52 protein-coding genes and 2 pseudogenes (1 of these 54 running past the window's edge) are annotated in these 56,622 nt (G+C 71.6%); 24 read left to right on the forward strand and 30 right to left on the reverse strand.

All coding sequences use genetic code 11. The features are described 5' to 3' along the window. The 3 genes from O3597_RS10345 to O3597_RS10355 all read left to right on the forward strand — a co-directional run. Positions 1 to 142, forward strand: partial view of a class F sortase gene (locus O3597_RS10345; protein ID WP_164446837.1) — the end only. 473 nt of this gene lie to the left of the window's left edge; only the last 142 of its 615 coding nucleotides appear in the window; its start codon lies beyond the left edge, outside the window; the stop codon is at positions 140 to 142. A 66-nt stretch (positions 143 to 208) separates the two neighbouring features. Further along, entirely contained in the window at positions 209 to 676 is a 468-nt protein-coding gene (locus O3597_RS10350; RefSeq protein WP_164446838.1) for a hypothetical protein, read from the forward strand. Between the two features lie 216 nt (positions 677 to 892). Continuing rightward, positions 893 to 1,312 (forward strand): YchJ family protein, encoded by a 420-nt coding sequence (locus tag O3597_RS10355; RefSeq protein ID WP_281603983.1) that lies wholly within the window; start codon positions 893 to 895, stop codon positions 1,310 to 1,312. Here O3597_RS10355 and O3597_RS10360 read toward each other — a convergent pair. The 5 genes and pseudogenes from O3597_RS10360 to O3597_RS10380 all read right to left on the reverse strand — a co-directional run bounded on the left by O3597_RS10360 (position 1,288) and on the right by O3597_RS10380 (position 7,929). Then, positions 1,288 to 2,726, reverse strand: a pseudogene (locus O3597_RS10360) (MFS transporter). The gene O3597_RS10355 and the pseudogene O3597_RS10360 sit on opposite strands and share 25 nt — an antisense overlap. Positions 2,727 to 2,929: 203 nt before the next feature. After that, complete coding sequence (locus tag O3597_RS10365; RefSeq protein ID WP_281603984.1) at positions 2,930 to 4,027, reverse strand: hypothetical protein; 1,098 nt, start codon at positions 4,025 to 4,027, stop codon at positions 2,930 to 2,932. 268 nt (positions 4,028 to 4,295) lie between these two features. Continuing rightward, entirely contained in the window at positions 4,296 to 4,901 is a 606-nt protein-coding gene (locus O3597_RS10370) for a lytic polysaccharide monooxygenase (protein ID WP_281603985.1), read from the reverse strand. A 550-nt stretch (positions 4,902 to 5,451) separates the two neighbouring features. Then, positions 5,452 to 6,195: a hypothetical protein gene (locus O3597_RS10375; protein WP_281603986.1), complete on the reverse strand. Its 744-nt coding sequence runs from the start codon at positions 6,193 to 6,195 to the stop codon at positions 5,452 to 5,454. A 48-nt stretch (positions 6,196 to 6,243) separates the two neighbouring features. Next, positions 6,244 to 7,929, reverse strand: a complete 1,686-nt coding sequence (locus tag O3597_RS10380) for a serine/threonine-protein kinase (protein ID WP_281603987.1) — start codon at positions 7,927 to 7,929, stop codon at positions 6,244 to 6,246. Positions 7,930 to 8,167: 238 nt separating this feature from the next. Here O3597_RS10380 and O3597_RS10385 point away from each other — a divergent pair, with 238 nt between their 5' ends. Beyond that, positions 8,168 to 9,742, forward strand: a complete 1,575-nt coding sequence (locus O3597_RS10385) for an FMN-binding glutamate synthase family protein (RefSeq protein WP_281603988.1) — start codon at positions 8,168 to 8,170, stop codon at positions 9,740 to 9,742. Positions 9,743 to 9,828: 86 nt separating this feature from the next. Here O3597_RS10385 and O3597_RS10390 read toward each other — a convergent pair whose 3' ends face one another. After that, positions 9,829 to 10,539, reverse strand: coding sequence for a hypothetical protein (locus O3597_RS10390; RefSeq protein WP_164446843.1), 711 nt, complete (start codon positions 10,537 to 10,539; stop codon positions 9,829 to 9,831). Positions 10,540 to 10,700: 161 nt separating this feature from the next. Beyond that, the gene (locus tag O3597_RS10395) at positions 10,701 to 11,984 is read right to left on the reverse strand and encodes a hypothetical protein (protein ID WP_281603989.1); all 1,284 of its coding nucleotides are present in this window, start codon (positions 11,982 to 11,984) and stop codon (positions 10,701 to 10,703) included. A 150-nt stretch (positions 11,985 to 12,134) separates the two neighbouring features. Here O3597_RS10395 and O3597_RS10400 point away from each other — a divergent pair, with 150 nt between their 5' ends. The 3 genes from O3597_RS10400 to O3597_RS10410 are packed head-to-tail and all read left to right on the forward strand — an operon-like array spanning position 12,135 to position 14,352. Then, on the forward strand, positions 12,135 to 12,851 hold the full coding sequence (locus O3597_RS10400; protein ID WP_164446845.1) for a GntR family transcriptional regulator: 717 nt from the start codon (positions 12,135 to 12,137) through the stop codon (positions 12,849 to 12,851). Further along, positions 12,848 to 13,675, forward strand: coding sequence for a sterol desaturase family protein (locus O3597_RS10405; RefSeq protein WP_281603990.1), 828 nt, complete (start codon positions 12,848 to 12,850; stop codon positions 13,673 to 13,675). The genes O3597_RS10400 and O3597_RS10405 overlap by 4 nt, the downstream gene beginning before the upstream one ends. Further along, entirely contained in the window at positions 13,672 to 14,352 is a 681-nt protein-coding gene (locus tag O3597_RS10410) for a lysoplasmalogenase (protein WP_281603991.1), read from the forward strand. Before O3597_RS10405 ends, O3597_RS10410 begins: the two co-directional genes overlap by 4 nt. Here the strand turns inward: O3597_RS10410 and O3597_RS10415 are convergent. Together O3597_RS10415 and manD are read right to left on the reverse strand one after the other, a co-directional pair. Continuing rightward, complete coding sequence (locus tag O3597_RS10415; RefSeq protein ID WP_281603992.1) at positions 14,346 to 16,175, reverse strand: AMP-dependent synthetase/ligase; 1,830 nt, start codon at positions 16,173 to 16,175, stop codon at positions 14,346 to 14,348. The two genes, O3597_RS10410 and O3597_RS10415, sit on opposite strands and share 7 nt — an antisense overlap. 129 nt (positions 16,176 to 16,304) lie before the next feature. Continuing rightward, positions 16,305 to 17,534, reverse strand: a complete 1,230-nt coding sequence (gene manD, locus O3597_RS10420; protein WP_164446848.1) for a D-mannonate dehydratase ManD — start codon at positions 17,532 to 17,534, stop codon at positions 16,305 to 16,307. Positions 17,535 to 17,714: 180 nt separating this feature from the next. On the opposite strand from manD, the gene O3597_RS10425 reads away from it, so the two are divergent. Then, complete coding sequence (locus O3597_RS10425; RefSeq protein ID WP_281603993.1) at positions 17,715 to 18,332, forward strand: hypothetical protein; 618 nt, start codon at positions 17,715 to 17,717, stop codon at positions 18,330 to 18,332. An 84-nt stretch (positions 18,333 to 18,416) separates the two neighbouring features. Here O3597_RS10425 and O3597_RS10430 read toward each other — a convergent pair whose 3' ends face one another. Together O3597_RS10430 and O3597_RS10435 are read right to left on the reverse strand one after the other, a co-directional pair. Next, entirely contained in the window at positions 18,417 to 19,433 is a 1,017-nt protein-coding gene (locus tag O3597_RS10430) for a CehA/McbA family metallohydrolase (protein ID WP_281603994.1), read from the reverse strand. Then, positions 19,426 to 20,160, reverse strand: a complete 735-nt coding sequence (locus tag O3597_RS10435) for a CBS domain-containing protein (protein WP_281603995.1) — start codon at positions 20,158 to 20,160, stop codon at positions 19,426 to 19,428. The genes O3597_RS10430 and O3597_RS10435 overlap by 8 nt, the downstream gene beginning before the upstream one ends. A gap of 181 nt (positions 20,161 to 20,341) precedes the next feature. Here O3597_RS10435 and O3597_RS10440 point away from each other — a divergent pair, with 181 nt between their 5' ends. Genes O3597_RS10440 through O3597_RS10455 form a run of 4 tightly spaced genes read left to right on the forward strand, consistent with a single transcriptional unit; the run spans position 20,342 to position 23,598 of the window. Further along, positions 20,342 to 21,337, forward strand: coding sequence for a hypothetical protein (locus O3597_RS10440; protein WP_235944640.1), 996 nt, complete (start codon positions 20,342 to 20,344; stop codon positions 21,335 to 21,337). After that, on the forward strand, positions 21,334 to 21,789 hold the full coding sequence (locus O3597_RS10445; RefSeq protein ID WP_281603996.1) for an ABA4-like family protein: 456 nt from the start codon (positions 21,334 to 21,336) through the stop codon (positions 21,787 to 21,789). Before O3597_RS10440 ends, O3597_RS10445 begins: the two co-directional genes overlap by 4 nt. 4 nt (positions 21,790 to 21,793) lie before the next feature. After that, the gene (locus tag O3597_RS10450; protein ID WP_281603997.1) at positions 21,794 to 22,975 is read left to right on the forward strand and encodes a histidine kinase; all 1,182 of its coding nucleotides are present in this window, start codon (positions 21,794 to 21,796) and stop codon (positions 22,973 to 22,975) included. Beyond that, complete coding sequence (locus tag O3597_RS10455) at positions 22,972 to 23,598, forward strand: response regulator transcription factor (protein WP_281603998.1); 627 nt, start codon at positions 22,972 to 22,974, stop codon at positions 23,596 to 23,598. The genes O3597_RS10450 and O3597_RS10455 overlap by 4 nt, the downstream gene beginning before the upstream one ends. Positions 23,599 to 23,604: 6 nt before the next feature. Here O3597_RS10455 and O3597_RS10460 read toward each other — a convergent pair whose 3' ends face one another. The 6 genes and pseudogenes from O3597_RS10460 to O3597_RS10485 form a co-directional block, all read right to left on the reverse strand. Beyond that, entirely contained in the window at positions 23,605 to 23,907 is a 303-nt protein-coding gene (locus tag O3597_RS10460; protein ID WP_164446854.1) for a MoaD/ThiS family protein, read from the reverse strand. After that, positions 23,904 to 25,019, reverse strand: a complete 1,116-nt coding sequence (locus tag O3597_RS10465) for a sialidase family protein (RefSeq protein WP_281603999.1) — start codon at positions 25,017 to 25,019, stop codon at positions 23,904 to 23,906. The genes O3597_RS10460 and O3597_RS10465 overlap by 4 nt, the downstream gene beginning before the upstream one ends. 130 nt (positions 25,020 to 25,149) lie before the next feature. Next, entirely contained in the window at positions 25,150 to 25,656 is a 507-nt protein-coding gene (locus tag O3597_RS10470; RefSeq protein ID WP_281604000.1) for a hypothetical protein, read from the reverse strand. Beyond that, complete coding sequence (locus tag O3597_RS10475) at positions 25,646 to 27,448, reverse strand: RyR domain-containing protein (protein ID WP_164446857.1); 1,803 nt, start codon at positions 27,446 to 27,448, stop codon at positions 25,646 to 25,648. Before O3597_RS10475 ends, O3597_RS10470 begins: the two co-directional genes overlap by 11 nt. Before the next feature lie 133 nt (positions 27,449 to 27,581). Then, the gene (locus O3597_RS10480; RefSeq protein WP_281604001.1) at positions 27,582 to 29,195 is read right to left on the reverse strand and encodes a flavin monoamine oxidase family protein; all 1,614 of its coding nucleotides are present in this window, start codon (positions 29,193 to 29,195) and stop codon (positions 27,582 to 27,584) included. A 94-nt stretch (positions 29,196 to 29,289) separates the two neighbouring features. Next, positions 29,290 to 29,553: pseudogene (locus O3597_RS10485) on the reverse strand (zinc-binding dehydrogenase); the annotation flags it as partial. A gap of 312 nt (positions 29,554 to 29,865) precedes the next feature. On the opposite strand from O3597_RS10485, the gene O3597_RS10490 reads away from it, so the two are divergent. Next, entirely contained in the window at positions 29,866 to 32,028 is a 2,163-nt protein-coding gene (locus tag O3597_RS10490) for an AAA family ATPase (protein WP_281604003.1), read from the forward strand. Positions 32,029 to 32,059: 31 nt separating this feature from the next. On the opposite strand, the gene O3597_RS10495 is transcribed toward O3597_RS10490, so the two are convergent. Genes O3597_RS10495 through fxsA form a run of 3 tightly spaced genes read right to left on the reverse strand, consistent with a single transcriptional unit; the run spans position 32,060 to position 37,147 of the window. Beyond that, positions 32,060 to 33,073, reverse strand: coding sequence for a hypothetical protein (locus O3597_RS10495; protein ID WP_281604004.1), 1,014 nt, complete (start codon positions 33,071 to 33,073; stop codon positions 32,060 to 32,062). An 11-nt stretch (positions 33,074 to 33,084) separates the two neighbouring features. Next, positions 33,085 to 36,978: an FxSxx-COOH system tetratricopeptide repeat protein gene (fxsT, locus tag O3597_RS10500; protein WP_281604005.1), complete on the reverse strand. Its 3,894-nt coding sequence runs from the start codon at positions 36,976 to 36,978 to the stop codon at positions 33,085 to 33,087. Further along, positions 36,965 to 37,147, reverse strand: a complete 183-nt coding sequence (gene fxsA / locus O3597_RS10505; protein WP_281604006.1) for an FxSxx-COOH cyclophane-containing RiPP peptide — start codon at positions 37,145 to 37,147, stop codon at positions 36,965 to 36,967. The genes fxsT and fxsA overlap by 14 nt, the downstream gene beginning before the upstream one ends. A gap of 279 nt (positions 37,148 to 37,426) precedes the next feature. Between fxsA and O3597_RS10510 the strand changes: the two genes are divergently transcribed. From O3597_RS10510 to O3597_RS10520, 3 genes are read left to right on the forward strand one after another with little or no spacing between them, the layout of a single operon-like run. Next, a complete protein-coding gene (locus tag O3597_RS10510; RefSeq protein ID WP_281604007.1) occupies positions 37,427 to 38,623 on the forward strand; it encodes an FxsB family cyclophane-forming radical SAM/SPASM peptide maturase in 1,197 nt (398 codons plus the stop codon). A 17-nt stretch (positions 38,624 to 38,640) separates the two neighbouring features. After that, complete coding sequence (locus tag O3597_RS10515) at positions 38,641 to 39,930, forward strand: HEXXH motif domain-containing protein (RefSeq protein WP_281604008.1); 1,290 nt, start codon at positions 38,641 to 38,643, stop codon at positions 39,928 to 39,930. Positions 39,931 to 39,965: 35 nt separating this feature from the next. Further along, the gene (locus tag O3597_RS10520; RefSeq protein ID WP_281604009.1) at positions 39,966 to 40,754 is read left to right on the forward strand and encodes a hypothetical protein; all 789 of its coding nucleotides are present in this window, start codon (positions 39,966 to 39,968) and stop codon (positions 40,752 to 40,754) included. Positions 40,755 to 40,815: 61 nt separating this feature from the next. Here O3597_RS10520 and O3597_RS10525 read toward each other — a convergent pair whose 3' ends face one another. After that, a complete protein-coding gene (locus tag O3597_RS10525) occupies positions 40,816 to 41,934 on the reverse strand; it encodes an erythromycin esterase family protein (protein WP_281604010.1) in 1,119 nt (372 codons plus the stop codon). A gap of 69 nt (positions 41,935 to 42,003) precedes the next feature. After that, a complete protein-coding gene (locus tag O3597_RS10530; protein ID WP_164446867.1) occupies positions 42,004 to 42,393 on the reverse strand; it encodes a MerR family transcriptional regulator in 390 nt (129 codons plus the stop codon). Between the two features lie 63 nt (positions 42,394 to 42,456). Between O3597_RS10530 and O3597_RS10535 the strand changes: the two genes are divergently transcribed. Then, positions 42,457 to 43,071, forward strand: coding sequence for an NAD(P)H-dependent oxidoreductase (locus tag O3597_RS10535; protein WP_281604011.1), 615 nt, complete (start codon positions 42,457 to 42,459; stop codon positions 43,069 to 43,071). Between the two features lie 39 nt (positions 43,072 to 43,110). On the opposite strand, the gene O3597_RS10540 is transcribed toward O3597_RS10535, so the two are convergent. Beyond that, positions 43,111 to 44,010 carry a LysR family transcriptional regulator gene (locus O3597_RS10540; protein WP_281604012.1) on the reverse strand — a complete coding sequence of 300 codons (900 nt, stop codon included), beginning with the start codon at positions 44,008 to 44,010 and terminating at the stop codon, positions 43,111 to 43,113. Between the two features lie 79 nt (positions 44,011 to 44,089). Between O3597_RS10540 and O3597_RS10545 the strand changes: the two genes are divergently transcribed. Continuing rightward, positions 44,090 to 45,007 carry an EamA family transporter gene (locus tag O3597_RS10545; protein ID WP_281604013.1) on the forward strand — a complete coding sequence of 306 codons (918 nt, stop codon included), beginning with the start codon at positions 44,090 to 44,092 and terminating at the stop codon, positions 45,005 to 45,007. On the opposite strand, the gene O3597_RS10550 is transcribed toward O3597_RS10545, so the two are convergent. From O3597_RS10550 to O3597_RS10565, 4 genes are all read right to left on the reverse strand, one after another. After that, the gene (locus O3597_RS10550) at positions 44,997 to 46,286 is read right to left on the reverse strand and encodes a serpin family protein (protein WP_281604014.1); all 1,290 of its coding nucleotides are present in this window, start codon (positions 46,284 to 46,286) and stop codon (positions 44,997 to 44,999) included. The genes O3597_RS10545 and O3597_RS10550 overlap by 11 nt on opposite strands. Positions 46,287 to 46,361: 75 nt before the next feature. Continuing rightward, the gene (locus O3597_RS10555) at positions 46,362 to 46,748 is read right to left on the reverse strand and encodes a hypothetical protein (protein ID WP_281604015.1); all 387 of its coding nucleotides are present in this window, start codon (positions 46,746 to 46,748) and stop codon (positions 46,362 to 46,364) included. Beyond that, positions 46,745 to 47,203 (reverse strand): hypothetical protein, encoded by a 459-nt coding sequence (locus tag O3597_RS10560; protein ID WP_281604016.1) that lies wholly within the window; start codon positions 47,201 to 47,203, stop codon positions 46,745 to 46,747. The genes O3597_RS10555 and O3597_RS10560 overlap by 4 nt, the downstream gene beginning before the upstream one ends. A 105-nt stretch (positions 47,204 to 47,308) precedes the next feature. Then, positions 47,309 to 47,563 carry a DivIVA domain-containing protein gene (locus O3597_RS10565; RefSeq protein WP_281604017.1) on the reverse strand — a complete coding sequence of 85 codons (255 nt, stop codon included), beginning with the start codon at positions 47,561 to 47,563 and terminating at the stop codon, positions 47,309 to 47,311. Positions 47,564 to 47,789: 226 nt separating this feature from the next. Here O3597_RS10565 and O3597_RS10570 point away from each other — a divergent pair, with 226 nt between their 5' ends. Beyond that, positions 47,790 to 48,677 (forward strand): helix-turn-helix transcriptional regulator, encoded by an 888-nt coding sequence (locus O3597_RS10570; protein ID WP_281604018.1) that lies wholly within the window; start codon positions 47,790 to 47,792, stop codon positions 48,675 to 48,677. Continuing rightward, positions 48,670 to 48,864, forward strand: coding sequence for a DUF397 domain-containing protein (locus O3597_RS10575; protein ID WP_281604019.1), 195 nt, complete (start codon positions 48,670 to 48,672; stop codon positions 48,862 to 48,864). The genes O3597_RS10570 and O3597_RS10575 overlap by 8 nt, the downstream gene beginning before the upstream one ends. 32 nt (positions 48,865 to 48,896) lie before the next feature. Here the strand turns inward: O3597_RS10575 and O3597_RS10580 are convergent, their stop codons facing one another. Together O3597_RS10580 and O3597_RS10585 are read right to left on the reverse strand one after the other, a co-directional pair. Beyond that, complete coding sequence (locus tag O3597_RS10580) at positions 48,897 to 50,837, reverse strand: DUF2075 domain-containing protein (RefSeq protein WP_281604020.1); 1,941 nt, start codon at positions 50,835 to 50,837, stop codon at positions 48,897 to 48,899. A gap of 121 nt (positions 50,838 to 50,958) precedes the next feature. Beyond that, a complete protein-coding gene (locus tag O3597_RS10585) occupies positions 50,959 to 51,342 on the reverse strand; it encodes a nucleotide pyrophosphohydrolase (RefSeq protein WP_281604021.1) in 384 nt (127 codons plus the stop codon). 132 nt (positions 51,343 to 51,474) lie between these two features. Here O3597_RS10585 and O3597_RS10590 point away from each other — a divergent pair, with 132 nt between their 5' ends. The 4 genes from O3597_RS10590 to O3597_RS10605 all read left to right on the forward strand — a co-directional run bounded on the left by O3597_RS10590 (position 51,475) and on the right by O3597_RS10605 (position 56,045). Then, positions 51,475 to 51,843: an MmcQ/YjbR family DNA-binding protein gene (locus tag O3597_RS10590; RefSeq protein ID WP_281604022.1), complete on the forward strand. Its 369-nt coding sequence runs from the start codon at positions 51,475 to 51,477 to the stop codon at positions 51,841 to 51,843. Positions 51,844 to 51,913: 70 nt separating this feature from the next. Beyond that, positions 51,914 to 52,516 (forward strand): dihydrofolate reductase family protein, encoded by a 603-nt coding sequence (locus O3597_RS10595; protein WP_281604023.1) that lies wholly within the window; start codon positions 51,914 to 51,916, stop codon positions 52,514 to 52,516. A gap of 393 nt (positions 52,517 to 52,909) precedes the next feature. Beyond that, the gene (locus O3597_RS10600) at positions 52,910 to 55,042 is read left to right on the forward strand and encodes a PQQ-dependent sugar dehydrogenase (RefSeq protein ID WP_281604024.1); all 2,133 of its coding nucleotides are present in this window, start codon (positions 52,910 to 52,912) and stop codon (positions 55,040 to 55,042) included. Between the two features lie 19 nt (positions 55,043 to 55,061). Beyond that, entirely contained in the window at positions 55,062 to 56,045 is a 984-nt protein-coding gene (locus tag O3597_RS10605; protein WP_281604025.1) for a sugar phosphate isomerase/epimerase, read from the forward strand. A gap of 97 nt (positions 56,046 to 56,142) precedes the next feature. Here O3597_RS10605 and O3597_RS10610 read toward each other — a convergent pair whose 3' ends face one another. Continuing rightward, complete coding sequence (locus tag O3597_RS10610) at positions 56,143 to 56,571, reverse strand: VOC family protein (RefSeq protein ID WP_164446885.1); 429 nt, start codon at positions 56,569 to 56,571, stop codon at positions 56,143 to 56,145. Between the last annotated feature and the right edge of the window lie 51 nt (positions 56,572 to 56,622).

Below are 56,622 nucleotides of genomic sequence, written 5' to 3' on the forward strand. Positions count from 1 at the left end.
GAAGGACCGGTTCCCCACCGATCTGGTCTATGGGCCGGGCGACGCGGCCGGGCTCCGCCTGATCACCTGCGGCGGCCGGTTCGACGGGGACAGCGGCGAGTACGTCGACAACCTCGTCGTGTTCGCCAGCAGGGCAGCCTGAACCCGCGTTTGACCGTCGGGACGCCGGGAAGACCCGTCGCCAACGGCAGATTCGCAAGGAGCGACGATGGCGCAGGCAGCACGGGCCAGCAAGCGGACCGGCGCGGACAAGGGCGGCCCGCCGCCGCGCAAGGCGGCGGCGAAGAAGGCGGCCACGGCGACCAGGCGGGCCACCGGGGCCACCGCCGCGAAGACGCCCGATACGAAGCCCACCCCGACGAGTTCCCGTGTGGCCCGCAAGAAGGCCGTCTCCGCCACCGCCACCCCGGCCCGCCGCCCGACCGCCAAGGCGACCGCGAAGAAGACCGCCTCGGTCAAGAAGGCACCCGCGAAGAAGGCGACGGCGGCGAGGTCATCCGGCGCGACCGCACCGGCCGGCAAGGCGACGGGTACGAAGCGGGCACCGACCAGGAAGACCTCGGCCTCCCAGGCCGCCGCGTCCCGGTCCCGCTCCGCCGGCCCGGCACCGGCGAAGCGGGGCACCACGATGGAGTCGTTCGGCAATCGTCGGGGTGCCCGCACCGGATCCCGCTGACCGGCACGCCGGAGAGGACGTCGGCAACTCAGGGCCCGAGCGGGGCGGCGTCCGGGTCGCCGTAGTCGCGGCGGCGGCTTTCCCGACAGTCTTGGCGGCCGAACGGCGGTGGCGGCGACGCGCCCCGGTGGCGGTGACGGTCTTGACGGCCGGTCGGCCTTTGCGGCCACGCGCCCCGGTGGCGGTGGCCGACGCCGCGACCGGAAGGATGGCGACGTGGCCACACGAGACAGACGACCGGCCGGCGGGTCCGAGGTGACCGGGGCGTGCCCGTGCGGGCAGGGCCTGCCCTACGCGGACTGCTGCGGGCGGCTGCACCGGGGTGAGGCCGACGCGCCCACGGCCGAAGCGCTGATGCGGTCCCGGTACGCGGCCTTCGCCGTCGGCGACCCGGACTACCTGCTGCGCAGCTGGCACTCCCGGACCCGTCCCCCTCGGCTGCACCTCGACCCCGCGCAGCGCTGGACGCGGCTGGAGGTGCTCGACACCGACCGCGGTGGCCTGTTCGACAGCACCGGCACCGTGCAGTTCCGGGCCCACTACCGGGACGGACGCGAGCCGGGCACGGTGACCGAACGCAGCCGCTTCGTCCGCGAGGACGGTCGATGGGTCTACCTGGACGACGACCTCGGCTGAAGCTGGTCACCGCCCGAGGCCGCCCCCGCCGGCACGAGCGGTCTCCGGTCGCCAGCAGGCCGGATCGCCAGGGCGGCCGCGATCAGCAGGTACGGCACGGCGGCGACCGCGAACGCCACCGGGTTCCCCGCCACGGTGGCGACCAGACCGTACCCGGCGTACACCGCGATGATCGTCAGGTCGGTGCCCATGCCGGCGACCGAGGTGACGGTGGCCCGCCCCGGCCCGGTGATCCGGGCCTGTAGTCGCGCGTCGGCCAGCACCGAGGCCAGTTGCAGGCCGCAGAAAGCCACCGCCACCAGACCGAATCCGGCCGGGTGCCCCACCAGCGCACCCGAGGCCAGGGCCAGCGCCGAGCCGGCCAGCAGCACCGCGTAGCCGCGACCGCCGAACCGCTGACCGACCGGAGCGAGCAGACCGCCGACGATCTGCCCGACCGTGACGATCAGGAGCAGCAGCGGCACGGTCGTCAGCGCGACTCCGGTGTCGCGGGCCAGCAGCGGCGTGTACTCGTCCAGGGCACCCCAGACGGCACCGACCCCGGCGACGAGCAGCACCGCCCGGCGCACCGGCCGGTGCCGCGGGCCTCGGCGACCCCCGCGCGCAGCCCCTTCCACCAGCCGAGCTCGTCCTCATCGGGGTCGGGTCCCGCCGTCGCGGTGTCTGCCGCGCTGACCACGGTTGGCACCGCCCTACCCAGGGCGGGAGCGGCGGAATCGACGCCGAGGCCGCGCGGCACGGTGTGGTCGGTGTCGGAGCGGCGCGGCACGGTGTGGTCAGTGGCGGGGCCACCGGGCAGGCAGGCGCCGTCGCCGGCCCGGTCGAGGTCCCGGCCGGCGGCCCGGCGGTCGTCGGGGAAGCGGACCGCGACGGCCGCGGCGAGCAGGCAGGCCGCCACGCTGGCCGCGCCGACCGCCGGGTAGCCACCGAACCCGAGCACCGGAGCGGCCAGCACGATCGACCCCAGCACTCCGACGGTGCCGGCGGTACGCGCCCGGCCGATGACGCGGGCATATCGGTCGGCGGCACCGAGCTTGTCCAGCTCGTCGAAGACCAACGCCTCCGTCGCGCCGGAGGCGAGTGCGCCGCCCGCTCCCCAGAGGACGAAACCGACGGCGAACGCCGGATAGGACGGTACGACGGTCCACAGGGCGAAGCCGGCGGCGGTGCACAGCGGGGCGAGGCAGAGCATTCGCCGCCGGGAGGTCGCGTCGGCCCAGGCGCCGGACGGCACCTCCAGCGCGATGCTGGCCAGCGACCAGATGACGAACAGCGAGGAGATCTGCCCGACCGACAGGCCGGTGTCGGCGAAGAGCAGCGCGTACACCGGGTAGAGCAGCACCAGGTCGGTGAGGAACGCGTACGCGTAGAGCGTGCCGGCCAGGCGGCGGGCACGCGGCGGGCTCGGGATCATCGGGGCCTTTCGAGGTGGGACGGGTCACGGACACCTGTTTCGCGGTGTCCGTGGCGGCCCACGGCCTCCGGTGACGGATCAATGTCGCCAGGTCATGGCGCTGATGGTAACGCCGCACGCGGCGGTTCCGCACGACCGGTCCGCAGCGGTCGACGGGATGCGGGCGGAACGGGGCCGATGCCGGCCCCGTTCCGCCCCGTCGGTCAGCGCTGCTCGCCGGTCTTCGGCAGCACGATCGTCGAGTCGCTTTCGGCGGAGTCGCGCGGTGCCGGCACCTGCGGGTTCGGGGCAACCACCTGGGTGGCGTCCGGGTCGCTCTCCGGCGGCGTCGAGGACTCCGGCGCTGGCCGCGTCGGGGCGGCGCTCTGGCGCGGCAGCGGCGTGGTCGCGTCGGGATCGTCGGCGGGCCCGGTAACGACCTGGGTCTCGTCGGCATCGAGCGGACGTCCGGTGACGACCTGGGTCGCCTCCGGGTCGTCGACGGACGACGAGCCGGCGGCGGACGGCACGGCGGGGTCAGCCACCTCACCGGTCACCGGGTGGGAGGTGTGGGGGGCGGCGCTGGTCGGTGCGGGTGCGGCGGGCTGCTCGTCGGTGTCGCGGCGGCTGGCGGAGTACGCCCGGGCGTGCTCGGCGATGGTCCGTGACTCCTGCTCCGCCCGGGCGAGCCAGGACTCCCACCGGCTCTGCATCGGACGAATCAGACCTCCGCCGACGCCGACCACAAGGATGCCGCCGATGGTGGCCAGTACGGCGATCAGCACCGGTGTGGTCACCGCGGTGGCGACACCGATCTGGTTGAGCGCGGCGATGATGCCGAGACCGAGAATGAACGCCGAGGCGACGGTGGCCAGCAGCCGGCCGTAGGACAGCCCGCCGAGCGCGCCGGAGATGATGTCCTTCACCGCGCTGGCGATGGCGGCGGCCACGACCACGATGACGATCGCCACGAAGGCGCGGGGCAGCCATGCGATGACCCCGCCGATCAGGTCGGAGATCGGGTTCGGCCCCCAGACCCCGAAGGCCAGGTAGAGGGTGAGCAGCAGGATCCCGTAGTAGGCCAGTCGGGCGACGATGTCGCTGGCGTCGTAGCGGGATCGGGCCAGGGCCCGGCGGATACCGCCGCGTTCGACCGCACGGTCGAAGCCGACCCGTTCGAGCAGCCGGTTGACCAGCTTCAGCGCGGCCTTGGCCAGCAGCCAGCCGACAACCAGGATGGCCACGAAGGCGAGCGCCTTGGGCAGGAAGAGAAGTATCGAGCGGAGGGTGTCCCCCACCGCGTCACCGAAGTCGTCTCGCATCGGATGGTCCTCCACAGGGGCGGGTGGTTCGTCCGGCCCGACCTACCCCACCGCTTCGGCACAGAAACACCACCCCGGGGTACGCCGCTGAGCTGAACCGCCGCCCGCCCGGATCTGTGGCAGCGACGGTGGTCTGTGGCCGGCGTGTCGAGCGCCAGGGCTGCCACGGATCGGGATCGTCATCCGCCGACCGGGCATCGCACGACGGGTGCGGCCCAGGACCTCGGTCCTGGGCCGCACCCGTGGGACGGATGGTGGAGCTGGTCGATCAGACGAAGTTCACGTCACTGCACCACATGTACGCCTGGTCGAGGTGCGAAGCCTGCCAGATGACGAAGACGATGTGGCGTCCGGTGTAGCCGGAGGTCGAGACGTTGAACGAGATGTTCTGCGCGGGCGCGTACCTGCCGGTCTGCGTGATGAAGTCGAGGTTGCCCCAGCCGAGCCGCTGGGTGGTGGGGTCGAACCCCTGCTTGCTGACGTAGACGCGGAAGAAGTCGGCGCCGTGGCTGGCCTGGTCGTACAGCTGGACCGTGAAGTTGCGGCTCACGTTCATCGTCCGCCAGGCACCCGGCTGGTTCAGGCTGTTGTTCCTGGACAGCCCGTTGCTGCACAGCTGCCCGTCCGGGGTGCGGCCCTGGAAGTTTCCGCCCAGACCGTCCCGCAGCGCGCTCATCCAGTTCCACATGGTGTCGGGGTTGGCCTGGAACGCCTGCCAACACATGGGGTCCTGCTGCTGCATGGCCGGGTTCGTGTGCTGACTTCCCCAGCTCTGCCAGCACTGGTAGGCGCGGGAGGCCGGGTTGATGATGGTGCCGTGAGCCTGGGCCGGGGTGGCCCAGGGCAGCACGCCAACGATCATCGCGAGTAGCACGGCAAACACCCGAAGGGGCTGGCGGACGGCTGACCGGGACCGCCCGCCGCTCTGATCGGGCCTGCGTGAACGCATGTGCGTCCTCCGTTCCTCGGTGGTGTCGGTGGATGGGAGCGCTTCCAACGCCAGACAAGCATCGAGTCGCATAAATGTCAACAATGATCTTAATTGGTGCCACTGTGTCCCGAGCCGGCCGGAGTCACCGTGAAGGGCACCAATGCCCCATCTGTGCTGCGACGATGACACCCCTCCGCCACCCAACCGATCACCCGAACGACGTCCCAGATCGAAACTTTCGGTTGTTGACGGCCCGCGATTCATAGTGCGAGAGCGGCGTCGGGCCGGCTCGTTCCAGAGGCGAATGTTGGTGTGGCCGGCAGAGGTCGTCAGGTCGCGTCCGCAGCGAGCAGCGGCAGCCGCTGGGCGCGGCGCTGCCCGGTTCCACGGCGCTGCCCGGTTCCATGGCGTAGGCGATCAGGACGGGGCCGCTGCATCCCGGGGCGGGTAGGCGTCCCAGCCCCAGACGCATCCGACCACCGGCCTGGCGGAGTCAGCCTGGACAGGCGTAGCTGACCTCGGTCGCCGCCTGCGCCGGTGCCGGCGACACGATGTTCACCGTCGCGGTCTCCGTGGTGCTGCCGACCCCGGTGAACGACCAGCGCAACGTCAGCGTGACGCTACGCTGTCCCCGACCGACGCGCTCGGTGAGCAGAGCACCTGGCGCACTGCCGGTCCGCAGCCACTGATACTCGATCACGCCCGCGCTGCCGTTGGTTCGCACGGTGGCGACCACGTCGACGGTGACGTCGCAGCGTGCGCCGGCCGGTCGGGGCACGCTCGCGGTTACATCGGCGATCTCCAGCGGGCTGAGTCGCTGCCAGATCCACAACCCCACCGCGGTCAGCAGTGCGAGGCTCAGCAGCGCGGAGAGCACGGTGGTCAAACGACGCCAGGGTGACGGCCGGCGCGGCGGCGCGGGTGCCGGCCAGGCCGGTGCCGCTGGCGGGGCGACCGGCACGCCGGGACCGAACCGCAGCTCGCCGCCGGGCGCGGGCAGGGCCGTGCCGCCGGTACGCGTACCGACCGTGACATTCGCGGCCATCGTGTCTCCCCCGGTCCCAGCCAGCGACAGCGTCGGCTCCGCACGGTCGAGTGAGAGCGTCGGCTCCGCACCGTCGAGTGACGCCTTAGGTGCGGTCACGGACGGCGGGTGTGCGGGCAGGGTGACAGTCCGCTCGGCCGGTACCCGTTGGGTGGGCAGGGCCTCCGTGGCGTCGTCGTCCGGCTGATTCACGCTGTCGTCTCCTGCGTTCGTCGCGGGCCTGGGTGCGGGGGCGGCTGGTCAGCCGGGGGTGCAGAAGGAGTAGAGCGTCACGTGCACCGTCGCACCGCTGGTGGTGTTACCGACGGCGTCGGTGGCCAGGACCGCGACCGGGATCCGCGTGGTCGCTCCAGGCCTGGGCAGGTCGCCGAGCACGCCCCGGAACTGGCCGCCACGCAGCTGAGCCATGTTCTGCTCGTACGAACGCTTTTCGAGCGTGTAGCGCAGACGGACCCGCAGCTCACCCGAGTCGGTACGGTCGTCGGCGACGAGCGCGGTGACCGTGCTCGCGGTCGGTCCGAACGGGCAGCCCGCCGGATCCAGTTCGGTCGGACTCGCGGTGACCCGGTCGACGGTGGGCGCGGTGGTGTCCGACGGCGGTGCGGGACTGGTGGACGACGTGGGCACCGGCGTCACGGTCGGTGAGCCGCCCGGGGGACGCACCGACCGGCTCGGCTCGACCGTTGTGCCGCCCGTCGGGACGGTCCCCGTACCGGTCGGGGTGGGTGGACCGGGGGTGCCGACCGTCGGCACGTCGGACGTTGGCGTCGGCTGCTGTGCGGCCGGAACTCCGACGGTCGGGACGGTCCCGGCGGTCAGATCCGTGCGGGCCTCGGTGGCCGCCGCCGCACCGACCGACGGTGGCTCGTCCTTCCCGGCGTAGCTGAGCCCGGCAACGCCGACCAGCATCGCCGCCACCAGGCCGGACCCGACCAGCGCCGCCCGGGACCGTCCGGTCCGTCGAGGTACGGATCCGCCGGCGGCCTCGCCCACCGGTGTCGGCGCATAGACACCGACCGCCGTGCTGGCCACGCTGATGCCGCCCCCGCTGCCGTCCGGGAACGGAAACAGAGCCGCCAGCAGCGCTGCCCGGCGAGCCAGCTCGCGCCACCCTCGTTCCTCCCAGTCGTCCCCGTAGGCACCGGCGGCTACCTCTTCCAGGCTGGCGAGGAAGACCTGCGCGGGCTGTGGACGGTCGTCGGGCCGCTTGGCCATCCCGTCGCGCAGTAGGCCGTGCACCGGGCGCGGCGCCCGATCGGTGGGGATCGGCGCCCGGATGTGCTGCCGGCGCAGTGTGGCCAGATCCCGCCCGTCGAACGGCGGGTGGCCGGTGAGGCATTCGAAGAAGGTGGCGGTGGCGGCGTAGATGTCGCAGGCCGGGCTGGCCGGCGCACCGGACCACTGCTCGGGAGCCATGTAGCTGGGGGTGCCGGTGACAGTGCCACCGGAGGCGGCACCGACCGGCATGGCGATGCCGAAGTCGGCGAGCTTGCTCGTGCCCTCGGCAGTCACCAGCACGTTCTCGGGTTTGTAGTCACGATGCACCACGCCGCGCGCGTGCGCCGCACCGAGCCCGGCCAGGGAACCCTTGAGCACGCAGAGCGCCGACTCCGGTGTGGTGGGGCCCTGCGCACGCAGCATCTGGCGCAGCGACACGCCGTTGACCAACTCCATCACGATCGCCGCACCGCCGGACGCCTCGACGTACTCGTAGAGGCTACAGATGTGCGGGTCGTCGATGTCGGCAAGCCGCCGCGCCTCGTCCCGGAAGTCGGCCCGCAACAGCTCGTCGTCGGGCCCGGTGGTCAGATACTTGATCGCCACCGCGGTGCCGGTGGCGTCGTGCACGGCGAGATCGACGCTGCCGGAGGCACCGGCACCGAGCCGACGGACCGGGGTGTAGCCGGAGACCTGCCAACCGTTCATGTCGCCACTATCCGCGACAGGCGCAAGTGGACGGTGCCGCTGAACACGCGATCATTATCGCCACCGCCGCCGGTGACGCCATCGGCCCGGCGGGTGCACCGACCTCACCGGGTGGATACCTGGCGAGTCGTCCGGTGGGCACGGTCGGCGGCCTTCCGCTGCGCCTGGTGCGGCCGACCGGCCCTGAGCTGCACCGCCCCGACGTTTGACCGGGGGCGGCGGCGGAAAGTGTGGCGGGATGAGATGGGCCCGTCACGCCGTACCCGCCGCCGTCACCGCGCTCGCCGCGCTCGCCGCCCGTGATCTGCTGCAACGCGAGCACGCGCTGAGGCGCAACTTTCCGCTGCTGGGTCGGGCCCGCTACCTGCTCGAATCGATCGGCCCGGAGCTGCGCCAGTACATCGTGGCGGGCAACAACGAGGAACGTCCGTTCACCCGGGACCAGCGCCGCTGGGTGTACGCCTCGGCGAAACGGCAGAACAACTACTTCGGGTTCGGCACCGACAACGACATCGAGTACACCCCGGGATACCCGGTCATCAAGCACCGCACCTTCGGCCGGGCGGTCCCTGCCTCGACGCCGACGATCGGGCACGAGGTACGGCTGCCGGCGGCGAAGGTGCTGGGAGGCGCCCGCCGACGTACCCACGCCTTCCGCCCCGAGTCGGTGGTGACCATCTCGGGGATGAGCTTCGGCTCCCTGTCCGGTCCGGCCGTCGAGGCGTTGAACCGAGGCGCGGCGATCGCCGGCTGCCTGCACAACACCGGCGAGGGCGGGCTGTCGGCGTACCACCGCCACGGCGGGGAGCTGATCCTGCAGCTGGGTACCGCGTACTTCGGCTGCCGTGACGATCAGGGCCGCTTCGACCTGGCTCGGCTCAAGGAGGCCGTGGCCGGCGCGCCGGTACGGGCGCTGGAGATCAAACTCAGTCAGGGGGCCAAACCCAGCTTGGGTGGCCTGCTGCCGGCGGCGAAGGTGTCGGCGGAGATCGCCGCCAGTCGGGGGATCCCGATCGGGCGGGACTGCGTCAGTCCGTCGCGGCACGCGGAGTTCTCCGACTGCGACAGCCTGCTCGACTGGGTGGAACTCCTGGCCGCCGAGACGGGTCTGCCGGTCGGTATCAAGTCGGCCGTGGGTGACCTCGATTTCTGGACCGAGCTGGCCGACCTGATGCGCGACACCGGCCGGGGCGTCGACTTCGTCACCATCGACGGCGGCGAGGGCGGCACCGGTGCCGCGCCGCTGATCTTCACCGATTCGGTGTCGCTGCCCTTCCAGCAGGGCTTCGCCCGCGTCTACCCCGTCTTCGCCGAACGTGATCTGCACGAGCAGGTCGTCTTCGTCGGATCCGGCAAGCTCGGTCTACCCGACAACGCGGTGGTCGCGTTCGCGCTCGGCTGCGACATGCTGGCGGTGGGGCGGGAGGCGATGCTGGCGATCGGCTGCATCCAGGCGCAGAAGTGCCACGCCGACACCTGCCCCACCGGTGTGGCCACCCAGAACGCCTGGCTGACCCGAGGGCTGGACCCGGCATCGAAGGCGGTCCGGGCGGCGCACTACATCAAGACGCTGCGCCGGGACCTGATGAAGGTCGCCGAGGCGTGCGGGGTGGAGCATCCCGGGCTGATCGACGCCGACGCCGTGGAGATTCTCGGCGGGCGGACCAGCGCCACCCCGCTGCGCGAGGTGTACGGGTACCGGCCCGGCTGGGGCCTGCCGTCGGCGGCCGACCGCAAGGCGGTGGTGGAGCTGATGTCCACCGAGGCGCCCCAGGGCGGCAGTGCTCCGCCGTCACCGACCGCCCAGGGCTGACGCCGGCGGTCACACCGGCCGTCGACGGGAGCCACCGTGCGGGCCGGTCGAGGTCGGCCCGCACGGTGGCTCCGCCGCATGGCGGGTCAGCGGCGGGCCCCGGCTCCTCCTCCGGCGACGTCGACGGCCACCACGAGGGGTCGGTTCGGTGTCGTTGCCCCCGCGGGTCGTACCGGTCGGGTCGCGAGGGTGGACGGGATGATCGGTACCGGTCGAACCGGTCGCCAGAGCAGGTTGACCGTGGCCCCGCCGGGACACGACAGGCGTTGCCGGCTGCGGTAGCCCAGCCGGCGGTAGAGCCGGAGGTCGTCGTCGCCGTGCGCCTCCGCGTACGTCGGCAGGCCGACGTTGTCCATGTGGCGGTGGCTGCCGGCGAGGACGGCGGCGGCCTGACCGGCCCGGTCGGGATCCGGCGGGGCGGCGAGAAACGCGAGGTGGTTGTGCGCCTCGGCGGGACGCCGTGCGGCAAGGAGGTGATCGACCCGCCGGAAGCGCACGGCGTGTTCTCCGCTGGCGTCGTCGAGTCGCTCGTCGTAGCGAGGTGGCGGCGGGATCGGGCGGTAGCGATGGAACCAGACGGTGGCGGCGGTCCCGTCCCGGAGCAGGAACGCGTCGCCGAACAGCAGGGCGTGCTCGGTCCAGATGCGGGCGACGGCGGCGATCACGGCGGGGCGCCGCCGCTCGTCGGGCACGAGCCACGCGCCGAGGTGGGTCGGAACGATGGTGGCGGTGAGCAGGTCGACGATCCAGTCGAGATCGCACCATCGGGCACGGTTGACCGGCAGGTTGACGTGCATGACTACTCCTGGCGAGGCTGAGGTCGATAGGACGGTGACGGGCCCGCGCCACGGAGACAGGCGCGCAGGCCCGGGGACGGTCCGCGGTGTGCGGCCGTCGGAGGGTGCCGCGGCGTGCGACCACGACCGGCGGGGCGGCGTGGACGGGACCTGCGCTCCGGTCAGGCGGGCCGGCTGCGCGGACGTGGCGAGCGGGAGGGCTGCCGCCGGTCACGCGTCGATCGGGTCACCCGACCGCTGACCGGCGGGGGCGACCAGCCGGCCGCAGCCAGGTCGGCCGTACCGCTGTGCGAGTTCGGCGCCGGCTCGGCGCCGCTGGTGCCGGGTGCCGGTGACGAGGGCGGAGTGTCCGGCGTGGAGTCGGCCTGCCGGTTCCGGTCGTGCTGTCCACCGTCGACGGCCCCCTGGTCGGGGGCCGACAGCGATGCCGCCGGGTAGTCGGACAGGTGACGGATGCGGTGGTCGGCGGCGCCGAGTGGTCGGGCGCTGTCCGGACCGAGGCCGATCCGGTCGGGGCTGCCCGGTCGCGCGGGTTCGGCCCCCGGTGCCGGTGGCGTGGGATCATCTGCCGGTGCCGGCGGCATGGTGGGGTCCGGGTTGGGGTGAGGGGTCGGGTCCGCCGGAGTCGGGGCGGGCTGGGGCAGTTCCACGACCGGCTCCAGCACGTCGAGGACCGGCTCCAGCAGGTCGAGGACCGGCGTCAGCTCCCGGAGGACCGGGTCCGTCCCCGCCACGACGGAGTCGAGCAGCGGCGACGCGGGGCACAGCAGCTCTGCGAGCACGGCGGTGAGCGGCCCGGCTTCGGCCTCGGGCAGCGCGGGCGGCCGCGCCGACGGGTCGTCGGGCCTGCTCGCGCTGGGCCGCGTGGCGGAGGGCTTCGCTGGCGGTGCCGCGTGCGGCGTCCCGGTCGCTACCCGAGGTGAGGTCGGCTTCGGTCTCGCCGCGCTCCGACCGGTCGACGGCGGCACCTGCCCAGCCGGCGTCGTCGCGTCGGCCGGTGGCGCGGCGTCCTGCCGTGGTTGCCCACCCGCCGGCCCCGCGTCGACGGGTGGTGCCGGCTCGTCGGATGAGTGCGGTCGGGGCGGATCGGCCCTGGGTGGACGGGCCGGCGGCGCGGGTGGGGCCGGCGGCGGGCGGTCCCGGGGCGGGTGGGCCAGGACGGACGGATCCGACCGGAGTTGGACGTCGCTGGCAGGTGCACCATCAGAGCCAGATCGGCCAGGTAGGACCGGAGCGAGCAGGCCGCGAACGAGGTCGGCGGCGCGGGAAGCAGCCTCGTCGCGATCGGCGGCCCGCTCGTCACCAACGGCGGCCGGCGGTTTCCCGCCGGCCTGGGCGACATCGGTCACGGCGACGTCGTAGGCGTACCACGCCGCCCCGGCGACCACGGTCAGGAACCCGAGTCGCAGGGCCGCCCGGACGAGGCCAGGCCGTCGTCTCCGCACCGGCGCCTCCCGTACCCGACCGCCACCCACTGCGAACGCACCCTAACTCACCGCGACAGCATGGTCACGAGCCACGGGCGTGTCGATCCGCGGTCGCCAACTGGTCCAACCAGTTGACGGGTTGATGTGTGCTGAGCCACACTGCCTGGCATGGCATTCGTCCCCGTCACCCGGGCCTCCGTCTCCGACCTGGTCTTCGGACAGTTGCGCGACGCGATCGTCAGCGGCACGTACCGCACCGACGACGCCCTGCCCGGCGAACGGGAGTTGGCAGCGGCCTTCGAGGTGAACCGGCACGCGGTACGGGAGGCGCTGCGGCGGTTGCAGCAGCTCGGCCTGGTCCGGATCAGTCAGGGCGGAGCCACCCGGGTGCTGGACTGGCGGGTGCACGCCGGCCTGGACCTGGCGCTGTCACTCGTACGCTCCGGCGACGTCCTGCCGGTCGCCACCCTGGTACGCGACATGATGGACATGCGGGCCTGTATCGGCGTGGACGCCGCCCGCCTGTGCGCCCGGCGCGCCGACGACGTGGCGCGACGACGGATCCTACGGGCGGTCGAGGAGTTCGCCGACCTCGCGCCCGACCTGACCGCCATGGGTGAGGCCAACATCGCCGTGTGGCGGCTCATCCTGGACGGCTGCGGCAACACCGCGTACCTGCTGGCCTTCAACAGTCTGGTGGCCGGTGCCCTGGCGGTGGCCGAGGTGCCGCCGCAGCGGCGCGCCACCGAACTGCTCGACGTGGCCGGGCACCGCCGGTTGGCCTCGGCCATCGCCGACGGCCGGGACGTCGAGGCCGCCGAACAGGCCCGGTCCCTGCTCACCGCCGCGTTGACCGCTCCGACCAGAAAGGACAGCCGGGCATGATCCCCGCCGTGCTCTACGCCATCCCCGCGTTCCTCCTGCTCATCACCGTCGAGGCGCTGTCGTACCGGTTCGCGCCCGATGACGCCGAGCGCGGCTACGAGGCCCGGGACACCGCAACCAGCCTGACCATGGGCGCCGGCAGCCAGGTCATCGGGGTGCCGTGGAAGCTGCTCACGATCGGCCTGTACGCCGCCGCGTACACCATCTCGCCGTTGCGCCTCTCCCCCGGTGACTGGTGGGTCTGGGTGCTGTTGTTCTTCGCCGACGACTTCGCCTACTACTGGTTCCACCGGGCGCACCACGAGGTCCGTCTGCTGTGGGCGGGGCACGTGGTGCACCACTCCAGCGTGTTCTTCAACTTCTCCACGGCGCTGCGGCAGAGCTGGATGCCGATGACCTCCCTGCCCTTCTGGCTCGGTCTGGCCCTGCTCGGCATCCCACCGTGGATGATCTTCCTACAGCAGTCGATCAGCCTGCTCTACCAGTTCTTCCTGCACACCGAGCGGATCAATCTGCTACCCCGGCCGATCGAGTTGCTGTTCAACACCCCCTCCCACCACCGGGTGCACCACGGCTCGAACACCGAGTACCTGGACCGCAACTACGGCGGCATCCTGATCGTCTGGGACCGGATCTTCGGCACCTTCCAGGCCGAGGGGGACGCGGTCCGGTACGGCCTGACCAAGAACATCGGCACCTACAACCCGCTGCGGGTGGCGACCCACGAGTACGCGGCGATCTGGCGGGATCTGCGCACCGCCAGCTCGTGGCGGGAGCGGATCGGCTACCTGCTGCGCCGACCGGGCTGGCAGCCGGCCCGGTGACCGCCGCGACGAGCAGCACCGGCCCGGAGCGGCGACCCATGGGCGTACGGCAGCGGTGGCCGCACCGGGACTCGGCGTTGCTCTGGACGTTCGCCGTCGTGGTCGGCGTCGAACTGGTCGCCGTCGCCACCGACGTACCCGAGGTGCAGTGGTTGGCCAAGCCGCTGCTGGCGCCGCTGCTGCTGGCCTGGCTGTGGCGGATCCGCGCGGCGGACGTCCCGATCGCGGTCGGACTGGCCCTCGCCACCGCCGGGGACGTCGCACTCCTGGTGCCGTCGGACGTCGCGTTCCTGGTCGGCATGGGCTGCTTCCTCGGTACGCAACTGGCCTTCGTCAGCGCTTTCGTGCCTCGCCGCCGGCCCCGACCGGCGGCGGTGACCGGATACCTGGCGCTGTGGGCGGTGGCGAACGCGGTGCTGTGGCCACGGCTGGGCGAGCTGCGGCTACCCGTGCTCGGGTACAGCCTGGCGCTGTGCCTGATGGCGGCGACCGCCACCGCCCTCGGCCGACGGGTCGCGCTCGGCGGGGGCCTGTTCCTCGTCTCGGACCTGCTGATCGGTCTCGGCGCGGCCGGTACGACGGTGCCCGGGCACGGCGTGCTGGTGATGGCGACCTACAGCGCCGCGCTGTTCCTGATCAGCACCGGCTGGGCGGTGGTGCGGCACCGGCCTCAGTGACCGTGGTACAGGGCGGCCACGTCGTCGGCGAAGTGGTCCTGCACGGCCTCCCGCTTGATCTTGAGGGTGGGGGTGAGTTCCCCGTCCACCTCGGTGAGATCCCGGTACAGGATCCGGAAGGTCTTGACCTGCTCGGCCCGGGAGACGCTGCGGTTGGCCCGGTCGATCGCGACCTGGATCTCGTCACGTAGCTCCGGGTCGTCCCGCAACGCGGACACCGACGCACCGGGATGCCCGTGCTGCTCCCGCCAGCGCGTCCAGGCCTGCGGGTCCACCGTCACCAGAGCGGCGGGGTACGGCCGGCCGTCGGCCACCAGCATCACCTGACTGACCAGCGGATGCGCCCGGATGCGCTCCTCGATCGGCGCGGGCGCCAGATTCTTGCCGGCGGCCGTGACCATGATGTCCTTCGTCCGTCCGGTGATCCGCAGGAAACCGTCGTCGTCGATCGTGCCCAGGTCACCGGTGCGCAGCCAGCCGTCGTCGGTCAACGCCTCCCTGGTGGCCTCCGGGTTGTTCCAGTACCCGCCGAACACCACCTCGCCCCGGGCATGGATCTCACCGTCGTCGGCGATGCGGATCTCCACCCCCGGCAGCGGCCGCCCGACCGTGCCGATGCGCATCGCCGTCGGCAGGTTCGCGGTCAGCGCCGGGGAGGTCTCGGTCAACCCGTACCCCTCCAGCACCGTGATGCCCGCCCCCCGGAAGAAGTGCCCCAGCCGCTCCCCCAGCGGCGCGCCGCCCACAATGGCCAGCCGGCACCGCCCGCCGAGGGTGGCCCGCAGCCGGCGGTACGCGGCGAGGTCGAACACCAGATGCGCCAGGCGGAGCAGCCTCCCGGGCCCGCCCGGGGTTTCCAGGGCGCGGCTGTACCGCACGGCCGCCCGCTCGGCGAGGTCGAAGAGCCACCCCCGGTGGGTGTCCTCGGCGGTACGCCGGGCCTGGTCGCGCATCTTCTCGAACATCCGGGGCACGGCCAGGATGAAGGTGGGCCGAAACCGGCGTAGCTGGTCGAGGACCCCGGAGATGTCGGCACTGTGCACCATGGTCGCGCGGTTGTGCACCATGCCGATCTGGATCAGCCGGGCGAAGGCGTGCGCCAGCGGCAGGAACAGCACCGTCGACGCACCCGGGTGCAGCAACTCGGGCAGCACCGCGGTGGCGTTGCCGACGTCGGCGGACAGGTTGCGGTGGGCCAGCACGCAGCCCTTCGGTGGGCCGGTGGTCCCGCTGGTGTACACGATGGTGGCGACGTCGTCGCCGGTGACGACGGCGCGGCGGGCATCCACCTCGGCGGTGTCGACGGCGCGGCCCCGCGCCACCAGCTCGATCAGCTCGCCGGCGTCGATGCGCCAGGTCTGCCGCAACCCGGGCAGTTCGGAGCGCAGCTCGGCCACGGTGAAGGCGTGGTCGGCGGTCTCCAGCACGCAGCCGACCGCACCGGAGTCGCCGAGTATCCAGCGGATCTGGTCGGGGCTGGAGGTGTCGTAGATCGGCACGGTCACCGCACCGATCGACCAGAGCGCGTAGTCGACGAGCGTCCACTCGTACCGGGTGCGGCTGAGCAACCCGATCCGGTGGCCGTGCCCGATGCCGGCGGCGACGAGACCGCGGGCCACCGCCGCCACGTCGTCGCGGAACTGCCGGCAGGTCACCGGCAGGGCGCCACCGCGGCCCGAGCGGCGCACCGGCCACGACCTCGGGTCCGGGTCGGGCCGGACGAACTGCACCGCGTCCGGATCCTCGGCCGCGTTGCGCCACACCTGCTCCGCCAGGCCGGCGTCGTCACCACCGACGACCGGCTCGACCGCTGTCTCCCGCACGCCCGCTCACCTGCCGTCGCGTCACCCGGCCAAGGCCATCCGAACAGATGGTGAACCGCTTTCCGACGCCGCACCGCGAAAAACCCCAAACCCACCCCCACGCCCAACTCCGTGCCTAAGGTGGGCGGGTCACCAGTCGTGGACGGTGCCGTCCTGGAGCCGGTTGAACGGCAGGTACGCCGGTTGGTACGGGAACCGGGCGGCCGCCTCCTCGTCCAGCTCGACGCCGAGGCCCGGTTGCTCACCCGGGTGCAGGTAGCCGTCGGTGAAGGTGAACGACTGGCGGAACACCTCGTTGGTGAGCGCGCCGTGCCGCATGTACTCCTGGATGCCGAAGTTGTGGATGGCCAGGTCGAGGTGGAGCGCGGCGGCCATGCCGACCGGCGAGATGTCGGTCGGCCCGTGGATGCCGGACTTGATCTGGTACTGCGCGGCGAAGTCGAGCAGCTTACGCATGGCGGTGATCCCGCCGGTGTGGGTGACCGCGGAGCGTACGTAGTCGATCAACTGTTCCCGGATCAGCGTCTGGTAGTCCCAGACGGTGTTGAACACCTCGCCGATCGCCAGCGGCGTGGTGGTGTGCCGCCGGACCAGCCGCAGCGCCTCCTGGTTCTCCGCCGGGGTGCAGTCCTCCAGCCAGAACAGGTCGTACGGTTCGAGGGCCTTGCCCAGCTTCGCGGCCTGGATCGGGGTCATCCGGTGATGCCCGTCGTGCAGCAACGGCAGCTCGGGGCCGAACTCGCTGCGCACCGCCTCGAAGACGCCGGGCAGGTGCCGCAGGTACGCCCGGGTGTCCCAGTCCTCCTCGGCCGGCAACGGGGTGCGCTGCGCCGGCTCGTAGTCGTAACGCTTGCCGTCGGCGCTGGGCTGGGTGGCCACCCCGTACACGGCGTTGATGCCCGGCACGGAGGTCTGCACCCGGATCGACCGGAAGCCGAGATCGAGGTGGGCCCGGATGGAGTCGAACAGCTCCGGCAGATCCCGCCCGGAGGCGTGACCGTACGCCATGATGCCGGTGCGGGACGCGCCGCCGAGCAGCTGGTAGAGCGGCATCCCGGCGGCCTTTGCCTTGATGTCCCAGAGCGCGACGTCGACCGCCGCGATGGCCGCCATGGTGACCGGCCCGCGCCGCCAGTACGCCGAACGGTACAGGAACTGCCAGGCGTCCTCGATGCGGTGGGCGTCGCGCCCGAGCAGCAACGGCACCACGTGGTCGCGCAGGTACGAGGCGACGGAGAGTTCGCGTCCGTTCAGCGTGCCGTCGCCGAGGCCGGTGAGGCCGTCCTCAGTGGTGATCTTCAGGGTGACGAAGTTGCGGTCCGGGCTGGTGACGATGACGTCGGCGGCCACGATCTTCACGAGGGGTGCCTTTCCCGCGGGCCGTCAACCCGGCGGCGGCACCGGCGGCGGGTCGGGGGGAACCCGCGTTGGGCTCGACGTTGTACTGGCCCGAGATGCTAGGCCACAACACCGCCGCGCCGCCATCCGCGGACGGGAACCCGCCGGAGGTGAATTCCGGTGGTGCGTACGATGCGGCTCATGGCGTTGTTGCACCGAGCGGACATCCGTCCCAGCAAGCTGGAACTGTTGGCGGCCTGGCTGCCGAGCCGCAACTGGTACACGGGCGGTGCCGAGGTGGCACGCGTGGCCGCGTACCGGTTCGACGACCCGGCCGGGCAGGTGGGCATCGAGACCCTCCTGGTACGCGGCGGCGACGGGCCGGTGCACCAGGTGCCGTTGACCTACCGTGGGACACCACTGGACGGAGCCGACGAGTGGCTGGTGGGCACCACCGAACACTCGGTGCTGGGCCGACGCTGGGTCTACGACGCGGTCGGCGACCCGGTGTACGCGGCCGCCCTGGCCGAGGCCATCCTGGCCGGCACCGGGCAGGCCGAGGAGTACTTCGAGGTCGACGGCCGGCGCGAGGTGCGCCCGCCCAGCATGGGCATCACCAGCGACGCGCCCGCGGTCGACGTGCCAACGGTCGGCGCGGTGCGCCGGGTGGTCGACGGCGACCCGACGCTCATCGTCACCGACACCGTCGAGATGGCCGTGATCCGCCGCCCCGGATCCGCCCCCGCGCCGGCCGGCGCCACGTTGACCGGTACCTGGGACGACGTACGGGCCCCGCTGGCGTACGCTGCGCCGCGCTGAGCCGCCACGTACGCCGCGCGGCCGGCCCCGCGCCGACCCGCCGCGCGAGGCGTCGACCGGCACCACGGCGGCGGGCGGCGCCGGTCAGGCCAGGATCACGGGGTTGGTGAGGGCCGCCATCCGCCGGTCCGGATTGCGCACCTCGGCCCGGACGAAGCCACTGTCCCGCGCGGTGGTGTGCCAGCGGACCGTGCCCGAGCCGTCCGCGGGCAGTCGTTCGCGGAGCACGGTGCCGCGCTCGGTGTGCAGACTGACGGTGCCGGCCGGTGCCCCGGACACCCGCACCCGTACCTCGATCGGTGCGCCGCCGGTGTCCAGGTGCTCACCCACGCCGACCACGCGGTCACCTGTCGTGGCGGCGAACGCCAGGTCGACGGCGGCGGAGCCGGCGATCCAGCTCCGGCCGGCGCGCAGGCCGGCGAGGATCGCCTCGACGCTCAACTCCTCGGCGTAGACCACGGTGTGCGGGGTGCCGAGCTGACCGGCGAGGTGGGTGTCGCTGTTGCCGAGCGCCGGCCACCACCGTCCCTGATGGATGTCGTGAGCGAGGTTGCGGCCCCACTCGGCCAACGCCGCCTCGTTGTCGGCGTTCCACGGCAGGTCCGAACGCCACTGTCCGTTCCACACCTCGACCGCGTCGAAGCACCGGTACGGGTAGGCCAGGGTTCCGGACTCGTACGGCGCGTACGGGTGGGCGGCCACGCAGAGACCGCCCGATCGGCGCACCAGGTCCAGGTGCCGGTCGACGACGTCGTCACGTACGCCGTAGCGCCATTCGACCTGGTGCCCGGGTTCCAGGCCGAGGGCGAGCCAGTGGCCGGTGTGGGTGGTGACCTCCTGACCGAGGATGACCAGCAGGTCGTCGCCCGCGTGCCGGCTCCAGTCACCGTGCCCGGCGGCGGTGTTGTGCTCGGTGGTGGCGACGAAGTCCAGCCCGATCTCGCGGGCGGCGGCGACGAGCTGCCCGGGGGTGAGTTCGCCGCCGGCCGAGCGCACCGTGTGCAGGTGGACGTCGCCCCGGTACCAGCCGGGTCCTCGACCCGCCACCCGCCGGGTCGGGTGCTGCGCCCCGTGCGGGTGCCGGAGCCGGTGGTCAGTCACGCGAGGGCCGCATGAGGCGCTCGGCGGAGCCGAACGCGTAGCCCCGCGACTCGATCAACTCCGAGTCGTCGCGTTCCCAGTCCAGTTCGTCGACCACCTCGACGACACCGGCGAGCCTGGCCGTGTGATCGGCCACCATACCGGCGAGGCTGCGACTCTCGACGGTGCCGGACAACGTCACCACACCGTCCGCCACGCCTACCGTCACGGTGTCCGGGGCGATCCACAGGCCGCGCAGGACGATGTCGACGACGTCGGCGCTGACCTCCTCGTCCGGCCGGGTGTGGATCCGCAGCAGGTCCCGCCGTGACACGATTCCGACGAGCCGTCGGTCGGCGTCCACGACCGGCATCCGCTTGACCCGTGCCGCCTCCATCCGTCGAGCCGCCGCGGCGACCGATGATGTCGGCTCGACCACGACCGCCGGCACGGTCATCAGGTCGGCGGCGACGGTGGCCTGTGCCTTCGCCGCCACCCGACGAACGCCGATGATCCGGCGGTGCCGCTCGTCCCCGGCAGCCTCGATCTTGTGCAACAGATCGGCTTCGGACACCACGCCGAGCACGCGCCCGTCCGGGTCCACCACGGGCGCGGCGCTCACCCCCCTGCCCATCAGCGTGTCGACCACCTCGCGGTACGAGGTGTCAGGCCGCACCGACACGACGTCACCTGTCATCACGTCGCCGACCGTCCACTGTGACTTTCGTTTCGAAGCTCTGGTGGTCATCGCCTGCCTCCCTGCCCGTCCAGCCTCGCACCGCCGCCGCGCTGTCGACAGAGGCGTTGGGCCCTGCCGCAGGACGGGGTTTCTCTCCTACCCGGGTAGGGGACGGCCATCCGACCATCGGCCGTGGTCGGGGCCAGTGGTCGGGCGACGTCGACCCGTACGCCGACGAGCATCTACAGGCATGACTGACAACCTGTCGCGGCGGATGAACCGGCACCGCCCCCTGATGGTCTTCGTCTCGGCAATGGCGGTGCTCGCCGTCGTCTGCGCGGTCGGCATCGTGGCCGACCAGCGGGTCGTGACCGGCGCGCCGATCTGGCTCAAGCCGTTCAAGTTCGCGGTGTCCTTCGTGCTGTACGGCGGCACCCTGGCCTGGCTGCTCTCGCTGCTGCGTCGGCGCAGCCGGATCGCGGAGTGGGCGGTCACCGTGGTGGTCGCCATGGGTGTGGTGGAGATGTGCGTCATCGTCGGGCAGGTGATCCGCGGCACCACCAGCCACTACAACGAGACCACCCCGTTGAACGCCGTGCTGTGGCAGCTGATGGGCGCGGCGATCATGGTGCTGTTCGTCGCGCACGTGGTCATCGGTGTCGCGGTGCTGCGGCAGCCGGTCGCCGGCCGCGCCGGCCGGTACGCGATCGGTCTGGGGCTCGGGCTGGCGGCGCTCGGCATGCTGGTGGCGGTACCGATGACCCTGCCGGCACAGGCTCCCGTGATCGAAGGCATCGCCGGGGCACACAGCGTGGGCGTGGCCGACGGGGGGCCGGGGCTGCCGGTGGTCGGCTGGAGCACCACCGGCGGGGATCTGCGCATCGGGCACTTCGTGGGGCTGCACGGGATGCAGGTGTTGCCGATCCTGGCGCTGCTGCTGAGCCGGATCGCCGGTGGTCGGCTGGACGAGCGCACCCGGGCGCGGCTGCTGCTCGTGCTGGGCGTCGGCTATGGTGCGGCGACCGTGCTGCTGACCTGGCAGGCGCTACGCGGGCAGCCGCTGCTGCGACCGGACACGCTCACCCTGACCGCCGTCGCGACGCTGGCGGTGGTGACCGTCGCCGCTGCCGGCGCGGTGCTGGCCCGCAGCGGGGCTCCGGCCGGCGGCGAGCACCGGCCAGCGGGCCCGGCGGGACCGCACAGCGAGCGGGTCGAGGGTGACGAGCGGACGGAGGTGACGGCGTGAGTGCCACGTTGTTCACGCTGACCTTCGCGGTGGCGGCACCCTTCTGGGCGTTGATGATCCTGCTGCCGACCTGGCGGGTGACCCACCGGATCATCCGGTCGCCGCTGATCGTGCTCCCGGCCGTGGTGATCTACGCGGTGCTGGTGATCCCGGCGTTCGGCGAGGTCCTGCCGGCCGTGGTGTCGCCCACCCTCGACGGCGTACGGGAGTTGTTGGGCGGAGCCGAGGGCGCCGCGGCGGCCTGGGCACACATGATCGCCTTCGACCTGTTCGTCGGCCGGTGGGCCTGGCTCGACAGCCGGGAACGGGCGGTCCCCCCGCTGGTGATGGCACCGGTGCTGGTGTCGACGATCCTGCTGGGGCCGCTCGGCCTGGCCGCCTATCTGCTCGTCCGCGCCAGATGGGCACCGCCGACGGCGACTTCTGGCCGCGAACCGCGACACCTAGGCTGAGGCCGTGGGCTGGGTGGGACGACTGTTCGACGCGCGCGACAGCCTCGTGCGGATGGTGCTGCTCATCCTCTCCGGCCTGGGCTACCTGTTCTTCGGCACCATGTCCGCACCGACCACCGTCCAGTGGGTGCTCGCGGTGCTGGCCTTCGCGGTCGGACTCTCGCTGCACCACCGGCCACTGGCCAACATGCTCACCCAGACCGCGCTGCTGGCGGTCGCGATCTGGCTGGTCGACGACTTCACGATCAACCAGGTGGGTGCCAGTTGGGCGCTGCTCGAACTGACCATGGCCGCCCACCGGAGCCGGACCATCTGGCTGGCGGCCGGGTTGCTGGCCGTGGTCGACCTGACCGACTCGATCGGTGACCCGCTGCCGCGCCTGCTCTCCGGTGTGTTCGGGCTGCTGCCGGAGGTCGGCGTGCCAGTGCTGCTCGGGCTGGTCATCCGGACCACCCGGGAGCTCGGGCAGCAGTCGCGGCGGCGGGCCGAGGAGGAGCAGCGGCGGCGCGAGTCGGAGAGCCGCGCCGCCCGCGCCGACGAACGCGGCGCCATCGCCCGGGAGCTGCACGACGTGGTCGCGCACCACGTGGCGTCGATGGTGCTGCGGGTCGGGGTGGCCCGGCACGTGCTCACCGACCTGGATCCCCGGGTCGGCGCGGTCTTCGACGACGTGCACGGCACGGGCACCGCGGCCCTTGCCGACCTGCGTCGGCTGGTCGCGGTGCTGCGTGACCCCGACGGCGTACGCGGCGACGCCGCACTGACCGCGATCGAACCGTCGGCGCTACCGGCCGCGCTCGGTGCCACGGTGGACCGGGCCCGGCAGGCCGGGATCGCCGTGATCGCCGACATCGACCCGGCGGTCGGTAGCCTCGACGCGGTACGCGGCCTCGCGGTGCTACGGCTCAGCCAGGAGGCGTTGACGAACGTGGCCAAGCACGCCGGTACCGACGCGGTGGCGCGACTGTCGGTGACCGTGGTCGACGGCGCCGTCCACTGGGAGGTGGTCGACGACGGTCGCGGCAGGGTGCCCGCCCCGGTGCCGGTCGGCGGCGGCCACGGCATCACCGGCATGCGCGAACGCGTCGAGGTCCTCGGCGGACAGTTGACGGCCGGACCGACCGGACCGGGCTGGCGGGTCGCCACCGTGCTGCCCGCCGGCCCGGCAGCGACGGAGCGCACATGATCCGGGTACTGCTTGTCGACGACCAGCACCTCATCCGCGCCGGCCTGCGCATGCTCTGCGAGGCCCAGCCCGACATCGAGGTCGTCGGCGAGGCCGACAACGGCCGGGACGCGATCGCCCTCGCCGCCCGGCTGGTGCCCGACGTCGTGGTGATGGACCTGCGCATGCCCGGCGTCGACGGGATCTCCGCGACCAGCCGGATCCTCGCCGACCGTCCCGGTGCCCGCGTCCTGGTGCTGACCACGTTCGGCGACGACGACCACCTCTATCCGGCGTTGACGGCCGGCGCCTGCGGCTTCCTGCTCAAGGACGCGCCGCCGACCGAGCTGCTCGACGGTGTGCGCCGCGCCGCGACCGGCGACAGCCCGTTCAGCTCGGAGGTGCTGCGCCGGCTGGTGCGGCGCGCGGTGCACGCCCGCACCGGGGCGCCGACGCCGGTCACCGGGCTGACCGCCCGGGAGCAGCAGGTGCTCGACCTGGTCGCCGACGGGCTGTCCAACGGCGAGATCGCCGAGCGGCTGCACATCGGCGTGACCACGGTCAAGTCCCACATCACCAGCCTGATGACCAAGACGGGCAGCCCCAACCGGGTACGCCTGGCACTGTTCGCCCGTGGCCTGTGAACCGGGTCATCCGCCGGCCATCGCGCCGAGGACGATGAACGGCTCCTCGCCGGCGACCACCCGCTCGGGCAGGGGCGTGTCGGGTGGACAGTTGGACAGGTCCTCCTCGCAGGCGTAGAAGCGGACGAAGGCGCGGCGCTTACCGCTGTGCCGGTCGCGGATGGTGCCGAGCAGCATCGGGTAGCGCGCCTCGATGGCGTCGAGCACCAGGCGCTGGGTGGCCGGCCCGGGGCCGGCCACCTCGATCCGCACCTCGCCAGTCACCCCGGCGAGGGTCTTCAGGTGAGCCGGGAGGACGACCCGGATCACGGCAGCACCTGGACTTCCACGGAGAGCACCGGCGGCAGGTCCCGGACGATCGGCGCCCAGCTGTCGCCGCCGTCGGCGGAGCGGTAGACCTGGCCACCGGTGGTGCCGAAGTAGATGCCGCAGGGGTCGAGCGTGTCGACGGCCATCGCGTCGCGCAGGATGTTGACGTAGCAGTCGGACTGCGGCAGCCCGTCGGTCAGCGGCTGCCACTCGTCGCCGCCGGTGCGGCTGCGGTAGACGCGCAGCCGGCCCTCCGGCGGGTAGTGCTCGGAGTCGCTCTTGATCGGCACCACGTAGATGGTCTCCGGTTCGTGGGCGTGCACCGCGATCGGGAAGCCGAAGTCCGACGGCAGGTTGCCGCTGACCTCGCGCCAGTTCGCTCCGGCGTCGTCACTGCGCATGACGTCCCAGTGTTTCTGCATGTACAGCGTGTCGGGCCGGGACGGGTGCTGGGTGATGTGGTGCACGCAGTGGCCGACCTCGGAGTCCTGGTCGGGGATCTCCCCCGACCGCAGCCCCTTGTTGATCGGCAGCCAGCTGGTGCCGCCGTCGTCGCTGCGGAACGCGCCGGCCGCCGAGATGGCGGTGTAGATCCGACCCGGGTGGGCCGGGTCCAGGATGATCGTGTGCAGACACAGGCCGCCCGCGCCGGGCTGCCAGGACGGCCCGCTCGGGTGGGTGCGCAGGGCGGTCAGCTCCGTCCACTTGCCGCCGCCGTCGGTGGACACGTAGAGCGCGGCGTCCTCCGCGCCGGCGTAGACGGTGTCCGGGTCGTCGCGGGACGGTTCGAGGTGCCAGATGCGCTTGAACTCCCACGGACGTGGCGTCCCGTCATACCAGAGGTGATCGCCGACGTCACCGGTGTAGGCGAAGTCGTTGTCGACAGTGGTCCAGGTCCGGCCGCCGTCGTCGGAGCGCTGGATCAGCTGCCCGAACCAGCCGCCGGACTGTGAGGCGTAGAGCCGGTCCGGGTCGGCCGGCGACCCGGTGAGGTGGTAGATCTCCCAGCCCCCGAAGTGCGGCCCGTCGACCGTCCAGCTGTCGCGCCTGCCGTCGGCGGTCAGGACGAACGCACCCTTGCGCGTCCCCACCAGCACACGTACACCACTCATCTGAGCATCCTCTCGCTTCGTCGGGCCGGCGGGCGGTCGCCGCACCGGACATACACCGGTCCTGGTCGGTCTACTCCCCGGGTACGACGAATTGGCATCAGCGGAACGGACAGCACCGGCCACCGGGGGCTCATCCCGAGCGGGACCGCCGGGCGTCGGTGGGCCAGATGACGGTGGTGGGGATGCCCCGCTCGCGGGCCCAGCCGACGGTCCGGTCCGTCGACGCGTCGTGGCAGCCCGGTTCGCCGTCCCAGACCGCCAGCAGCCGCTGCACCCGCGACAGCAGCTCCCGGTTGGCGGTCACGTACGCGGCGGTGCCGGAGGTGCGGTGGCCGGTGTGCAGCACCCGGGTGGCGCGGCCGAGCAGCTCGTCGAAGCTGCTCCGGGCCGCCGGGGCGATGGTGTCCCGGTAGTCGGGAGCCGGCAGCACCACCTCGTACGTGCCACCGCCGTCCAGGACCGCGCGGGCGAAGATCTGGTCGGTGCCCGCCGCCAGGCAGGTGACACCGTGCACCGGCCGGTCGCTGATCCTGCGCAGTTCGAGGCGGATCGCCTCGGCGACCAGCCGCTCGGTGGCCGGGGTCAGGTTGATGTGGCCGGTGACCCCGACGCGGACCGGTTCGCGTTCAGGCGGCATCGGCCGAGCCTCCCCGCTGGACTGGCACGCTGGGGCCCAGCCGGATCAACTCGAATCCGCTGTCGGACAGCACGTCGGGCAACGCCCGGATCTCCTCCCGGTTCTGCTCCTTCGCGGCCGACGACAGTTCGTCCCACGGCCGCAGCAGGTGGTGTCGGCGCCGGGCGTCGTCGCGCGGCTCGCCGAACGTCCAGCCCTCGGAGCGCCGTTCCCTGCACCACCGTTCGTGTTCCAGCCGGGCCAGTTGCTCGATCCGGTCGTCGATGGCCCGCCCGGCAGCCGAGGCGTCACCGGCGCCACCGTGCCGGGGGGCCACCACGCAGCCCAGGTTCAGCAGTTTGGCCGCGATGTCCTGGACGTGGCTGCGGTTGGCGCGGCGCAGCGACTCCGGCAGCCGGGACCAGGGCACCATGGCGGGCGCGTCGCCGAGGCGTAGCCCGGCTCGCTGCTGGGCGTACAGATACCGCAGGTGGATCTGCTGGGCGAGCCGCTCGGTGAGGTCCTCGGCGATCAGCCCGGCGTCGCAGGCATGGGTGAGCACCGGATACAGCCGCAGCTTCCCGTGCACCTCGTCGAGCAGGTCGTGGCGGGCGTCGCCGTGAAAGGCGGCGGCGAGCGCCGCCTGCCGGTAGACCGGCACGAAGACGATGCTGCGCGTCCCGCGCCAGAGGGCGGGGGTGTCCAGCGCGAAGCGCAGGCCGCCGATCTCGTCGGGGGCGCACAGATAGATGCGGTCGTAGCCCTCGGCGGTGACATGGTCGAGGCCGACCAGGCCGGCGATGTCCCGGTCGTACCCGGCCAGCCGGCAGACCTCGCTGAGGAACGGATAACGGGAGGTGGCCAGGGCGAGTTCGGCGCGGGCGTCCGGTGCCACCAGGTCCACCCGCAGCCGGCGGTCGGGCCCGCCCTGGTCGGCCTGGTGCGCCCGCCAGTGCCGGGCCGTCTCCACCAGCAGTGCCCGGCGGAAGCTGCCGTCGCCGGCGATGAGGACCGTCGTCGGCCGGTCCGGTGCCGACGGCAGCGGATGGTGCCGGTGCAGGGCCCGGGCGGCGATGTCGTCGACGTGGAAGTAGTCCAGGCGCAGCCGACTGGACCCGGCGGCGCCGAGCCGCCGGGCCTGCAACGACAGGCACATCTCCGGGTCGTGGACCTGGACGTAGACCCGGGGCGGGTGGCGACGGTCCTGGATCAGCCGGTTGGCGGTGTTGGCGATGGCGTGGTTGCGGTCGTCGTCGTCGGTGCAGGCGTAGACGGTGTGCGCCCGGGGCAGGCCGGCACCCCGCAACACCTCCACGTTCGTCGGATCGCCGACGACACCGAGGTAGCGGCGTCGGCGGTACTCCAGCGGCCCGAACGGTTCGGAGCGTACGACGACCACCCGGCCACCGTCCGCGTACAGCCGGTCGGCGAGCATGTGCGCGAACTGCGAGTCGCCGCAGACGACGGCGTGGCCACTGGCCCGCCGGGCCCGCCGCCGCCGGATCTCCGTGGCCAGCAGCAGCCGACCGGCCTCGGCCACCGCCAGCAGGGTGAACAGCGGTGCCATGAACCGGGCGACCTGCAACTGCCACGGATACGGACCGGGTTGCTCGAAGAGTTCGGCGCTGAGGAAGAACAGTTGCAGGTCGTAGTAGAGGATGTCGTACCGGTCGGCGATGGCCTCGGGGCGTGCCTGCGACAGGCGTTCCAGGCCGACGTAACCGAGCACCGAGGCGATCAGGCCGATCACCCCGAAGACGACCCGAAGCCACCACGCGGCGGGACGGGCCGCACCGGGGACCGGCTGGGTCATCGCACCAGCCACCGGATTACGACCATGCGCGTCATGCTATTGGACAAAGTCGATCACCAGGGCCGGCGACGTGCCGACCGGCCGGGCACTTTTCGCAGGTGGCGCCGTTTCCCCGGGGCCGAGATGTCGGGGTTCAGCTCGACATGACCCGGGCGTGCAGGTCGGTGACGACCTTGCGGGCGGACTCGAACGCCCCGGCCTGCCAGGCGATGTAGTGACTGAGGTGGTCACCGGCGAAGTAGACCCGGCCGTCCGGCTCCAGCAGCCGGCCGTACTGGCCGCTGGTGCGCGACGGCCACGACACCCAGCCGCCCTCGGAGTGGCGGGTGCGGTCCCAGGCCACCGAGAAGGACGTCTCCAGCTCCGTCCGGTACGCCTCGCCGTGGATCTTCACGCCCTGCGCGACGGCGCGGGCCTCCCGCTCGGCGGGCGTCAGCGCCGCGTACGCCTGGGCGTTGGCACCGAAGTTGTAGTAGCCGACCACCACGCCCTTCGCGCCGTGGTAGCCGTAGGAGGGGTACCAGATCGTGGCCAGGTCCAGGTTGGTGTTGGTGATGCCGGAGTAGATGTTCTCGTCCTGCTCCCACCACCGTCGCCGGTACTGCAGGCCGATCTTGCCGGTGGCGTTCGGGACCGGGTACGCCAGCGCGTCCCGGACCGGTTGGGTGAGGTTGGCCGGGATCTTCGCCAGCACCTGCGGTGGGATGGTGCAGACGCAGAAGTCGGCGGTGGCGGTGCGCGGCCGGCCGCCCGGCCCGTCGTAGACCACGCTGACCCCGGAGCCGGTGTTGGAGATCGAGCGCACCTGTGCGCCGTAGGTCACGAGGCGCCGGCCCACGGCGGCTTCGAGGGCGTACGCGATGCGGTCCATCCCGCCGACCGGCTGGAACATCAGCATCGCCTGGTCGTAGCCGAACTCGAAGGAGAAGTACCGGCCGATGCCGCTGGCCAGCACGTCGGTCAGCGGGTAGGGGGTGAGTTTCGGGGTGCCCGCCTCGAAGCCGGCGCCCGGCTCGACCAGGTAGCCGCGCCGGTTGGTGCCCGCGTACCGCCAGCTGGCCGCCGGGTCGTCGGCGACCCGACCGCCGATCGCGCCGAACCCGCGCAGGAACTCCAACAGCCGTTCCTTGTCCTCACCGGTCAGGTAGGTGTCGAGCGCACCCTGGTCGGTGGCCTTCGCGAGCAGTTCGGAGACGTACCCGTAGACGTCCGCCTTGGCCTCGCGGTGCCGGATCTGCCGGCCGGACAGCGCCCCGGCGTTCTCGTTGACGTAGTAGGCGTCGGCGTTCTGGTTGCCGAAGATCTCGATCGGCACGCCGAGTTCCCGGCAGTAGTCGAGGGTCACCATGTGCTGGGCGATGCGGGCCGGGCCGGCGTTGAGGTACTGCCCGTCGGCGAAGTGGGCCCGCTGGGTGCGTCCGTCCAGGTCGGTCTCGGTGGTGCCGCCCCGCACCGTCCAGTTGCGCCCGCCGGGCCGGTCACGCGCCTCCAGGATGCGCACCCGGTAGCCCGCCTTGCCCAGCTCGTACGCAGTGGCCAGGCCGGCGATGCCGGCCCCGAGCACCAGCACGGACTTCGCCGACCGGCCGGTCAGCGTGAAGTCGGACCGGTTCGGTGCCCGGAACGGTGGTGCCGCCTGGGCGGCGGGCGCCAGCCCGAGCGCACCCATCGTGCCGTAGAGCACGCCCGCCCCGCCGGACACCCCGACGGCCTGGAGGAACTGCCGCCGCGTCGTCGGTATCGTCACCGCACCTCCCACGCAAGATCGAAGCCCGACGATCCCAGGCGGCAGTTACATCGATGCGTTTCTCTTGTTTCGCGCCGATCTCCGGCCGGCCGGACTAGCGATCGCGGGCCGGCGAAACGTCGATCACGACGTTGCCGACCTTGTGTCCGGCGTCGACGTGCCGGTGCGCCTCGACGATCTCGGTCATCGGGTAGCTGCGGTCGATGACGACCTGAAGCCGCTCCTCGGCGAGCAGGTCCCGCAGGGCGGCGAGGGCCGCGTGCTTGCGTACCGACATCCCGGTCCGGACCCGTCGACCACCGGTGAGGGCGGTGCCGAGCGTCAGCAGACTGTTCGTCACCAGACCGGTCGTCGGCAGCTCGACCTGGGTGAGCACCTCCGGCGGCCCGTACGCGTCGAACATCACCGCTCGCATGCGGACCATTCTGCGATGCGCCCGCCACCCGGCCGGCTTGCCGGACCCTCGGCTGTGGCCCGCCGTCGCGCCGACCGGCGGCCCACCGATCGGGCCTTTTTCGCAGGTGAGACCGATCTGTCGCCTTCGGAGGTCCGCCGGAATGGCCACTGACAGCTACGATTTGAAGACGCCCTGGAGGCGCGGAGGAGCAGTGCCTGCCCGGGCCGTGGGAGTTCCTGGTGCCCGGACCAGAGCTACCGGAGGATCAGAAAGATGGATGCAACTGAAGATCCACCGGCGGTCGTCCCGGTCAACCCGTTCTCTCCGACCGCGGTCGCCAGAGTGGCCGAGGGCCGGGCGCAGGCGACCACGGTCACCACCGCCGCCATCCGCGACGCCCTCGCTCATCTGGACCACTACCTGCGCAGCGGCGACGGCGGCACGGTCGCGGTGGTGGGTGACTACGGCACCGGCAAGACCCATCTGGCCGCCGAACTGCTGGCCCACGCTCAGGAGAGCACCGGGGGTGCGATCCGAGCGGTCTACCTCGACGCACCCGCCGACACGTTCCTGTCACTGAGCCGCCAGCTGCTCGGTCGGTTGTCTCGCGACGCGGTGCGGGCCCTGGTCGAGGACCACCGGGCGGCGTCACCCGCCGTGACCGCGCCGGACGGGTCGCCCGCAGCGGGGTGGCTCGGTGAGCGGCTCCGGGCGGAGCTGGCCCCGGTCACCACCGATCCCTCGGTCGGCACGGTACTGGCGATGCTGCTCGATCCCGCCACCGAGGCGACAGCGTGGGACTGGCTGACCGGTCACCCGCCCGGGCCGGCGCTGGCGGCGGCCGGCGTCCCCGCCCGCGTCGACGTGGAGTCCGACGCGGTGGCGGTGCTGGGTGCGCTCGCCCTGCTGTGCGGGCAGCGCCACGGACGCTTCGTGGTGGTACTGGACGAGGTGGACAAGTTCCTGTCGGCGGCGGGCGGCCCGGGTGACGACACGATGGCCCGGTTCTCCCGCCTGATCGAGCTCTTCGCCGCCGCCGGCGCCTTCCTGGTGATCGCCGGGCTGCCGGACATGTTGCACCTGTTCAGCCCGGACGTGCGGCAGCGGATCGGGCCGATCGTGCGGATGTCCGCGCTGAGCGCGCGGGACGTGCGGGACTTCATCCGGCGCAGTCAGCTGCGCACGTTCGGCCAGGCACGGCTCGCCCCCTTCACCGTGGAGACCACCGAGTACCTCACCAACCTGACCGACGGCGTGCCCCGCCGACTGATCCGGCTGTGCTACCACCTGTACCAGCGGGCGGCGCAGGCCGACACGCCGGTCACCCACCTCATGGTCCGCGAGGCGGTACGGGTCCAGTTCGACCTGGCCAGCCGGCAGGATGTGGCCGCCGACGTGCGGCGGGTGCTCACCCAGGACGGCTGGTCGTACCAGCGGGACCACCTGGTGGGTTCGCTACGGGACCTGCCGGTCGACTTCTGGGTGCCGCTGGAGGAACGGAACGCCGGCTGTTGCGTGCTGCTCACCGAGTCGGTGCTCAAGTCCGAGGAGGTCGACGCCCTCAACCGCCGGGTGGTGGCGATCCGGGCAGCGGTGCCGGACAGCGAGGTCATCCTGGTCGTCGTCGGGCACCTGCCGGCGGAGTTCGCCGCCGACCTCGCCGAGACGTTCAGCGTGGAGCCGATCGTCTACGAGCCGCAGTCCTTTCCGGAGGACCTGTCGGGCAGCGTGAAGGCATCTCTGCGCCGGCTTGAACAGGCGCTCGGCGCGGACACGCTGACCTCGGTGCGCACGCGCGTCGAGCGCATCCAGCGTCAGCAGACGAACGCCCAACGCTCCATCGAGCGGCTGTCGTACCAGTTGGACGAGATTCGGGACGACCTGCGCCACGATCTGCGGAGTCCGGTGCAAAGGGAGCATCCCCCGAGGCGACCGGATGTCGCGTCCACCCCGCTGCCCGGCCCGGTCGCCCGGCTCTTCGCCGACGCCATCCAGGCGCTCGACCAGCTCACCGGCTTCGACCGCCACCTACGCGAGGCGTTCGCCCCGGCGGGCACCGAGATCCGGCAGGCGGTCGAGAACGCCGCGCTGCTGCGATCGGGCCTGCGCTCCCGGGACGTGCAGCGGGCGCTGGGCACCTCGATGGTGCTGCGACGGCTGATCGAGGCGTTCCGCCACGGCGTCGAACGGTGGTACGAGGGGCACCGTCGGGCCCCACGTCCGGGGGACCTGGACCGGTTGGACCGGCTCTGCGAAACCTACGACGGCATCGCCGAGTATCTGCCGCTGTTCCAGCTGGATGTGCTCGGTGACCTGGCCGTACCGGGTGACGGCGACCCGACGGAGCCGCCGGAGCGCTCGCGCAGCTGGACGGAGGCACGGTCGGTGTTCGACGGCCTGAGCGCACGGGTGCGGCGGCTGCTGGTGAACGCCTGAGCACACCCGTCGCGCACCGCGAGCCCCCGGCTCACCTGCCGGTCGGCACGTCCAGCCGGGCCAGCTGCCGGCCCACCGCCGACATGTCGAGATCCGCCTGGGTGACCCAGTCCTGGTCGAGCGCGACGCCGAAGAGGTACTCCTCCGGCGCGAGCAGGTAGTAGAAGACCGCACCGATCTCCAGGTCGAGCACCAGACGTTCGGCCTCACCGGCCACGGTACGGCGCAGGTCCCGGCTGACCTGCAACGCCAGCAGGGACAGGTCCCCGGCCAGACGTTCGTAGCGGGCCCGCCGACCGGCCACGGTGACCCCGCGACTGAAGAAGGACTCCAGTTCCGGATGCCGCAGGATGTCGGCCGCGGCGGTCTGCTCCCCCGCCCGGTGGTGGCTGAGATAGTGCAGCCCGGCCGGCCGCAACGTGGTGCTGAGCAGACCGCCGGACTCAGCAGACCCGACCACGTACGCCATGAAGTCGGCGGCCGACGCCGCGACCGGCACCTGGGCGTCACCGGCGGTCAGCCAGCCGCCCGGGTTCTGCGACGGCAGCCGTACCAGTTGACGCAGCGCGGTGGCGAGCTGGGCCGCCGCCCGGTCGATGCCGCTCGCCCGGGACGGGTCGGCGACCGCCTCGGAGCCGGCCGGCGGAAGGGATCCGAATCCCACCACGTGTTCGCCACCGGTCACCGTGTTGCAGAAGACGAGATCCGTGCGGGTCTGGACGGCCAGCCGAACCAGCCCGCCGCACTGCAGCTCCCACACCCGCCGGCTGAGGTCGGCCGCCCGGTAGACGAGTTGGGCACCCGCCCGGCGGTGCGCTTCGCGGCGCTGCGCGGGCTCGGCACCGTCGAGTGCGGGCGGCGTCGACGCATGGTCCAGGATGTCCAGCGCGAAGTCGAGCACACCGCCGGTGTAGTGCGCGATGTGGTAGATGCCGGTGTCGCCGAGAAGTAGTTCCCGGCACAGGTTGCGCTTCTTGCGGAACCCGGGCACGTCCTGCTCGGCCGACTCCTCCACCAGCGCGTCGATAAGCTGCGGATCCGTCACCTGTCCACTCCTCAGCTTCTTGGCACGTCGATGTCGGTGTCGGTGAGCGCGGTAGCGCCCGCGTCGGGGGCACCGTCGCGTAGCGCCCGGATCGCCGCGAGGTTGGCGACGGCGTCGACCGTGCAGGGATGGCGTCGGCCCAGGTAGCGCAGGCAGGTGTGCTGCGTGTCCTCCTGGATCCGGACGGCGTCGGCGAAGTCGCCCCGGACCGCCAGGTGACCGGCCTGGGCGGTGGCGGCGGTGAGCGTCCACGGATGGGTGTCGCCGAGCCGGGCGCGCAGCGTACGCAGGCCCCGTTCGCCGTCCCGTACGGCCTGGTCGTACTCCCCGGCCCCACGCTGGAACAACCCCAGGTTGACCGAGCAGACGGCGGTGAACGGGTGACCGGCCTCCAACTGCCGCTCGTAGCCCCGCAGGCAGCGGATGGCGTGTTCGACGGCGATCCCGGCGTCGCCGGCGCGGTAGTAGTCCACGGCCATGCTGAGCAGGCTGGACCGGGTGATCGGATGGTCCTCGCCGAACCGGTCCCGGTAGCCCCGGAAGGTCTCGATGCTGCGCTTCTTCGCGGCGATGGCGAGCCCGAGCCGGCGTTCGGTGACCGCGAGGCTCCGGTTGACGCGCAACTCGTCGAGGTGGCTGGCGGAGCGCAGCTCGTGCACCCGTTCCAGGGTCTCACGCAGGGTGGCCAGCGACAGGTCGTACTCGCCGGCCTCCCGCTCAAGCGTCCCCACCAGGCACGACGCCCGCCAGGTCGCCGGTTCCTCCGGCCCGAACAGCGACATCCGCCGGCTGAACAAGTGACGGGCCAGCCGCAGTGCCTCCCGCGCGTCGCCGGTCAGCTGAAAGGAGGTGGCGAGATTGTTGATCGCCATCAGAGTGTTCGGGTGGTCGTCGCCGAGCACCTCCTGGTAGCCGATGAGGGTCGCCTGGTCCTCCACCAGCGCGTCCTCGAATCGGCCGAGACCGCGCAGGTCACCACCGCGGCCCCGGCCCGCGATGAGGGTCCGGAAGTGTCGTAGCCCGTGGCGGCGGCGCTGCTCGCTGAGCACCCGCTCGTCCAGGCGCAGCGCCTCCTGGTGCTTGCCCAGCATCCGGTGCAGGTTGGCGGTCTGGACGAACAGCCGCATGGTCAACTGGTCGAACTCGCCGTCGGCCGTCCACCGGTCGCAGACCTGCTGAGCCAGCCGCACCGCGGACTGCCAGGCGTCGCTGTCGCCGAAGAAGAACAGGTAGCGGACCTGCTTCACCACCCAGTGCCGCACGGGCGCCTCGTCGGCCGTCAACGCGCCGGAGGGCACCAGGTGGCGCTGCAACTCCTCGAAGACAGGCAGGTAGCGGCGGTCGTCGGCCTCCGGGTCCGTCGGAGCGTAGCCGGCGAGCCCGCGCAGCACCTGGCGATGACGCTCACGGCGCTGTGGCTCGGGCATCGCCTCGCGCAGCAGAACCTGGATGGCCCGGTGCATCCGCAGCGCGGCGCCCCTCCCCCAGTCGATGTCGAAGAGGGCGAACCGCGCGCCGACGGTGAGTACCAGGTCGACCTCTCCGGCGTCGAGCAGCAACTCCTCCGCGTCGAGGTCGGCGGCGGTGGCGAGTTGGGTGAGCATCGGCACCGACCGCAGCAGCGGAAAGCCGATGCCCTCCGGCGAGAGGAACGAGCCGAGTTCGGCGACCCGGATGGCCAGCGACCCGAACTCGGTCTCCCGCAGGGTGGCCAGGGTGATGTCCAGCATCCGGGCCACGGTCGAGGTGCGGGAGCCGGGAATCCGCTCGGTCGGTTCCTCCTCGGTCGAGTGCCGCCGCAGCCCGTCCAGCAACTCGGCGACGCACCGGCCGACGGCCTCCAGGTTGGGCGTCCCCGCACGCTCCAGAGCCCGGGTACGCTCGCGGATCCACGCGGTGGCCAGCCGCAACGCCAGCGGCAGGTGCTCCACCGCGGCCGCGATGGCCCGGGCGTCCTCGGCGCTGATGCCGAGGGTCCGCCGCAGCATCGCGGTGCTCTCGTCGCCGGTGAAGGCCGCCACCTCCAGCGGTGCCGGCAGGTTCGAGGAGCCGTCGTCCCGCGAGGTGAACAGCACGTGCCCGACGCCCGGACGGGGTAGCAGTCCGGCCAACACCTCCGCGTCGTCGGCGTTGTCGTAGATCAACAGCCAGCGGGCGAAGGCACTGCGCGGAGCCGACAGGGCGGCCACCGCCGCCTCCGCCGCCCCGACGCTGTCGGCCACGTTGATCTCCTGCGCCAGCTCGCCGAGTGCCGCCTGGACGGTCTCCCGGTCCTGCGCCGGGATCCACCAGACCACGTCGTAGTCGTAGGCGAAGCGGTGGGCGAACTCCCGGGCGATCTCACTCTTGCCGACTCCGGCGCCGCCGGTCAGGGTCACCGGGCCGCTGCCGTCGCTGAGCTGGTCGCGCAGCCGTTCGAGGTATTCGCCGCGACCGACGAAGGACTCGTTACGCGGTGGCAGGTTGGTCCGCAGCCGACGGTCCGCTTCGTACGGGTAGCGCGGTGCGGTCCGCAGGTCGCCGGTAGGCTGCCCGGGTGCGATGAGGCCGAGCCGGCTGAGCAGCAGCGGCTGGGCCCGCGCCCCGTCGACCGCTCGCAGGTCGATGACCCGGCTCGGATCCAGCTGTTCGGGCGCGTCCCCGCGGGTCAGCACGCCGAACACCTCGACGTCGGTGGCCGACGCCGCGGTGTCGAGGGCCTGCATCACGCCCGGTGAGAGGATCGCCAGCACCGTGGCGTCCGGGTCGTGGGCCGGCGCCGGTCCCGACCGCACGACGTACCGCTGGACCTGGGTGTTGGCCCGGCGCAACTGTCCGGCGATCCAGTCGGCGAACGGCCGGTCGACGGGCTCGTAGAGCACCTGGATCTCGTCGGCGCCGTCGGCCGGGTCGAGCAGCACGCCCCGGCGATAGCGGCGACGGATCCGCTCGGGCACGTCGGCCACCCGGGCCACCGCGCCCCCGCTGATCCAGGAGGCCATCTGCTCGTAGGCCGCCAGGAGGGTGTTGTCGCTGCCCGGTGTGTCGGCCAGTACCGCCAGCACGTCGTCGTAGGTGTCGTACGACGGCTCGGGCACCTCCACGATCTCCACGGTGGAGGCACCGGACAGCCCGGTGGTCGACTCGTCGAGCAGGTTGGCGAACGCCTTGCGGGCCGAGTCGCGGGCCGGTCCGTACCACGGTTGGCTGACATCGCGAAGCGTCGGTGCGGCGAGCACCCGGATGCCGCCGGTGGCCTCGCGCTGGAGCTGGGCGGCCAGGTCCGCCGCCTGCTGCATCGCCTGCCGGCGAGGCGGTATCGACACCACCGCCACGTCGCTGAGCATGGCGGTGTAGGTGATGCCGGGCAGGGTGAGGTCGACCGGGGTGTCGATCAGCACGTAGTCGTAGCCGCCATGTCGCAGCAGTTGCCGGGCGCGGACCGGATCGACCTCGGGTAGGGCGTTGGCGTCGAGGCTGATGCCGATCATCTCGAACCCGAAACTCGACCCGGAGATCGCGTACCGGTAGAGCATGCCCTGTTCCGGCCCGGTGGGCCCGGTCGTCGGCGCGTTGCGCGGGTGCGCGTCCGGATGCGGGCTGATCAGCGTGGCGAGTTCCGGGCCGAGCACCCCGGCGGCCGGCACCGCGTCCACGCGGAACGAGCGCAGGTAGTCGTAGACCCTCGGTGTCTTGGTGCACCAGTCCACGGCGAGGACCCGCTTGCCGTTGGAGGCGAGGATCCAGGCGATGTTGGCGACCGCGCTGCTGCGTCCGGTGCCGCTGGTGGGCGAGACGAACGAGACGATGGTGCAGGTGCCGACCGTCTCCTCCCGGCCCGGCTGGCCGGCATGGCCACGGGCCGGTCGCTGCTGCGGGACGTCACCCGGAACGACCGGGGCGTCCTCGCGGTCAGTCGTCGCCATCGATGGCGCTCTCGAAACCGGCGTACTGGTCGCCGGCGGCGACGCTGCGGCGCTGCAACCGGCGCAACGCGGCCAGGAGCACCTCGCTCGGTACGGCGTCCAGCGCGGCCAGGTCCACGTCGGTCAGATCGATCAGATCGGAGCGCAACGAATCCTCCCCGGTGTCCATCCCCCGATCACCGCCTGTCTGCCTCTCGCACAATGATGGCGTCGCAGGTGCGGACGTCGACGTTGGCCAGATCCGCTGCGTACGCCCATGATAACGGTATGACGTGGTCGCCAGACGGCGGTACGCGGGCCGGGCCACTCTCCCTCCGCGACGGTCCGGCCGCGGACCGGCGACCCCGGATCAGGTCAAACACGGCGAACAGAGCGTCATGCGTCGATGTATGCTGTGGACCCCGTCGACCCCGGCCGACCGGCCGCAGCCAGGACGGTGAAGCGTCTGATGCCCGGATCCGACGGCCACCGGTCACCCGGCGGCACCGCCACCCACCCCGCGCCACCCGTCGCCTTCCGCCAGTTCGTGCTCAAGCTGCACAGCCGCTGCGACCTGGCCTGCGACCACTGCTACGTCTACACGATGGCCGACCAGCGGTGGCGGGACCTGCCCCGGACCATGCCACCTGAGGTGCTCGACGCGACCGCCCGGCGGATCGGCGAACACGCCCGGGCACACCGGCTCGACCGGGTGTCGGTGATCCTGCACGGCGGCGAGCCGCTGCTGGCCGGACCGGAACGCGTCGAGGCGGCCGTGTCGGTCATCCGACAGGGCGTGGCACCGGTGCCGGTACGGCTGACCGTGCAGACGAACGCCATCCGGCTGGACGAGCGGTACCTCAGCCTGTTCGACCGGCTCGACGTGCGGCTCAGCGTCAGCCTCGACGGCGACCGGGCCGCGCACGACCGGCATCGGCGCGGGCCCGACGGACAGGGCAGCCACGCCCGCGTCGAGGCCGCGCTGCGTCGCCTCACCACGGGCTACCCGCACCTGTTCAACGGGCTGCTGTGCACGGTGGACCTCCGCAACGACCCGGTCGCCACGTACCTCGGTCTGCTCGAACACCGGCCGCCGACGATCGACTTCCTGCTACCGCACGGCACCTGGGACACTCCCCCGCCCGGACGCCCGGCCGATCCTCGACGGACCCCGTACGCGCGCTGGCTGATCTCGGTGTTCGACAGGTGGTACCACGCGCCGGGCCCGCCGGTCCGGATCCGCCTCTTCGACGAGATCATCCAACTGCTGCTCGGCGGCGCCTCCCACCTGGCCGGCGTCGGCCTGAGTCCGGTGGTGGTGGCGGTGGTGCAGACCGATGGTCAGATCGAGATGGACGACACCCTCGCCGCCGCCTACGCCGGCGCGGCGGGTACCGGTCTGCACGTGCAGCGGGATCCGTTCGACGTCGCCCTCGACCTGCCGGCGGTGCGGGCCCAGCAGCGCGGCGCGGCGGCGCTCTGCGCCACCTGCGGCGCATGTGAGCTGCGGCGGGTCTGCGGTGGCGGGCTGCGTACCCACCGCTGGCGGGCCGACAACGGCTTCGACAATCCCTCGGTCTACTGCCCCGACCTGTACGCCCTGATCGACCACATTCGTCAGACGGTCCGTCGGGACGTGGCGGCGCTGCCCCGGGCGACCCGTTGATTCCGTCGGTCCACCGGATGCCGAGGGCGGTCCTGGCCGAACTCGCCGCCGGCCGGGGCGGTGTGGCGGCGGTGACGCGGCTGCGGGCCGCCCAGCACAGCAAGATCCTCCTGCTGGTACGCGCCCTGCTGCTGCTGGTACGCGAGACGGCGCACCCGGATCGGGCGGTGGTCGAGACGGCGTACCGGGTGCTGGCCGAGGTTCCCACGCCGGACCGGGTGGCCGCGCTCTCCCATCCGCCCGTCGCCGCGTGGGCGTTCGGCACCGTGTCGCTGCTGGAGACGGGCAACGCCACGGCGGCACACCCCGGGCTGCTGGCCGCCGTGGCGGTCACCGCGGCCGTCCGTGCCGGCACCGAGGTCGAACTCGACGTCCCGCTGGCTCCCGGCGCCGACGGCCGGCTGGATCTGCCGGGCCTCGGCACGGTGACCCTCCCGGTCACCGCGACCCGGGCCCGGGTCCGCACGTGCGGCGGGCAGGCGTGGGTGATCGCCGCCGGCAAGCGGATCGACATCGACACCGGCCGGTCGTCCGACCGTCGGTGGCGGCCACTGTCCCGGCTGGCCATAGCACACGGTGGACTGGCGTTGTCGCTGCAGGTGGACACCCGGACCTGGCGGTACGTGCCCGGAGTGGGCACCGACTGGGGCGGTACCCCGACCGACGCCTGGCGGTCACGCCTCGACGGTGCGTGGCGAATTCTGGTCGACCACCACCGACCGGTCGCCGAGGAGATCTCCGCCCTGCTGCGTGCCCTGGTGCCGATCAGCGCGCCCCGGACGAGCACCCGCAGCGGCACCTTCCATCACGCCTTCGGGTCGGTGGCCATGTCGCTGCCACCGGATGCCCGGTCGACGGCCGTGGCGCTCGCGCACGAGATCCAGCACGCCAAACTGGCCGCGTTGACCGACATGTTCGCCACGCTGGAACCGGGCCCCGCCGAGCTGTTCTACGCACCGTGGCGGACCGACCCGCGGCCGTTGGACGGCCTGCTGCACGGGGCGTACGCCCACCTGGGGGTGGCTGGGTTCTGGCGTCGCCAGGCGCGGGTGACGGACCCGGGTGCGGCGCGGCACCACGCGGAGGTCCAGTTCGCCAGGTGGAGCAGAGCCGCCGCCGACACCGTCGCGGTGCTGGCCGCGCAGCGGCGACTCACCCCGGTGGGTCGACACCTGGTCGAGGGCATGGCCGGCGTACTCGACCGGTGGTTGGCGGAGCCGGTCGCCGCGCGGGCGGCCGCCGAGGCAAACCGACTGCTGGCCGCACACCGCAACCGGTGGGACCGGCACCGGGCACCGACCGGCTGAACACCCGCCTCGCCGGCCTCAACTACGCTGGGTTCATGGGGGAGGACAGCGAGCAGCCTACGCGTCGTGAGTGTTTCGTGATCGCCCCGATCGGTCCGGAGGACTCGGACATCCGCAGACGCAGCGACCAGATCCTCAAGCACGTGATCCGCCCGGTGGTGGAGGCGCGTGGCTTCGTCGCGATCCGCGGCGACGAGATCGAACGGGCCGGTCTGATCACCTCCCAGGTGCTGGACCGCATCATCCGCAACGACCTGGTGATCGCCGACCTGACCGACCAGAACGCCAACGTCTTCTACGAGTTGGCGGTCCGGCACGCCCTGCGGAGACCGTTCGTCCAGTTGATGGCGAAGGACCAGCAGCTGCCCTTCGACGTGCACGGCATGCGGACGATCCTGGTCGACCACACCGACCTGGACAGCGTGCACGCCGCCAAGGAGCAGCTCGGCCGGGCCATCGACGCCATCGGCAGCGAGGCGGACATCGTCACCCCGATGTCGGTCGCCCTCACCCTGCAGGAGCTGCGCGGCTCGTCCAGCCCGCACGAGGCCGGTCTGTCCCAGGTCATCGAGACCCTGCCGCAGATGATGGACATTCTCCAGGACCTGCAACGTCACCTCGGGGCCGGCGTGGTCGGCGTGACCGCGACGGAGGACGACGATCATCGCCGGCTGCGGACGATGGTCGAGTCGCTGGCATCCCGTGGCGGGGTCACCGAGGACGAACTCGCCGGCCTGCTCGGTGGCGGCAGCAGCAAGTTCGAACGGTGGGTCGAGAATCTGATCCAGCGGGCCCGCAGCTCGAACAACCATCGGCCCGTCTGAGCGGGACCCGCCGGCCGGCGCAACGCTTGGTGGCGGAGCCGGCCAGGTCCGGCGGGTCGGTTCAGCCCGGCAGGGGGTGGATCGGGGTGACCGTCGGGACGAAGGCGATCGCGTCGAAGCTGCCCGCCAGCGAGGGCAGCTCGTAGTAGTGCTGCTCGTCGTGGTCCGCCTGGTAGAGACCGGAGATCAGTCGGGTACGCCACGGCCGTCCGGGCCGGTCCGCGAGGTCGGCGGGTACGGCGGAACGCAGGTCGATGATCCGCGCACCACCGCCCTGGAGCAGCACCGCGTCCAGTGATGCTCCGACGGGGCGCGGAACGTCCCGGCCGGGGATGCCGCCGTGGCCGAAGGTGACGTGGACGGCCGCGTACTCGCTGCCCAGGGCCGCCCGCAGATGGGCACCCAGCATGGTCGCGCCGTGCGCCGCGACGTGGGCGCTGCCCTCCCAGAACACCACCCGGTCGCCGCTGACCCGCTGGTGATCGAGGAGTCGCTCGGCGGCGGCGCGCTCCTCCGCTGCCGCGTCGTACCCGGCGCCGAGGGCGTGCGCGTGGAAGTCGACGATCCCCTCGATGAGCCGTAGCGCCTCGTCACGTCCCGGGCTGTCGGGCAGGTGGGCGGCCAGGTCGCGGGCGGTGCGGGCGAGGTCGACGAAGGGCACGCCGGGGTGGGTGCCGTGCAGGCGTTGGACGTGTTCACCGTTGTCGTGGGCGGTACGGATGACGTCGAACATCTCGCCGATCCGCGTCGCGGTCGCGGGTTCCGCCGGGGCGAGCAGCGCCACGACCCGGTCGTAGTCGGCGGGCAGCGTGCGGCGCCCGTTGACGGCGATGACGCGTACCGGATCGTCCGGGTGACGCTCGTTGTGCCGGCGCAGCCGGACGAGCGCGTCGCGCATCTCGACCGTCCGCCACGGACCCCATGCCTGGTGGAGCGCGGCGGCCAGGTCGAGGTCCGCGCCCCGGACGTACCGGTCGTAGAGGTCACCCACCCGCTGGTTGTCCAGCAGGGCGACGACCCGGAATCCGCGCCGGATCAACTCGTGCGTGGTCTCCTCGACCAGCCGGAAGGTCTCGGTGGCCTCTCGGGTACTCGTCCCGAGGCCGACGATGGTGGCCGTCTCGACGAGGGCGGCAAGCCGCTGGGCGGACGACGGGACCGGAGTTCGGAGATCACTCATGCACCCGACGATCGGGGTTCAACATATGGTGAAGTCAAGTCCGCGACGACTGCCACCTTCGCGGAACGATCACCGCGCGGGATCGTTCCGCCCGATCTCGCACAGCCGGGTGCCCGACCCCATCGCCGCGAGCTGCGCCTTGAGGTCGCGAACCCGCTCCTCGACCTCGGTCACCAGCCGACGGGCGACATCCGCCCACTCGTCGGGCGTCGGGTCGGCCGACAGGCCGGCGAAGAGTGCGGCGATCTCGCGGACACTCAGCCCAGCTCGCTGGGCGAGTTTGGCGACCTGGATCCGGCACGCTGCGGAACCGTCGAAGCGACGTTGATTGCCGGCGGTGCGTACCGCGTTGATGACCCCGTGGTTGTCGTAAAACCGCACGGCCGACGGCGCGACGCCGCTGTCGACGGCGACCTCACTGACGCTGAACGTGCGAGGCGGACCCGTGAGCACTGTCATGAACGCAGGGTAGGCACACCAGGACTTGACTTCAACATATGTTGAACCTGCACGGTCTCGGACATGGCTATTTCGACCGACCAGCACAGCAGCCTCTCCCCCGACACCGGCCAGCGCGTGGCCGTGATCTCGGGCAGCGTCCGCAAGGATCGGATGGGCCCGACGATCGCCCAGTGGGTGGCCGCCGCACTCGACCCTGCCGGCGCGGTCGGCCCCGCGCAGCTCGACCTGATCGACGTTGCCCACGTCGAGCTGCCCGACGACAGCCTCCTCTACCCTGGCGGCGGGCCGAAGAGCGAGGTCGCCGACCGGATCGCCGCCGCCGACGCGTTCGTGTTCGTCACGCCGGAGTACAACCACAGCTACCCCGCCTCGCTGAAACGTCTGATCGACTGGCACTACGGCGAGTGGCGGGTCAAGCCGGCGACGATCGTGGCCTACGGCGTCCACGGCGGATACGCGGCGATCGAGCACCTGCGCGGGGTGCTCGCCGAACTCAGCGTGGTGACCACCCGTCGGGCCCTGGGCCTGCGGGCACCGTGGACGTCGCTCGACGATCATGGTCGCTACGTTCCGGACGCGGAGCTCTCCCGTGGCCTGACCGCGAGCCTGACCGAACTGCGCTGGTGGGCGCAGGTGCTGGCCGACGCTCGTCGGGACCGCCCCCTCACGATCTGATCGCGGAGCCGGTCTTCGGTCACGGCTTCGCGGACGCACTCAGCGGTCACTGCTCTCGCCGTCGGCGACGGGGACGTCCAGCTCGTTGAGGAACGCCGTCGCCGCCGGGGTGAGGGTGGTCCGGTTCCAGACGAGGTGTTCGATCCGGGCCGGGGCGTCCCGCACCGGAATGGTGACCACACCCGGCAGCTGCGGCGCGAAGGTCGACGGCAGCAGGGCGATGCCGAGCTGCCGACGGATGAGCCGGGTCATCATCGAGTCGACGGTACTCACCTCGAAGGCGACCTCGCGGTGCACTCCGGCGGCGGCGAACGCCTGGTCGGACTGGGCCCGCCCCGCCGATCCCGCCGGCAGGTCCACGAACGTCTCGGTGGCCAGGCGGGCGAGGTCGACCTCGGCCTGCCCGGCAAGCGGATGTTCGGGGGCGACCACAGCCACCAACCGGTCGTACGCCAACTGTCGGGCGACCACCCCTTCGGGCCGGGCGGTCACCGGAAGTCCGAGAAATCCGATGTCGACAGCACCTTCCTTGACCTGGTCGATGAGCTGTTCGCTGCCACCGACGCGCAGCCGGATACGGACGTGCGGATACCGCTGATGAAAGGCGTCAAGCGCGGCCGGGATGTCGACAGCGGCGACGGTCGGAATCATGCCGACGGTGAGTCGGCCCCGGATCTCCCCGACCGCCGAGGCGACTTCGGCGGCGGCCCGCTCGGCCGCGTCCAGGCACTGACGGGCCGCCGGGAGGAACGCCTCACCGGCCGGGGTCATCCGCACCCGGCGGCTGGTCCGGTCGAACAGGCGGGCGCCGAGTTCCCGTTCGAGGCGGGCGATCTGGTGACTGAGCGCGGACTGGACGACCAGACAACGCTCGGCGGCACGGGTGAAGTTACGCGTCTCGGCGACGGCCACCACGTACCGCAGCTGGTGAAGCTCCATCCATCAATCGTGAATCGTGATCGTTGGGTTGACAAGGATGTGTTGGACTCATCGGTTCGGCGCGTCGATCCTGACTCACGTGACAAATCCGGTACCCCCTCCGGCCACGGGTCGCCTGGCCGCCACCGCCACGACCGCCCTCGCACCGGCGGTGTGGGGCACGACGTACGTGGTCACCACCGAACTGCTGCCGGCCGGCCACCCGCTCTTCGCCGGGCTGATCCGGGCACTGCCGGCGGGCCTTGCCGCACTCGCCATCGGCCGGGCGCTGCCGCACGGCAGGTGGTGGCTCAAGGCGGCGGTGCTGGGCGTGCTCAACATCGGCGTGTTCCTGCCGCTGCTGTTCGTCGCCGCCGAACGGTTGCCCGGCGGAGTGGCCGCCACGCTGGGCGCGGTGCAGCCGCTGGCCGTGGCGGTCCTGGCGGTGACCGTGCTGCACCAGTCCCCGTCGACCTGGAGCTTCGCCTGGGGAATCGTCGGCGTCGCGGGGGTCGGGCTGCTGGTCATCGGTCCCGACGCGGACATCGACGTGGTCGGACTACTGGCCGGCCTCGGCGGCGCCGGGGCGATGGCGGTCGGGGTGACGCTCACCAAGCAATGGGGGCGCCCGGAGGGCGTGGGCCCCACGGCGTACGCCGGCTGGCAGCTCACGGCCGGCGGCCTGTTCCTGCTGCCGGTGACGCTGCTGGTCGAGGGGGCACCGCCCGCGGTCGACGCCAGCGGCGCGCTCGGCTACCTCTGGCTCGGCCTGCCCGGCGGCCTGCTCGCCTACGTCCTGTGGTTCCGGGGCATCGCCACGCTGCCGGTCACCTCCGTCGCGGTGCTCACCCTGCTCTCGCCGGTGGTGGCGGCCCTGCTGGGTGCGGTACTGCTCGACGAGTCACTCACCCCGATCCAGTCGGCCGGCTTCGTGTGCTGCCTCGCCGCGATCGTCGCGGGCCAGGTCAGCCCGACGCGCGCCGCGGCCACCACCGTGCCGACCAGGGTCAGCCGGTGACCAGCGGGTCGTGGACCCGACCGAGGAACAGCGGTACGCCGGTGACCCGGTCGTGGATGACGTACAGGAACGGCCGGTTCACGAAGAACTGCGGCCCCTGCGGAATCGACGGCGGCCGGATGATGACCGCCGACGCGGCTGCCGCCTCGACACCCTTCTCGTCCACCCCGATGAACGTCTCGTGCACCACGTCGTCGACGCACAGGTTCGGGTCGGTGGTGCTCATGCCGGTGAAGTCGGCGTACGGCGTGAAGGCCGTGGGCATGCCGAGGCCACTCAAGGCGGCGCCCAGCTGGGCGGGCAGGCGGAACGTCCACCGGGGCATCCGCAGTTGAATGTCGGTGAACTGGAAGCCGGCGAACAACGCGCTCAGCCACGCCGCGTCGAGGTTCGCCTCGACCGCGGCGAGGTCGTCCCTCGTCGGCATGACGACGGCCATGGCCAGCCCGTCGCCCGCGAGCGGCACGTCGACCGCCCGCCAACCGTCGCCCAGCAGGTGCCCCATCCGGTCGAACGGGCCGCGCATCATCGGCACCTGGACGACTGTGCCGTCATCCCGGGTGAACGGTTCCTCCACTGTGGCGGACGCCCGGAAGGGGTAGTACCAGGCCGCCTTGAGGTAGGCCGTGTTGGTGAGCATCAGGCTGGTGTCGGGGCGCACCGAGTCCGGGGCCAACAACTCCGGGATCTTCGCGTTGGTCCGATCGGACACCCAGGTGTTGATCTCCTGGCGGGCCGCCTCCGGCGCGCCACGGAAGTCCACCGGGTGTGGGAGGGCGCCGTAGTAGCCGGCCAGCGTGTCCCGAAACCCGGTTCGCAGGCCCAGCTCGAGGCGGGTCCACACCGCGTTGGCCGTGGTCACCCGGGGCTGCCGCACTCCGTCGCCGTCCTGGAACCGCGCGGCCAGCGACTGGTCGACGGTGTTCAGACCACTGTCGAGCGCACCGGGTCGCGGATGCGGCGCGTGCAGCACGGCGTCCATCTCGTCCGCCGTGGTCGAGCCGGCGCCCGCCCTGGCCATGGCGAGGGCCAGCTGGACCGAGTACGGCGCACACACCACGTTGCCGCCGGTGTGGCTCGCCGCGACCGTGCGGTATAGGTCGGCGGTGAAGCCGCGTACCGCCGACGCGGCGGCCGGCATCGTGGCCGGATCGGGAGGTACTCGCACCGGATCGGTCGACGCGGACGCTCCGGTGAGCCAGCGGGGGTGAGCTGGGGCGGCGGTCAGGGCGGCGGCGGCGAGTGGCACCGCTCCGAGAATCGATCGACGCGAGACCATGTCCCGACGGTAATGCAGTGTTACCGGGACGTGACGGAGCAGCGTCCAGAATGCATCGAAGTTCACCAATGTTCGTTACTTGCGTACGGCTTCCGACCGCAGCGCGGCGACCCGGGCCAGCACCGGCCGGAACGCACCATCCTGGTCGTCCGGGCCGATCTCGACGCCTTCGAGCCACACCCACTCGCCGTCGTACCACTCGCTGAGGTCCGGCCGGACGCGGACGATCCGGAGCCGGAGCGGACCGTCGGCGTACCGGTAGTCGGACTCGGCGAGCTGGACCACGTCCCCGGCGGCGACGGACACACACGGGACGACCGGCGCCCGGGCCGCCGCCATCTCGGCGCGACCACGCGGGTGGGACGGCGGCTGCCGTCCGGTGCCAGCGGCCAGCGCTGCCCGACGTGCTCGGAGGATCAGCCGGTTGCGGATCTGCGCGGGCGACAGGTCGAAGACGTTCATCGCCAGTACGTCCGCAGGCAGCGCACGATGATCGCGTCGGCCCAGTCCGCCCGGGGGCAGGTGCCGTCGACGCGGCAGTCCGGACACTTCCTGGTACGCGGATCCTCGGCGGGGCTCCGCCAATGCACCTCGAACAGCCGGTTCGCCCTGGCGAGCTGAGCAGGCGTCACGAAGAGGTCGTTGTCCGCGTCCGGCCGAGCGGGCCGGACCGGCTCACCGTCGGTCGGCCCTCGGAACCTCCCACGGTTCCGCTCGCTTCGCCGGCCCGCTTCGTAGCGAGCCGCACGCTGATTCCGCGCCGACGACACTGCCGGCCGTTCCTCGGGCCGCTCGTACACGAGCGCACCGTCGCACCGCGAGGTCACCCGCAGCTCCGGTACGACATGCTCGACCGACACCCGCCGGAACCGCCCCGGCACGTCCTCGTCCGGCACGGCCTGCCCGGTCAGATCCATCGCCACCTTCCCAGGCCGCAAGAACCACTTCCACCGCCTACCCACGCTCCGCACCTGTCTCCTGGCCGGACAGGTCGACCGTCGCTCTGCTGCCACGGCGGCAGGTCATCGGTCAGCACCTCGGGCGCGAGCCCGCGCGGACTGCCAGTCACGCAGCGCGGCCTTGACTCGGGCGGTCTCTCGGTGGCTCTCGGCGAGCGCCTGCTGGACGGTGGCCAACTCACCGGCGACCCGATCGAGGAACGCGTACACCTCGTCGAGGGCTAGGCCGCGACGTCCGAGCCAGACGCGGCGGAACCGATGCCCGCGCACCTGCCAGGGCAACAGACCGGAGTACGCAGTGGAGCGGTAGGTCGACATGTCGCCGCCTTTCCACGGTGGGCGGGGAGGTGCGGTCGGAACGCGGCGGCCGTCCGGGGGGATCGGCCAGCCGCCGCGCTGTGACCATCCTGAAACGCTCCGCAGTGGATTAGCAACGTTCCACAGCCAGATTTCGCGCTTGTGCATTGACTTTCTTTGTCGGAACGGATAAGCGTTACAGCAGCAGGTGACGCAGTGTTGCGAGTCGGAACCAGGGAGTGTGCGAATGGCCGAAGACATCGGATCGACCGTGCCGCGCCGGCAGCTCGGCCGGCTGCTGCGCCAGTACCGCAACGAGGCCGGGGTGACGCTGGACGCCGCCGCCGAAGCCCTGGAGTACAGCCGACAGAAAATCTGGCGGCTCGAATGCGGCATGGGCTCAGTCCGGGTGCTCGACGTCAAGGCGATGTGCGAGCTGTACGGGGTGTCGCCGGAGATGACCGAGGCGATGCGCGGCCTGGCCGTCGAGACGAAGTCCAAGGGCTGGTGGCATGCGTACGGCGACGCGGTGCCGAGCTGGTTCGAGCTGTACGTCGGCCTGGAATCCGCCGCTTCGCGGCTGCGCGGCTACGACGAATCACTGATCCCCGGCATCCTCCAGACCAAGGAGTACGCACACGCACTGATCCGCCTTGGGCGAATGATGAGCGACGAGGAACGAGAACAGGCCGTTGAGGTGCGGATACAGCGCCAAGCTCTGCTTACCCGCCGACTTCCCGCCGCACCGCGCCTGGAGTCGATCCTGTCGGAGGCGGTGCTCCGGCGCGGCGTCGGCGGTCCGGCGATCATGGGCGGCCAACTCGACCATCTCATCCGGCTGTCGGGTTTGCCGAACGTGTCGGTCAGGGTGCTTCCGCTGGCAGCAGGCCCCCAGCCCGGTGCAGTGGCCGGCACCTTCATGGTTCTCGACTTCCCTGCCACCAAGGGCGGTCGGACCGCCCCGGAGCCGTCCGTCGTCTACAGCGAATCGTTGACCGGGGCGCTCTACCTCGACAAGCCGGATGAACTCGCGGCATACGAACGTGTCTGGCGGGGACTGGATGCGCTCGCCCTCGGCGAGGCAGAATCGAAGGACATGATCAAAAGGCTCATCGGGGAGATTCGGCATGACTGACCTGACCGGCGCCGTCTGGCGCAAGAGCATCCGCAGCGGGGACAACGGCGGCGCCTGCGTCGAGGTCGCGACCAACCTTCCCGGCCTCGTCGCCGTCCGCGACTCCAAGGACGCGACCGGGCCCGCCCTCACCTTCTCCCCTGCTGCCTGGGCTACCTTCGTCCGGACCGCGCAACTGGCCGACTGAGCCCTGCCGCCGGGGAGCGCGGACGGGATCGGCTACCCAACGTCCGAATCGCCGCCAGGCGACTCATAGTGGGTTTCCACCTCGCGGGTGGGTCTCACCAGAGCAGCCAGGAACTCGCGGGTCTCCGGATCGACCGAGTGGATGACCGTCCCGCGCATACCGCGGGTCAGCAGCACCTTGTAGGTGTTGCGGATCAAACGGTCGGCTTCGTCGTCGCTCACGGCCTTGCGGCTCCGCAATGCTGGGTCCTTCGACTCGCTCCGCCGAGTCACCAGTCGGCCGTCGCGTGCCACCAGGTCGGGCCCGATGATGACACCTGACCAGTCGTACTCGAAGCCCTGGGCGGTGTAGACGCAGCCCACCTGGTCGAAGCCGTTCGGATCGGTGGCCCAGAAGGCACTACCGGGAGCATCACCGACGCTGCGATCGCTCTTGACGTTCCAGGGTCGGGCCCACTCGCCGACCACCACGTCCGGCACCAGGGTGCCGTCGGGTCGAGGGTCGCTCCACGGCCAGCAGTAGCCGGCCGACATGCGTGCCGTCTGTGCCGGCTCACCGGGCGTGCCCGGCGGGCGTTGGCTTGCCCGAAGGAAAGCCTCCATCTGAGTTGGGGACTCCGCCAGCCGCAGCTCGAACCGTCCGTCACCGGCCCACACGGTCGGTCCATCACCGTCGAGGCCGAGCAAGGTGAGCACCCAGTCCTCGTACGCCGCGCTGCCGCCACACCGGAACTGGTCGTGCAGGGCGACGACCTCGACATCCAGGCCCAGCTTCTCGGCGTATGCCGAGATAACCTCGACGTTGCCCAGCTCCCCCGGTTTGACCACCTGATGCTCATCGAGCAGGAAAACCGGCACGCGCGCTGTCGAGATCAGTTCGTCCAACTGCGGCCTCGCCCGGTCCCGCCGAGCCTTGGGTGTGTACCGGTTGACGGAGGTCTCCCGGATCCGGTGCGCCTCGTCGCAGAGCAGCACCTCGATGTCGTTGGCCCCGGCGTCCATGAAGCTGTTGAAGTACTTGAACAACCCTTGAAGCCGGGTCGAGCCGCGTCCGGCGTAGCGCCGCAGAGTCTGGGTGAACGCGCGGGAGCCGGTGGCGTGCAGCACGGTCCGACCCTGACGGGCCAGTTCACCCATCACCGACAGGGCGATGACGCTCTTGCCGCTGCCCGGTCCGCCGGCCACCACCACTGCCCGCTTTCGGTTCGCCTTCCGGGCCCGCTCGACCGCGTGCAGCACCAGCTCGTACGCCACGTGCTGCTCGTCGATCAGAGTGAACTGTGGCCGGTCCTTGAGTTCCTGCGCGGCGTACCGCAGCAGGTGCCGACTGGGCCTGACGGTGCTGGTCAGGAAGCGATCGGCGGCGGCCGCGCCGGGCTTCGGCGCGAACCGCGACCGAAGATATGTGAGCCACTGGCCGCGGCGCTGCCGGGTGAAGAGTCGGCTCTGCTCAGTGCCTGGCCGGTCGAGCAGGTCGGCGATGTCGCGGTCGGCGGCGTTGTGCAGGTAGGCGGCACCGTGTAGCGGATACCGCTGGCGACCCAGGATGCCGAGAAAATCGGTGAGGTACTGGCAGTAGTCGGCGACCTGCACGCCGGGATGCAGTCGTGGTCCACGCGCGTGCTCGACCGCGACCAGTGTGTCGGATTCCTCGTACGCGGTTGCGTAGGACCATTGCTTCAGCTCGACGACCATATAGGAGTCGTCCCCGCTACGGGGATCAACGCCGGCGAGCACCGCGTCGATGCGTCGGCTGGTCAACGGCAGTTGGTACTCGACCAGCACCTCCACCTGGTCGAGACCCGCATCGGCAAGATCCTGCGCCAGCACCGGCAGGCTGTTCATCCAGGACCGCCGCTCTGCCGGGCTCACACCGTGGCGGATCGACCACAGATGCTCGGCGACCCGGTCGGCGAGGGCGCCGTCAGTGGCCAGACGCAACAGGTTGGCGGCGGACGTCCGAAACGCCGACATTGGCACATGCCCCCAGGCAGCACGATGTGATCGTGCGGATGGGGGGCATATCCGTGCACCGGAAGCCCGTCGGACCGCTTGGCTCTGAGCACCTTACCGAGTCGAATCGGGGTGTTGGTGGCTAGCCGGTGCGGTCGGTCGGTGGAGCCTTGACGGCCGAGCCGTACGACCGTTCGACCGGGTAACGCCGGGCCGCCTCCGTCAACTTGTCGCTTGCGGCAGCCAGCGGGTCGATGCCGAGGATGTCGCTCAGGCGGGCGAGGTAGATCATGACGTCGCCGATCTCGGCGCGCACCCGGGCGCCGTGCTCGGGATCGGCCATCACCTGTGCGGATTCCTCCGGGGTGAGCCACTGCAGCTCGGCCAGCAACTCGCCCACCTCGCCGGCAAGGGCCATCGCCAGGTTCTTCGGCGTGTGGAACCGCTGCCAGTCCCGCTCGTCGGCGAACCGGCGCAGCCGGTGCACGAGGTCGGCCAACCCGGGGTCGTTCGGTTCGTGTTCCACGGAGCCGAACCCTACCGCCGCCGGCCCATCAGCCGACTTCGGCCGGGCTGGTAAGTGCCGCCCCGGCCCGGCTGCCCGATCGAACCTCCGGCGCTCCCAGGTTTTGTCAGACCGGTGTCCTAGCGTGGGCTGATGACCGACATGGTGGCGATCGTCCGGCGGGCCTGCCTGCGTCTTCCCGAGGTCAGCGAGCGGCTGAGCCACGGCGCCCCGACGTGGTTCGTCCGGGGCAAGAGGTCGTTCGTCATGGTCTGGCCGGACGGCCATCACCAGGATGACTTCGCCCACCTGTGGTGTGCCGCGCCGCCGGGCTCCGCCGCCGAACTGATCGCGGAGAATCCGCGGACCTACTTCCGCCCGCCCTACGTGGGGCACCGCGGTTGGGTCGGCGTACGCCTCGACACCGGGATCGGCGAGGCCGAGCTGGCCGAGATCATCGAGGACGGCTACCGGGCGGTGGCACCCCGGACGTTGCTCGCCCGGCTCGACGCGCCTCGATGAAGCCACCCTCCGACACAACCTGGCGTCGGGCCGGAAGCAGTTGCAGATCACCAAACACTTGGGAGAGACCGTGTCGGGTCGGTTCGTGTACTGGATGAACGTGTCGTTAGATCTGCGGATCGAGCGCGCCCCGAACGAGCAGGGCGGCGGCGACTGGATGCGCATCGGCGAGTCGCTGCATCGGGAGTTCAACAGGCGGGCGCGGGCGATGTCGCTCATGGTCGAGGGCCGCACGATCTACGAGACGATGGAGGCGTTCTGGCCGGGCGCCCGCGACGACGAATCTCTGCCGGGCTACCTGCGGGAATACGGCGAGATCTGGACCTCGATGCCCAAGGTGCTCGTTTCTCGCACCCGCGACAACGCCGGGCACAACACCCGGGTCATCGGTGGGAACGACGCGATCGGGCAGCTCGCCGGGCTGCGGGAGCAGTCCGACGGTGACATCGGGGTGGGCGGCGCCACCCTGGCCACCAACCTGCTGCGGGCGGGGCTGCTGGACGAACTGCTGCTCTTCACCCACCCGGTCGTGCTCGGTACCGGCCGACCGTTGTTCGAGGCGCACGACGAACCGGTCGGGCTCGACCTGATCGAGCAGGCGTCGTTCGATCAGGGCGTGACGATGCACCGGTACGCCGTCCGAGGCGGCCGCGACGCCGAACCGGTGGCCTGAAGGGCCACGCTGAGCCGTCGGTCCAACCTGCACCGCCCTCGGGCTCTGCGGAGCCGCCCCTGGGACCGAGGGACGGTTTTTCGTGTGTGGACGATCCTTTCGCCATCGTGGCCGAAAGTTCGATTTAACCCGGCAGAAGCCATGGACACATCGACATGGCTTTTGTTAACTTCACCCCGGATGTTACGACGGGGTGAACCGCCGCAGGGGCCAGCGCCACGCTCGTGACCTCCGACGGCCCCTCGGACACCTACCCCAATCCTCAGTTTCCGCGCCCGCGCCGCCCACCGGCGGTCCAACGCGCCATTCGGTGCTGCCCAAAACCCGGAGGAGAAGCCCAGCACCCGTACGTCCCCGACCTGCCCGACCCGTCCTCACACCAAGGAGAGGCAGTTGAAGAGACGACTCGCGCTCGCGGTGGCCGGTCTGACGACCATCACGCTCGTCGCCCCGCCCGCCAGCTCGATGGCCGCGCCGACCAACCCCACGGCCGCGCCCGGCACCACCACTCCCCCGCCCGACACGGCCTTCCAGAAGGTCACCCTCAACGACCGTCCCGGCGAACCGATGGACCTGGCCGTGCTACCCGACGGTCGGGTGCTGCACGTGACCCGCGCCGGCGAGGTGTGGTTGCACAATCCCGACACCGGCCGCAACACGATTGCCGCCACCCTCGACGTCTACCAGCACGACGAGGAGGGCCTGCAGAACGTCGCCATCGACCCGGGCTTCGGCCGGCGCGGCAACAACTGGGTCTACCTGTACTACTCGCCGCCGATGGACACCCCAGTCGACGACCCGTCCACCCCGGACGTCAACGAGGGCGACGCGCCCGCCTGGGGCACCGAGGAGGAACTCGCACCGTTCAACGGGGTCATCCGACTGTCCCGGTTCCGGCTGGTCAAGGACACCTTGGACCTGCGTACCGAGCAGCGGATCATCGACGTGCCGGTGAACCGGGGCATCTGCTGTCACGTCGGCGGAGACATCGTCTTCGACGCGAAGGGCAACCTGTACCTGTCCACCGGGGACGACACGAACCCGTTCGAGTCCGGCGGGTACACCCCGATCGACGAGCGGCCCGGCCGCAACCCGGCGTACGACGCGCAGCGCACCAGCGCCAACACCAACGACCTGCGCGGCAAGATTCTGCGGATCAAGGTCGGCGCCAACGGCAGGTACACCGTCCCGAAGGGGAACCTGTTCAAGCCCGGCACCCGGGGCACCCGGCCGGAGATCTACCTGATGGGGCTGCGTAACCCGTTCCGGATCGAACTGGACCGCAAGACCGGCGATCTGTACGTCGCCGACTACTCCCCGGACGCCGGTCAGCCCGACCCACTGCGCGGACCGGCCGGGCACGGCAAGTGGTTCGTGGCCCGCAAGGCCGGAAACCACGGCTGGCCCTACTGCGTCACCCCGCAGTTGCCGTACCGGGACTACGACTTCGCCACCGAGGAGTCCGGTGCGGAGTTCGACTGCACGGCACCGGTCAACGAGTCACCGAACAACACCGGGCTGCGCAAGCTGCCCGCCACGCAGCAGCCGGACGTGTGGTACAGCTACGATGCCTCCGCGCAGTTCCCCGAGTTGGGCACCGGCGGCATCGGCCCGATGGCCGGGCCCGCGTACCGCTTCGACCGCTCCACCACCCGGGGCCGCAACCCGGTGGCGTGGCCGGCGTACTACGACGGCAAGCCGCTGTTCTACGAGTGGACCCGCGACTACGTCAAGGCGTTCCAACTGGACCGGCGCGGCACGCTCGACGGCATCGAGCCGGTGCTGCCCTCGGTCGTCTTCGACAACCCGATGGACCTGGAGTTCGGCCCCGACGGCGCGCTCTACGTCCTCGAGTACGGCGACGGGTTCTTCAGCGAGAACCCGGAGGCGCAGGTGGCCCGGATCGACTTCATCGGTCGAGACGGCAACCACAGTCCGATTCCGGTGGTCTCGGCCAGCCAGACCGCCGGCCTGGCCCCGCTGACCGTGAAGTTCTCCAGCGCGCGCACCACCGATCCGGACGGCGACCGCCTGCGGTACGAGTGGTACCTCGACGACGACGACCGGGTCGACTCGCGGTCGGCGAACCCGACGTTCACCTACCGCGAGAACGGCAGCTACGAGGCGACGCTGAAGGTTACCGACCGGAAGGGACGCTCGGCGTCCGCCTCGGTGCGGGTCGTGGTCGGCAACGCCGTGCCGGTGGTCGAGCTGGTCGCGCCGGCCGAGGGCCAACCCTTCGCCTTCGGCGACACCATCCGGTACGAAGTACGGGTCACCGACGACCAGTCGGTCGACTGTGCCCGGGTCAGCGTGACCTACATCCTCGGTCACGACGACCACGGGCATCCGCAGACCACCGCCAACGGCTGCACCGGGTCGATTCTGACCACTGTCCCGTCCGGGCACGACCCGGCCACCGACAACCTGTCCGCCGTGTTTGTCGCCTCCTACACCGACCCCGGTGACGACGGACTGCCGCCGCTGACCGGGACCGACCAGGTCGTGCTCGTACCCGGCGTGTAGAACCACGAGAGGAGTCATCATGTGTTACGGATACGACGGGATGGCCGCGCTGCGGCGTTCCGTTCTCGACCGGCGGGGCCTGCTACGCGGCTCGATGGCCGCGATGGCCGGCGTCGGCCTCGCCACCGCGGGGGTGGGCGCGACCGCCGCCTCCGCCGGTCCGAAGCACGGTCCGGGTCACGGACACGGCCCCGGGCACGGGCACGGCGGTCGGCGGCGGGTGCCACCGGGGCTGATCAGCATCCAGCTCTGGACGGTCCGCGGCGCGCTGAACGGCGAACCGGGATACGACGCCACCCTGCGGCACCTCGCCCGGATCGGCTACCCGAAGGTGGAACTGGCACTCGGCTACTTCGGCCGCAACGCCGCCCAACTGCGCCGCTTCCTGGACAGCATCTGCCTCAAGGCCACGTCCAGCCACGACGGGATCAGCGAGACTCCCGCCGCGCTGCAGGAGAAGATCCGCAACGCGGTGACGCTGGGTCAGAAGTTCATGGTGGTGCCGTACCTCTACTCGGAGAACGTCGACGACTGGAAACGGTGGGCGGAGCAAATGAACGTCGAGGCCGCCGCGGCGGCCCGGGCCGGTCTGCGCTACGGCTACCACAACCACGCCCACGAGTTCACCATCGACCTCGGCGGCGGTCGTACGCCGTGGGACGTGCTGACCGAGGAACTGGATCCCCGGCTCGTCCACCTGGAGATCGACATCTACTGGGCGGTGACCGGCGGCATCGAGTCCGGCGACGGTGTGCGCGACCCTGAGGGCTTCACTCTCGACGTGATCCGCGCCGCGCCGCAGCGGGTGCTCCAGTACCACGTCAAGGACCGGCACGCCGCCGACGGCGACATGGCCGACCTCGGCACCGGGATGATCGACTTCGCGCGGATCTTCCGGAAGCACCCGGTGCTGGAGTACATCGTGGAGAACGACACGCCGGACGTGACGCCCCAGCGCACCGCCGAGGTCGGCTACCGCTACCTGCGCCATCTGCGGTACTGACGAACCTTCTCCGCGGTAGTCGCCGGGGTGCCGAGTCGACCAGATCGGCACGGCACCCCGGCGATGCGGAGGCTCGTACGTCGTCGGACCTGCTCACTCAGTCGAAGTCCGCAGGGGTGAACTCCCGCTGTTCGACCAGGACCAGCCAGTTGCCCGAGTTGTCCCGCGCGACGGCCTCCACCCCGTACGGCCGATCCGCCGGTTCCTGGATGAAGTCGACCCCCTTGGCCCGCAGGTCATCGTAGGTCTTGCGGCAGTCGTCGACGGCCAAGCCGACGGCGAACAGGTTGCCCTCGTCCTGCGCCCGACGGAACATCTCCGCCACCTCCGGCGTCAGCGGCGGCCCGGGAAGGGTCAGGTGCACCTCCAGTTCTGGTTGGCTGGGGTGCTTGACGGTGCACCACCGGTAGCCCTCGCCGAGGGTGATGTCGACGCCCTCGACGAAACCCAGAATGTCGACGTAGAACGTCTTGGCGGCGTCGATGTCCTTGACGAACACGCTGGTCAACGAGACGTTGGTAATCATGGGACCAGGTTAGGAGACGGTCGGCGGCGTCCGGCTTCTCCTGGCTTGCGG

It is taken from the genome of Verrucosispora sp. WMMA2044, assembly GCF_027497155.1.
Lineage (GTDB): Bacteria > Actinomycetota > Actinomycetes > Mycobacteriales > Micromonosporaceae > Micromonospora > Micromonospora palythoicola.

Coding starts and splice junctions, on each gene's coding strand:
- O3597_RS10510 (WP_281604007.1), top strand. CDS start 37,427: ATGCCCGGATCCGACGGCCACCGGTCACCCGGCGGCACCGCCACCCAC.
- O3597_RS10405 (WP_281603990.1), top strand. CDS start 12,848: ATGATCCCCGCCGTGCTCTACGCCATCCCCGCGTTCCTCCTGCTCATC.
- O3597_RS10490 (WP_281604003.1), top strand. CDS start 29,866: ATGGATGCAACTGAAGATCCACCGGCGGTCGTCCCGGTCAACCCGTTC.
- O3597_RS10535 (WP_281604011.1), top strand. CDS start 42,457: ATGGCTATTTCGACCGACCAGCACAGCAGCCTCTCCCCCGACACCGGC.
- O3597_RS10390 (WP_164446843.1), bottom strand. CDS start 10,539: ATGCACGTCAACCTGCCGGTCAACCGTGCCCGATGGTGCGATCTCGAC.
- O3597_RS10440 (WP_235944640.1), top strand. CDS start 20,342: ATGACTGACAACCTGTCGCGGCGGATGAACCGGCACCGCCCCCTGATG.
- O3597_RS10525 (WP_281604010.1), bottom strand. CDS start 41,934: ATGAGTGATCTCCGAACTCCGGTCCCGTCGTCCGCCCAGCGGCTTGCC.
- O3597_RS10610 (WP_164446885.1), bottom strand. CDS start 56,571: ATGATTACCAACGTCTCGTTGACCAGCGTGTTCGTCAAGGACATCGAC.
- O3597_RS10580 (WP_281604020.1), bottom strand. CDS start 50,837: ATGTCGGCGTTTCGGACGTCCGCCGCCAACCTGTTGCGTCTGGCCACT.
- O3597_RS10520 (WP_281604009.1), top strand. CDS start 39,966: ATGGGGGAGGACAGCGAGCAGCCTACGCGTCGTGAGTGTTTCGTGATC.
- O3597_RS10475 (WP_164446857.1), bottom strand. CDS start 27,448: ATGACCCAGCCGGTCCCCGGTGCGGCCCGTCCCGCCGCGTGGTGGCTT.
- O3597_RS10470 (WP_281604000.1), bottom strand. CDS start 25,656: ATGCCGCCTGAACGCGAACCGGTCCGCGTCGGGGTCACCGGCCACATC.
- O3597_RS10465 (WP_281603999.1), bottom strand. CDS start 25,019: ATGAGTGGTGTACGTGTGCTGGTGGGGACGCGCAAGGGTGCGTTCGTC.
- O3597_RS10560 (WP_281604016.1), bottom strand. CDS start 47,203: ATGGATCTGACCGGGCAGGCCGTGCCGGACGAGGACGTGCCGGGGCGG.
- O3597_RS10570 (WP_281604018.1), top strand. CDS start 47,790: ATGGCCGAAGACATCGGATCGACCGTGCCGCGCCGGCAGCTCGGCCGG.
- O3597_RS10530 (WP_164446867.1), bottom strand. CDS start 42,393: ATGACAGTGCTCACGGGTCCGCCTCGCACGTTCAGCGTCAGTGAGGTC.
- O3597_RS10455 (WP_281603998.1), top strand. CDS start 22,972: ATGATCCGGGTACTGCTTGTCGACGACCAGCACCTCATCCGCGCCGGC.
- O3597_RS10550 (WP_281604014.1), bottom strand. CDS start 46,286: ATGGTCTCGCGTCGATCGATTCTCGGAGCGGTGCCACTCGCCGCCGCC.
- O3597_RS10380 (WP_281603987.1), bottom strand. CDS start 7,929: ATGAACGGTTGGCAGGTCTCCGGCTACACCCCGGTCCGTCGGCTCGGT.
- fxsT (WP_281604005.1), bottom strand. CDS start 36,978: ATGGCGACGACTGACCGCGAGGACGCCCCGGTCGTTCCGGGTGACGTC.
- O3597_RS10540 (WP_281604012.1), bottom strand. CDS start 44,010: ATGGAGCTTCACCAGCTGCGGTACGTGGTGGCCGTCGCCGAGACGCGT.
- O3597_RS10590 (WP_281604022.1), top strand. CDS start 51,475: ATGACCGACATGGTGGCGATCGTCCGGCGGGCCTGCCTGCGTCTTCCC.
- O3597_RS10605 (WP_281604025.1), top strand. CDS start 55,062: ATGTGTTACGGATACGACGGGATGGCCGCGCTGCGGCGTTCCGTTCTC.
- O3597_RS10425 (WP_281603993.1), top strand. CDS start 17,715: ATGGCGTTGTTGCACCGAGCGGACATCCGTCCCAGCAAGCTGGAACTG.
- fxsA (WP_281604006.1), bottom strand. CDS start 37,147: ATGGACACCGGGGAGGATTCGTTGCGCTCCGATCTGATCGATCTGACC.
- O3597_RS10565 (WP_281604017.1), bottom strand. CDS start 47,563: ATGTCGACCTACCGCTCCACTGCGTACTCCGGTCTGTTGCCCTGGCAG.
- O3597_RS10575 (WP_281604019.1), top strand. CDS start 48,670: ATGACTGACCTGACCGGCGCCGTCTGGCGCAAGAGCATCCGCAGCGGG.
- O3597_RS10365 (WP_281603984.1), bottom strand. CDS start 4,027: ATGCGAGACGACTTCGGTGACGCGGTGGGGGACACCCTCCGCTCGATA.
- O3597_RS10515 (WP_281604008.1), top strand. CDS start 38,641: ATGCCGAGGGCGGTCCTGGCCGAACTCGCCGCCGGCCGGGGCGGTGTG.
- O3597_RS10350 (WP_164446838.1), top strand. CDS start 209: ATGGCGCAGGCAGCACGGGCCAGCAAGCGGACCGGCGCGGACAAGGGC.
- O3597_RS10400 (WP_164446845.1), top strand. CDS start 12,135: ATGGCATTCGTCCCCGTCACCCGGGCCTCCGTCTCCGACCTGGTCTTC.
- O3597_RS10385 (WP_281603988.1), top strand. CDS start 8,168: ATGAGATGGGCCCGTCACGCCGTACCCGCCGCCGTCACCGCGCTCGCC.
- O3597_RS10435 (WP_281603995.1), bottom strand. CDS start 20,160: ATGACCACCAGAGCTTCGAAACGAAAGTCACAGTGGACGGTCGGCGAC.
- O3597_RS10555 (WP_281604015.1), bottom strand. CDS start 46,748: ATGAACGTCTTCGACCTGTCGCCCGCGCAGATCCGCAACCGGCTGATC.